Source organism: Desulfurivibrio nitratireducens (assembly GCF_044068515.1).
Taxonomy (GTDB): domain Bacteria; phylum Desulfobacterota; class Desulfobulbia; order Desulfobulbales; family Desulfurivibrionaceae; genus Desulfurivibrio.
Genome location: NZ_JBIPKI010000017.1, coordinates 1 through 40996 on the forward strand (window position 1 = coordinate 1; position 40996 = coordinate 40996).

The following is a 40996-nucleotide window of genomic DNA, read 5'->3' on the forward strand; positions in this document are numbered from 1 at the left end:
CTAATTCAGCCGCCCGTTTTTCTTTCTCTTCATTTTGAAAAGCAAGTTCTTTGTTGGCAATGGCTAATTCAGCCGCCCGTTTTTCTTTCTCGTTGTTTTGAAAGGCAAGTTCTTTGTTGGCAATAGCTAATTCGGCCGCCCGTTTTTTTTTCTCTTCATTTTGATTGTGTAAGTCACTAGGATGCTTTGGCATAGTGGCGTCTCCTCCTCTCATTTCCACATATCCACCACATTGGCTTCATACATAAGTCAGTCCCATCTCTTTGCAAACCAGCAGCACATCTCGGAGCAGGTGGACGATCTCCCGGTCCAACAACGAAACAAAGACGGCGATGGTGGTGAAATAAGGTGCCGGACAGGATTTGGCGGGAGAAGTGGATGGGGACCAGCTTGGCTTGGGCGTAAGAGTAAGGTTTGGAGCGGGGCATGAGCAATATCCTTGTCCTGTGGTTAACCGGTCTACACCGGGTGGGATATTGCGGTCATTATATCGCCTTTTATATATAGAAATACAGTCAATACGCCAATGAGTTAAGTTTTTCTACAGGTACAACGCAGTGGTTCAGGTGCCGGCTGGCACGCGCATATGGTCTGGCGTCACCAGCAACCACTTGTTAGACGGCAGCTCCCTCTTCGGGAGACAGACGAAAATTCCCGGTAATCGTCATCGAGCAGGTGGGTTCCAGGTCCAAGCGCTACTCAGCAAGCGGTTTAGTCGTAAGAGGCTTGTATTGAGCGCTCGAGTATACGCTTAGCGCGGTAACTGTGACCAAAATCAGTCCCATCCCGAAAATCTGCAATAAAGCCAGGCTTTCATTTAAAACCACTACGCCGAATAGCGATGCGGTGACCGGCTCGACCATTGCCACAATTGACGCTACAGCCGGCGCGGTATGCTTCAGGCCGACGATATAGAAAATGAACGACAAGCCGGCGCCAACCACCCCCAACGCCACGAACAGTGGCCAACTCGGCGTTTTCAGCACTGCCACGGTCTGATCGGGATCGCCCAGCCAGAAGAGTAAGGCGGTGAGTACCGCGAACGCTATCACGAGAATCGCCTGCGGGCTGCCGTGCGGCGCCGCATACTTGAAACCGAAGATGAATACCGCATAGGACAGGCCGGAAAGCAGCCCGGCACCGGCGGCGATAGGCGTGACGTCACCCGCTCCAATCTCGTAAATACCGGTAAGCAGCACGACGCCAAGCAGTACCATGGCGATCGCGGCCCACTTGAACAGGGTGGGTCTTTCGAGCTTGAGCGTGAAGGACACGAGATAGACGAAGACCGGGGCGCAGTACATCAGGGTCACTGCAACCGCGACACTGCCCTCGGCGATGCTTACGAAATAAAATGCGAAGTTGCCGGCGACGCCCACACCGGCGATCGCCGACCAGAACCATAAGCGGCGACTTGCCAAACCGCTGCCGCGCGGGCGCAACGCCAGCCAGCCGAGAACGAAAAAAAACCCGATCGCGCCCCGGTAGAACGACACCACCACCGGATCCCAGCCCTGAGCCGTGAGAATGCCGCCGATCCCGCCTGATAGCCCCCAGCACAGGGCCGCAAGCACCACGAACGTCGTACTCAGACTCACCATTTTGTCTGATGAAATTAACCCCATCGGGGCAGGCGAGTCCCGTACCATTCCGCAAATCCTCTACCATTGGTTCCAAGTGAGTTCGGAACCGCAGACCTTTCCGGCAGGCAACATTTTTTGAGTTGCCTACGCAATAGGTCAACGATGCATATGCTGCTTAACGCTCGGAATCTGTTGCCCAAAAAGCCGCGAATGATCTTCCGGCTTCCACAAAATTGCGCCGGCATTTTTGTTTCAGCCTGAATTCTGACAACCTAGCAAAAACCCATCAAACGCGTTGGCAGGTAATGCAAAAACAATCGGTTACAGAGTGTGCCCAGTCGTCGTCGCGGCTTTTTGCGACGTCGACAATTCTGCGGTTATGTGAGTTTGTCTTTTCTCTTTGAAACCATATTCCTGCCTTGGGGCAAGGTTTCCAGCAGGGTGCGCGCCTGTCGGCATTCGTCGGCGATGGTGTCGAGCAGATAGGGCCAGAAATCTTCCCGGGCCACGGTCTGTTCGACAGTGGCGGCCGCCAGGAAGCGGGTCATTTCGTGGATAAAGTCCCGGCGGGGTTCGGGGCCGCCGGCCAACAGTTTTTGCCGCCGCTCCAGATATTTAAGAAAATCTTCCGGGGCCAGCCGGCGGTCGGCGATCTTGCGGGAGAGCAGGACGGCGGACAAGTTGATATTGTGGCGCTTGAGCCACCCAATATCCCACAGGTCGCGGTTCTTGACCCGGTTGGGACGCAGGGCCAGGGCAAGCAGCTTGTCTGCCAGAATTTCCTCGCGGCTCTCGGCCTGGAGAATCAGGCCGGAGGTGCCCATTTCCACGCCGTAATGGTTGCGCAGCATCAGCGGCCGGCGGTCATGACTCGGCACCGCGCAGATATCGATATTGATCCGCTGGGCCGGCATGGTGCGGCGGGTCGGGCGGGTGATGATGCGGATCTTCCAGGTATCGGTATTGCCCGTCTCGCGCACCGGCTCCATTACCTCTACCTCAAGACCATACTTGGCGCGCAGGCCGGTTTCCAGGGCCGCTTTCAGGCCGGCCATGCTCTCCCGGCGGAAGTCGCGGCCGCCGCTGAAGTCGAGATCTTCGCTGAGACGTTCGGCGCCGTAGCAGGCGCGCAGGCAGGTGCCGCCGATAAAGGTCAGGCCGGCGAGCAGACCGGCGTCGTTAAGCAAGCGCAGGATATCGTGGTGCAGCAGCTCCTTTTCCACTGCCGGCCGCAGCAAAGATAGTTCCGGACGGTTGCGGAGGGCTTCGGCCGCCAGTTGCTCAAGCAGATTCACGGGCAAGTTCCTCATCGATCAGGTCGAGATTGCGCCGGGTGGCCCGCATGTCCCGCAGGGCCAGGGACACCGAGGCCCGCCAGAGCCGGCAGCGGGGGTCGTAGGTCAGTTCATCTGCCAAGGCAGCCGGCTGCTGGCGGGTATGGACGAACTCGATGGTGCCGAAATGGCCGCAGCGCACGATGTTGCGACGGCCGGAACTCATCAGGGTGATCCAGTTGAGCGGAACCTGTGAGATCACCCCGGCATCGCTAAGGGCGGTCTCCAGGCTGATATAGTTGAAGGCATCGGCCCGCAGCCGGGCGGCGGCGTGGAACAGCAGCAGATCGCGAGGGTAATCAACCCGGGGGTAAAGATAGAGGCCTCGACAGATCCGCCGCAGCAGACCGCGCTTTTCGGCCCGGCTCAGCAGGGTTTTGAAGGCCCCGGCACTGATTTCCGGCAGGGCTCCGCGCAGATCGGCCAAGGTAAAGAGATAGTGCTCGGGACTGGCCAGTTCCTCGAGCACAGCGGCCAGACGACGACCGGGTTGGCGGTGGGCTGTCGGTGTCATGGTACAACAGGTTACATTTTGTGTAACTTATTGTCAACCTGCTGCCTGCTCATTGTCTCCATTTCACCTAGAGGTAAGTAATTTTTTGCCTTTTTCGTTTTTCAGGTCGCTCAACATTTGCAAAATGGGCTACCTCCCTCAACAAGCCGATCATATTCCGCCAGCGGCAGGAGAGATCGCTGCGTCTTTACCACCTTTTTCCGTTCCTACATCAGCCAGCGTTTTTTGAGCAACCGGCTGGAAAACAGCAGACAGAGGGTGCCGATCAAGACCAGGGAAAGCACTTCCAGGGGATAACTGGCTATTTTCCCGCCTTCCAGCAGAATTGCCCGTGTCGGCTCGTAAAACTGGTACGACGGCAACAGGGGGGCCAAAGTGCTGAGTTGCCGAGAAAAGTCGGCGAGGGCGGGCGGCAGCAGCATTGGCAGATAAACCATCACCCCCAAGGTTCGGGCGCTGGCCTGGGAGCGGCAGATAAAACCCAGGAAAATCCCCAAAGCCGTGAAGCAGAAGCTGCCGAGGCCGATAAATGCCGCATAACTGAAAATATTGGTCACGGCAAATTGCCCCAGCAGATGCAGAAAGATTATCGCCAGCAGGATCAAGATCATCCCCAAGCCCAGCTTGGCCAGCAGCCATTCCGCTTCATGCACCGGGGTTTGCAGCATTCCGAGCAGCAGTTTTTTCTCCTTTTCCTCCGCGATCTGGGCAGGGATTATGATGCAGCCGACCAACAAGACCAACATCAGAATCCAGGTGGGCAGGGTCTGTTGTTGCACCCCGCTGTCATGCAGTGGCCGGATAGCGGTTAGCCACCGGAGGCGATCCCCCTCCACCGCTGCTTCCAACCCCGAAATTCTTTCGACCAGAGCCAGGGTGACTTGGGAACCCTTGCTCAGAACCAAGAGCTCAACCCCCCCGGAAGATTCAGCCGAACCCAGCAAGACCCCGTCAATCTTTTTTGCCATTAACTGGCGCCGGCCTTCCTCTGCGTCGGCAAGTCGGGTTATCGTAAAAAGTTGCTCGGCGGCTTGCATGCTTTCAACTATCCGGTCAGGATAAATTACCGTATTAATGATTCCGATATTCAGCGGTGTCTGCCCGTTCCCTTCTTCGTCGACTAACTGCAGCGTAACAAAAACAAAGAGAGGAATAAAAAAAATCAGGTAGATGGACCGGTTCTTAAAGGCAATAGCCAGATCGTTGCAGGTCAGGATGATGATATTGCGCATCATGTGTAGAGATTTTCGTGAATTTGGCTTTGGAAATAATTATCCGGCGGGCCGTCAAAAATCAATTTGCCTTGGTGAAGCAGGAGAATACGGGTTGCCAGGCTCTTAATTTCTTCCGGCCGATGGGAGGTGAAAAGCAGAGTCTTGCCGGCGGCATGCTTTTTTTTCAACAAGCGATGGACCTCTTTGGTCATCTCGAAGTCCAGGCCCGAACTGGGCTCATCGAAAAGCAGTACCGGTGGGTCCGCCAACAATGAACGGCCGATACTAACTCTCTGCTTCAAGCCCTTGGACAGATCGCGTACCTTGCTGCGGCGATGGGGGAGCAGGTCAAACTCAACCAGGATATCCCCAACTCGGGTGGCAGGCAGGCTAAAGAGCCGGGCAAAGAGTTTGAGATTGTATTCTACCGAAAAAAAATCAAAGAGGTTGGGCACTTCCGCAACGAAACCAAGCTTTCTGACCAGCTCTGTCCGGTTATGCAGATCAAGGCCGGCAACCGAGACCTGGCCGCCATCGGCCACCAGCCAGTTGGCCAGTATTTTCAACAGGGTTGACTTACCGGCCCCATTATGGCCAACGATGGCTACGGACTCGCCCTCCGCGACCGAGAAGCTGGTGGGCTGCAACCCCCTGGCCCCCGGGTAGATTTTCCGCAGGTTATTGACTTGCAGCAACATCACCGGCCCCGCTTTTTTTTTGACCCCTGCGATTTATCTATCGTTTGAGCTTGGCGCTGATATCCCGCAGGCCGATCCTCAGCGTATCCCAGACGCCCTCGATTTCACCCTTAAGGTGCTCCCAGGCATCGTCGTGGGCCTCCTCCAGTTTTTGCAGTTTGGCCCGCATAAGCTCAACGTTTTCCTCGAGCTCAGCGACCTGTTTGGTGTATTTAATGCTGGCATCGGCGGCGTAGCCCTTGGTTTTGGCTTTAATCTCGGCCAGTTTGGCTTGGGCCAGCTCCACCTCAGCCTCCACCTTCTGTTGGTAGGCATCCTTAGCGCTCATCCGATCTCTCCCGTTTATTTCCGATTTCCCGTCCCTATCGCCATAAACCATGGCGTGAGCGGCAATCTACAATCGGCGCCCTTGAATTAACCGAACCAATATCACAATCACCGCGACAACCAGAAGGAGATGAATGAACCCGCCCATGGTGTTGGAAGTAATAAAGCCCAGAAGCCAAAGAACAATCAGAACGACGGCAATGATTTCAAGCATTACCGCATCCTCCCATCGTTTTGCCGACAGCCACCGGTTGTCAGATTAATCTAGTGAGCACAATCACCAGAATAACCACAACCAATACCGTAATTAATAATCCCATTTTGTTTCTCCTTTTTTGTCAAGTTAAGTTGCGCAGCTTGCCCGGTCTTCGTCGCGGCTATTGGCGACGTCGACAAATCACATAACAGCCAAGAGTAAATAGACCAAGGCCACCACGACCACAACACCGATAATGAACCCCATCACGAGCCTCCTTTTGGTTGTTTGCCGCTCTGTCCATCCCACAGCCAAGGAGCTGCCGGCACGATAAATCGCCCCATTTGGCGGCTGATCTACCTTTCACATAAAGCAGAATATGTGCCAACGGCTGGCAGACCGGGGAGCAAGGATGTATAACTTGAAAAAACAATGTGTTAGTCGATCAAGTCGGGTTGCGGGGAAGGCTTGGCAAGGGCGGGATTTGCCGAAATATCAGGATCGGCCTGAGATATCAGGTAACCGGCCGTAACTGATCACAAGGTTTGCTATGAAGTAAGCGTTCAATGTTTGGGGGCAGGAGGCTTGCGGCGATGGATGTTGAGTTTCTGCATTCTGGACTCCAGGGTCTTGGGGTTGATGCCCAAAGTCTCCGCCGCGCCACCCTTGCCGCTGACTCGCCAGCCGGTGCGGTCCAAGACCGCGACGATATGCTGTCTGTCCACCTCGTCCAAGGTCAGGGCAACTCCGGTCGGCTCAACATTGCCAAGGAACTTGGGCAGATCCAGCGTGAGCGCCTGACCGTCGGCCACGATCATCGCTCGCTCGATCACGTTGCGCAGCTCCCGGATATTGCCCGGCCAGGGATAGGCCTGGAGGGCCTCAAGGCATTGCCGCTGCATGGATTCTATCGGCTTGCCCATGGTTTTGCTGAACTGCTGAACAAAAGACCAGGCCAGGGCCGCGATATCCTCACGGCGCTCGCGCAAAGGCGGTACGGTAATGGGAAAGACATTCAAGCGATAGTACATGTCCGCGCGAAAGCCGCCGGCGGCGACCAGGGCGCCCAGATCACGGTTGGTGGCGGCAACAACGCGGACGTTTACCTTGATGCTGCGGGAATCCCCCAATCGTTCGAACTCCCCTGTCTCGAGAACGCGTAGCAGCTTGGCCTGGAGATCTTGAGGCAGGGTATCAATCTCGTCCAGGAAGATGGTGGAATCGTTGGCCATCTCAAAACGACCGATCCGCCGGGCTATGGCCCCGGTGAAAGCCCCTTTTTCATGGCCGAACAGTTCACTCTCAATCAGGGTCGGGGGCAGGGCTGAGCAATTGACGATAATCATCAGGCGCTCCCGGCGGCGGCTCTGATTATGAAGGGCATGAGCGATCAGTTCCTTACCGGTGCCGGTCTCGCCCTGGATCAATACCGTCGAATCCGTCGGCGCCACCTGACTCACCTGCTTGAGGACGGTTCTGATCGCCGTGCTGTCGCCCACCATATTCAGATTGGCATAGATCTGGCCTATCTCTTCCCGCAGGTAAGTATTCTCTGCCCGCAACTGCTCCTTGAGTTGCTTGATGATTTCAAGCGCCTCCCGCAGCGAATCGGCGGTCTGCTTGCGTTCTTCGATTTCCAGGGAAAGTTGCTCGTTGGTGCGGGTCAACTCGGCGGTCCGCTCATGAACCTTGTTGCCCATGATCTCTTGGGCAATTCGCATCGACTCCGCCAACTGGTGTTGGCTGGTACCGTCGGTGATGGCGACGAAAAAACCCCCGGCCGAATTTTCATCGGGTTGGATGAGAATACTTTGCAGCTGGCCGAAAATAACTTCTCCGGTCTTTGTCCGGAGGGGGATTTCGCAGCGTTGCACCTCCTGCTTTTGTAAAACCTGGCCGAGATGATTACGGAGGATATCCTTTCCTGTCGCGGTGGCAACAAAACCGGCCAACGATTTGTTGGTCACCTGCTGCCGGTTCAGCCCCAATAATTGCGCCCCGGCGAAATTAATCTCCCGGATAAGCCCGTCTGAATCGAGAGTAAAATAGCCCACAGGGGCAAAATCGTGGAGATTGGAGTACTTGTCCCGCGAGATTGCCAGCTTTTCCTGGGCTCGGCGCAGCTCGTCATTCTGCATCTTGAGCTCGATCTGATGGATTTCAAGTTCCTGCACCATCCTGAGCAGATCTTCCCGGGCCGGCAGGGTGCGCACCAGCTTACCTGCTTCACCCTGAAAGCTTTTTGGGGCCCGTTGTCTCAATTTCGCTGTGGCTGCCCGGCTATTTTGCGGTTTGTCCCCCATTACGACCTCCCTCCAGGCCGGATTGCGACGGAGATTTTTCGACATACTTTGTTTTAAGGAGGGGCTATTCCCCGGCTGCGGGGTCATGGGAAAAAAGGTCACCCCGATCAGCAACACCTATTCACTGCTATCTTCCCTCTAAAGAGTGTATAGGTGTTGCCTGGATAAAGCAATTTAATGTCCTCCTGTTGTCTCAAAAGGGGTTACGGGATCATCCAATCTTAATTATTCCGACGGCCAGCAAGCCCGCACAAAGTTTCATCGTCATGGTGCGTTGCGTTTTGGCCATGAACTTTCCTCTATTTAAAATCGATCTCAAAAATAACTCGCATGTTGCTCCTGGCCGCCTTTGAATAAAGATCCTGGGGAGTAGCCTCATGCATCGCCGGCCGGGTTTGCCCGTAGCCGACGGTGGAAAGCCGGTCCGCGGCTATTATTCCCTCCTTGATCAGATAGTTACGAACCGTGTTGGCCCTCCTTTCGCTCAGGCGCTGATTGTACTCTTCGGTACCGGCGGCCGAGGTGTAACCGGCAATGCGAATCTGGGCCTTGGGATTTTTTTGCAATACTTCGATGTTTCTTTTCAGGATAACCTGAGCTTCCGGCGTAAGAGTGGCCTGGTCGAAGTCGAAATGGATATCCTCAAGGGCCAGCACAACAACCTTTTCCTCGACAATAACCGCAGTCAGTTGCTCGACCTCCGGTTTCTCGGCCAAAACCACTACCACCGGCGCTTCCGGCTCGGGGGCCGTAAGTGCCCTGCTGACCGGCTCCGGCGCAGCTCTTTTCCCGCCGAAGGTATAAGTCAAGCCCATGGTGACCCCGGCATTATGGTAGGATTCCTGAAAAACTTCGGTAACGATATAATCTCTGAGATCCAGGCGAAAGGCGACCTTGTCGTTAACGGCATATTTCAAACCCGCACCGAAATTAATGGTCGCCATATCCCCGGTGGCAATTCGCGGGCTGTAATGGGCGCCGCCAAACCCGGCCAGGACAAAGGGGGTCAACCTTCTTTCCGGGGTGAAATGATAGAGCGCATTGAGGTGGTAGAAGGTGAGATCTACACGGTCCATGGGGCTGCGGTACTGACCCTCTTGCACTCCGGTTATGGTCGGGTCGTCAACCCGCGTCCGGATACGTTCGGCGCCGATTTCCAAGGCAAAATGCTCGGTAAAATTGTAGCCCAAACGAGCACCGAAGAGCGGCCGGTCTTTCAGGTTCTGGCCGGTTTCAAAGAAGTTGTAGCCGCCATAGAGCCCTAACTCGTAAGATTTTGCCCTGATTTCAGCGCCGGCGGCCATAGGGAAAAGAAGGCCCGCAATTCCGACCAGCAGCATCGTTCGATATATTTTTTTCATTGGTTCAGCTCCCCTGTTATTTTTGTAACTTTTTGCTAAGCAGGCAGGCTTGGCGTCTCCGCCCTGCCTGCCTGCTATTAACCTGCTACTGGCAAGTGGAAGGCGCGTTAGTATCCCCCGGCACCGAGACGACGTTGGAGTCGAAGACAAACGCTCCATCGGTAAAGGCCCCGGCAAACAAGCGGCCGCAGGAGGTGGCTTGGGTGTTCATGGTGACACTGGCATAGGCCAGGACATTGCCCTGCCAGATCGTGTTGGTGCCAAGGGTGGCGGAGGAGCCGACCTGCCACCAGACATTGGAGGCCTTGGCCTCACCCACCAGAAGGATCCGCGCATTGGGAGCGGTGCCGATGGTGGAGGCCGACTGGAAGACAAAGGAGGCATCGGGGTCGCCCTGGGCGTCCAGGGTGAGGTCGCCGGTGATCAGGATTGAGGTGTTGGAGGTATAAACCCCGGGATAAAAGAGGTTATCTCCCTCCACGAGAGCATTCCCCACCGGTGCTCCCAAGGTTTCGCCGGCGGCGATCGAGGTCCCCCCCGGCATATTGGCGGGGGTGAGGGCAAGATAGGCGGCCCGCAGATCATCGGTGACCGCCTGGGCGGTGGTGGTGTCCGGATATTGGGTGGTAACCACCTCGCCGCTGATGGTGGGAGCGGCTCCGCCGCAAAGGCCGAAACCGCCGGTGTGATCAACCTCGACCGCGTTACAGGTGGCGTTGGGATTCAGGACCGCGTCACCGTGGATATCGGTTATGGGCTCGGTGAGGGTGTTGGTTACTCCGGCGGTGGCAGCAATCCCGAAAGTCGAGGCCAAGCCAAGATTAACGGCCGCGGGCGGCAAAACCTCGCTGGCGGTGGTAAAGCTCCAGACATAGTCGCTGGCCTCACCCGATAACCCCGTATTGCCTTCCAGTTGGTTGCCGGCCAGGTCGGTTGCTCCGGTGGTGATGGTTGCTGTATAGGGGGTGTCGGGAGCAAAATCGTTCAAAGGGGCAAAGGTTGCGATTTTGGTTAAAGGAGCATAGGAGACCGTTCCTCCAGGTATGGGGAAACCGGCCCCGGTAACCGTGAAGGTCGCGGTGGTCAGAGTCAGAGGGTCCATCGCCTCGCTGAAGGTGGCGTAAACCCGGTTGTTGAGGGCCACTCCGGTGGCAAGATCGGCCGGCTCTACCAAAGTTACGGTAGGCCTGGTGGTATCCAGCTCCACCCCGGTGGTAAAGCTCCAGACATGATCGGCGGCCAGGGCGTTGCCGGCCAGATCTTCGGCCCCGGTGGTCACCGTGGCGGTGTAGGTGGTAAAAAAGTCGAGAACGCTGTCGGGCGTGAAAACCCCGGTTACTCCGGAATAGACCAAGGTGCCGGGCACGGCGTTGGTTCCCTGCATCAGGGTAAAGGTGCTGGTGGTGATGGTCAGGGGGTCCATCGCCTCGCTGAAGGTGGCGCTGACCTTGGTGTTGATCGTCACCCCGCTGTCACCATCGCCGGGCACGGTGAGGATCACCGTGGGAGCAGTGGTATCCAGGGCCGCACCAGTGGTAAAGCTCCAGACAAAATCTTCGGCCAGAGCGGTGCCGGCCAGATCCCTGGCCCCGGTGGTCACCGTGGCGGTGTAGGTGGTGTTGGCGGCAAGATTGGCGGCCGGGGTAAAAACTGCGGTTACACCGGTGTAAGCCACCGTCCCCGCCACAACCGTTGTCCCTTGTCTCACGCTAAAGGTTTCGGAGTTGATGGTTGCGGGCGCCATCTGTTTGCTGAAGGTGGCGCTGACCTTGATGTTGAGCGCAACCCCGCTGTTACCATGGCCGGGCACCGTGAGGGTCACCGTGGGCGGTTCCTGCCCTTCCCCCTCTTCCCCGATCCAGTGGTTGGTTTCCAATCCACCACTGCAACTGGTAATCAGAAAAACACTGCAAATTAAAACGAACATCAAATAAAATTGTCGATAATTAAAATTTTCCATTTGCTATCCTCCTTGCTGACAGGCTTCAGATTGAAACTACACCTTGATACTACACAATATGGCATAATGTATTGATCAACCCTCCTCTCTATGTTTACAGATCAATTGACCATCATTATTGAAGACGGAAAGAAAGCTGGAAAATTAATGAAGAATATCTGCAATTAACACACAATTTGTGTCAGCAGAATTCATGCCAGGAATTTCAATTGGGGAGATATTAGAGCTACTAGCCTGAAAACTCGCGGAAACTTTTTTGGCAAAATGGGGGGGAGGGTGAGCATGTCTTGGGGAAGGGATGTCTGAAATATCCGGAATCTCCTGGTATTTCAGGAATTTCCGGATGGTGATCCTGGCCATAAACTGGAGGCCCAGCGACTGAAGGTGCGAAATTTCTGGCCCCGGTGGTGTTTATTGACCAGTGAGTCAAATTCATGTCTCGGCAGAAATGCAGCAATGTGCCAGGAGATTGTGCTATGATGGAACAAGGCTCGCATCCCCTTATGTTGAAAAGTATTTTGGCAAATTGCTTATGCTGACAAAGCGTCAGTTCGACGCTTCGCCTCGAGGCCCACCCTGCTTGATTGAAAGCCGGCGCCTGGGCGACAAACCATGCAGATACTTAATTAAAACCCGATAAATCTCGTCATGAAGAAACGACTGAAAAAACCGGCCAAAAGCACTGAACAAACCAGGCTTGCCGTGGAAGACGCCCCGGTGGCGCAAGAAAGTTCCTTGTTTCCCATCGTCGGCCTCGGCGCTTCCGCCGGCGGGCTGGAGGCAATGTTGCAGTTTCTGCGGCATGGCCCGGAAAACAGCGGCATGGCCTTTGTCGTCGTCCAGCATCTCGACCCAAACCACAAAGGGCTCTTGCCTGAACTCCTTCAGCGCGCCACCGGCATGGAAGTTTTACAGGTTAGGGACCGGATGGAGGTCAAGCCAAACTGCGTCTATGTGATCCCCCCCAACAAGGACATGTCAATTCTGCATGGCAAGCTGCATCTGTTCGCGCCGACAGCGCCCCGCGGCCTGCGGCTGCCCATAGATTTTTTCCTCCGCTCCCTGGCCGAGGACCGGCGGGAGCAAAGCATCGGGGTCATCCTTTCCGGCATGGGCTCGGACGGCACCATGGGCCTGCGGGCAATCAAGGAGAAGGCTGGCGTGGCGCTGGTGCAGGAGCCCTCCTCGGCCAAGTTCGACAGCATGCCCCGCAGCGCCATCGATGCCGGCCTGGCCGACCTGGTTGCCCCGGCGGAAGAGCTGCCCGGCAAGATCATCGGCTATCTGCGTCATGCCCGTATTATCAAGACCGCTACCCCCCTGGAGGTGAAAGAGCGGAGCGCCCTGGAGAAGGTTGTCATCCTGTTGCGCGCCAAAACCGGCCACGACTTTTCGATGTATAAGAAGACCACCATCTATCGCCGGATCGAGCGGCGCATGGGCATCCACCAGATCGACCGGATCGCCGCCTACGTCCGCTACTTGCAGGAAAATCCCCAGGAGGTGGAACTTCTTTTCAAGGAACTGTTGATCGGCGTGACCAGTTTTTTTCGCGATCCGGCGGCCTGGGAGCAACTCCGGGAAAAAGCCATCCCGGCACTCCTGGAGGGCCACCCAACCGGCCGGTTGCTACGGGCCTGGTCGGCCGGCTGTTCGACCGGGGAGGAGGTCTATTCGCTGGCCATAGTCCTTAAGGAAGCACTGAGCCAAATCAAGCCCAAAGCCGGTTACACTATCCAGATTTTCGCCACCGACCTCGACCGGGATGCCATCGACAAAGCTCGTCATGGCTTCTATCCGGACAACATCGCCGCGGATGTCTCAGTCGAACGCCTTGATCGGTTTTTCATCCCCGAAGAAAACGGCTACCGGATCGGCAAGGAAATCCGGGATATGGTGACCTTCGCCACGCAGAACGTCATCATGGACCCACCCTTCACCAAACTGGATATCCTCGTCTGCCGCAACCTGTTGATCTACTTGACCCCGGAACTTCAGAAGAAACTGCTGCCGCTTTTTCACTACAGTCTTAATCCCAGTGGGATACTTTTTCTGGGGAGCGCGGAGACGGTCAGCTCCCACACCAATCTGTTCGCGCCCCTGAACCTCAAGTCACGGCTCTTCCGGCGGCGCGAATCGGTCCCGCCGATCACCCCAGTCGAGTTTCCCGCCTCGTTTGTCCCCGCCCAACCTGAACTGCCCAAGGAGCAGACGATTTTGAAATCCACCGCCAATCTCCAGTCCCTCTCGGACCAGGTGCTGTTGCAGCACTTTGGCCCACCCGCCGTGCTGGTCAACGAGCAGGGCGACATCATCTACATCAGCGGACGAACCGGCAAATACCTGGAGCCGGCGGCCGGCAAGGCCAACTGGAATATTTTCGCCATGGCCCGTGACGGGCTCCGGTTCGAGCTGGGGATCGCCTTCCAAAAGGCTTTCCGGCAGAAAGAAGCGATCACCGTCAAGGGGCTCAGGGTCGGCGGCGAGGGCGGCATTTCGCACGTCGATCTCACCGTCCTGGCGATTAAGGAGCCGGATGCGTTGCGGGACATGGCGATGATCGTATTCAACGACGTGCCGGCCCCCGTGGCAAAGAAAGCGCCCGGACGCTCCCGTACCGCGGCTGCCAACAACGCCAGGGTGATCGAACTGGAGGATAAACTCCAACAAATGCATGAGGAAACGCGCATGCTCCAGGAGGAAATGCAATCCTCGCAGGAAGAACTTAAATCGACCAACGAGGAGTTGCAGTCCACCAACGAGGAGCTGCAGTCCACCAACGAGGAACTGACCACCTCACGGGAGGAGTTGCAGTCCCTGAACGAAGAGCTGCAAACCGTGAACGCCGAGCAACAGTCCAAAATGGAAGAGCTGGCGGGAATCAATGACGACATGCGCAACCTGCTCAACAGCACGGAAATCGTCACCGTGTTTCTAGACAACGAGCTTCGCATCAAGCGCTTTACCCCCGGAGCGGACAAACTATTCAAGCTGATCCCCGGCGATGTCGGGCGGCCGCTTACCGACATCGTCAACGAGCTGTTTTATCCCGGGATGAGCGACGATGTGCAGGAGGTGCTGCGGACGCTGACCTTTTCGGAAAAGCAGATCGCCGCCACCAACGAACGCTGGTTTACAGTGCGCATCATGCCATACCGTACTGTTGAGGACGTCATCTCTGGGGTGGTGATCACCTTCGCCGACATCACCGCCGCCAAGCAGTTGGAAGCGGAACTGCGCGAGGAGATCGCCAGACTCAAGGCACAACTCAGGGCCAGGAGTTAGCTGAGCGGACAATCAGCAACCGCGGGAAGACGTCGCTGGCGAAATTATTTGCATTACGCATGCAGTTGAAAGGGTTTAAGGCGGAGGTTGATCATGGGAATCGACAAAGGTAAGCCCAGGCAGACCGCAGCCGGCAAACTGCACCGCCAGAAGGCCGAGCAACCGCAGGCGCCGGTGGGGGGAGGAATCCACCAGGCCCGAACCGAGCCGGAGGCACAGCGACTCCTGCATGAACTCACGGTCCACCAGATCGAGCTGGAGATGCAGAATGCCGAATTGCGCAACACCAGGGAGGAGCTTGAATTATCGCGGAACAGGTATGCCGAACTCTATGACTTTGCCCCTGTGGGCTATTTCACCATTGATGCGGGCGGATTGATCCGCGAGGTGAACCTTGCCGGGGCGCAGCTTCTGGGGATCGAGAGGCAACGGTTGGTCAAAATGCCTTTTAGCGATTTGCTTAGCAATGCTGCCAGCCGGGAGATTTTTTCCAGACACCGCGACGCCGTTTCACATAACCAAGGCATGCAGAAATGTGAAATCGACCTTAAGAGAAAAGACGGCACGACGCTGCCTGTTGAGCTGCAGAGCATCATGGTGAAAAATATCGGCGACAAGGTCGACTATATCCATACCACGGTCCTCGACGTCAGCGACCGCCGGCGGGCGGAAGACGCACTGCAAAAAGCCTATGGCACCCTGGAGCAGATGGTAGAAAAACGAACCCAGGCGCTGGTCAGCGCAAACGAACAGCTTCTGCTGGAAGTCGAGGAACGCAAGGCCGCCGAAGCCTCGCTGCGTAAAGCAAACGCAGAAATCAAGCTGTTGTCGGACCGGCTGCAGGTGGAGAATATCCAAATTCAGAAGGAGCTCTCCCGGGGGTACGACTTCGGTGATATCCTCGGAAAAAGCGACGCTATCTCGTATGTCTTCTTCCGGGTCGAGCAGGTGGCCCCGCAGGAGGCAACAGTTCTTCTCCTCGGTGAGACCGGCACCGGCAAGGGTTTGATCGCCCGGGCCATCCACAGCCGTAGCGTGCGCAAGAACCGGCCGATGATCACCGTAAACTGCGCAGCGCTACCGGAGAACCTGATCGAAAGCGAACTCTTCGGGAGGGAAAAAGGGGCGTTCACCGGCGCCAATGCGCTGCAGATGGGGCGCTTCGAACTGGCCAATGGCGGCACCATATTCCTCGACGAAATCGGCGAAATGCCGTTGCCGCTGCAGTGCAAGCTGCTGCGGGTCATTCAGGACGGCGAGTTCGAGCGCCTGGGCAGCCCCCACACCATCAAGGTCAATGTCCGGATCATCGCCGCCAGCAACCGCAAGCTGGAGGAAGAGATCCGCGCCGGCCGCTTCCGGGAGGACCTGTTCTACCGGCTCAACGTTTTCCCCATCACCATTCCGCCCCTGCGGCAGCGCAAGGATGACATCCCCATCCTCGTCCAGTATTTCGTCGCCAAGTACAACAAGAAAATCGGCAAGGAGATCGATGCCGTTTCGCAGAAAACCATGAACGCCCTGCAGGAATACCAATGGCCCGGCAACGTGCGGGAGCTGGAAAATGTCATCGAGCGGGCGGTCATCACCAGTCATGGATCTGAACTCCAGGTGTTGGACCGCTTCGATACGTTTCGGGAGCCGGGGGGAGAAAACGAGGTCCACGCCCTCGCCGACCTGGAACGCGACCATATTTTAAAGGTGCTGCAGAAAACCGGTTGGCGCATCGAGGGGAAAAAAGGGGCGGCGATTATTCTAGGCCTCAATCCCAGCACGCTTCGGGCCCGCATGCGGAAATACGGCCTCCACCATCCATAAAGGAAAAGCTACCTTCACTCTGGCCGCCATATATGACAGTAATGTCAAGTATGGCGGATACCCCTGACGGATTCTCTCCCCCCCTGCCCGTGCGCATTCATTTTTACCTCATATAACCAGCATTTTGCTCCCAAATAATTCACAGCTTGTCGCCGGCACGCTAATTGCTATTGTCCTTATAAGCGGGAAATGAGTACGGCCCTGTTCATTTCAACCATTTTATCAGGCAAGCAGTTACCCAGGAACACCAACGGGAGGACATCATGAAATCGAGCACCGGAGACAAAGCGGAAGGCAAGCTGCACGAGGCAAAAGGCAAGGTCAAGGAAACGGCCGGAAAACTAACCGGCAACAAGAAGTTGGAAGCGGAAGGCACCGGCGAAAAGCTGGCCGGCAAGGTTCATGAAAAAATCGGCAAGATCAAGGAGGTATTGGGCGACTGATGGGCGCGTCTTAATGATGCCACGGCCTACCCTCGGCTTCCGCCTGCGACTGCATGCGGCGCCACTGCCAGAACTCCGTAACTCATAGGGTCTTCGGAGTAAAAATGTCGAAAAATACCAGTACAAGGAGAAGATCGGATGAAAGTAATATTTTCCATAGCCCTAATGTTGGCAGCGGTAGCAGTTCTGTCGTTCAGCGTACCGGCGCAAGCCTCCGGCCAGGACGACCAGATCGAATCGTCAGCCAAGCAGTCGTATGTGTTCAAGAACTACCTCAAGGACGATGAAATCAAGATCAAGTCCAAGGACGGCGTCGTCAGCTTGACGGGAACCGTATCCGAAGAATCCCACAAATTATTGGCCGCTGAAACCGTGGCGAGTTTGCCCGGCGTCAAGAGTGTTGACAACAAGCTGGAAGTCAAAGAAGAGAAACACGATGAGATGTCAGATGCATGGATCATGACGAAAGTCAAAACCACTCTTTTGTTCCATCGCAACGTGAGCGGCTTTAAAACCGAGGTTGACGTCAAAGACGGCATCGTAACCTTGCGCGGCGAGGCTGACAATCAGGCCCAAAAAGACCTGGCGACAGAATATGTCAAGGATATCGAAGGGGTCAAGGACGTAAAAAATGAAATGGCCGTGGCCAAGCCCGCGAAAGAAAGTTCTAAAGGAACCAAGGATATCCGTACGATAGGAGACAAGATCGATGACGCCTCCATCACCGCCATGGTCAAGACGACGTTGCTCTATCACCGTTCGACCAGCGGCCTTCAGACCAAGGTCGAAACTAAGAATGGCGTGGTTACATTGAGCGGCAAGGCCAAAAACGCCGCCGAAAAGGACCTGGCCACCAAGCTCGCCAAGGACGTGAAAGGCGTCGAGGATGTAAACAACCGGATGACAATCGAGTAATTCGAGTCAAATACTAAAGAAAATGAATGACCGCTGCCGGCTGTTATGATGATTTAACAGCCGGCAGCGAGCATAGCAGGAGAAAATCCAGGCTTGTGATTGGATGCCCCACCTCTTTTCTGTCATATATGACAGATATATCAAATATGACGGACTCCATTATCAGCTTTTCCTCCCAACCACCCGCCTTCTTTCCCCTTTGTCCTTTGTGATCAGCATCTTACCTGCTCCGTATCGGCTGGTTTTAGCTGGCACGCTAGTTGCAAATATCATTAACACAACGGCACATATGCCCGTCGTGCATTCTGCCAAAGTGGCGTCAGTTTTCTCCAGGAGATTGTCTGTGGAAAAACGGCAAAGTTACCTCCTCTTAACATAGGAAAATTTATGAAATCAAGATTTACAAAGGCCGTTCTTCCCCTCTTGGTGCTTTTCGGTGCAATCATTTATCTGCCCGGCTGCGCAACAATCGGAATGGATCGGGCGACAAAAACCACCGACACCATGCAGGCGCTGGAGAACGACTACCGGCAAGCCGGCTTGCAGATCGATGCCACCAACGCATCTCTGGCAAGTCTGGTAATGCCGGCTCAGAAAGACACCCGAAAAGCCTACAAGGCTTACTCCAAAGAGGTCAAGAAGATGGAGGCCTTGGGCAGCCGCTTGAACCAGCACGCCGATGAGATGCAGAGCCAGCGCGACACCTTTTTCGAAAAATGGGAAACTTCATACGCCAGCGCCGAGATCCAGGAACTCAGCGAACAGCGTCGCGTGGATATGCGGGCAGCCTACGCGAAAATTCCCGAAGCCAGCATCGGGGTAAAAGGCGCTCTCCAGGCATATTTGAATGATACCAGGGAAATACAAAGGTATCTCTCCAACGACCTGACCCCTCAGGGGATTGAATCCATCAGGCCGGTCGCCCATAGGGCCGTTATGGATGGCAAGCGTGTACAGGAATCGATCAAGCCCCTGCTGACCGCCATTAACCAGGTCAAATCAGGAATGGTCCAAGGCAATAAATAACGACGAGGAGGTGAATTAAATGAAAACAAACATGTTATTAGGGATCATCCTCATTGCCATAGGGGTCGTTGCTTTTGCCTATCAGGGCATTAGCTACACGACCAAAGAGAAAGTTGTCGATCTCGGACCACTGCAAATGACGGCGGAGCGGACGAGAACGCTGCCGCTGCCCCCGATTGTGGGAGCTCTCGCGCTCGTAGGCGGCATTATGCTGCTGGTTGTGGGCAGCAAAAAAAGTTGAGAAACAGGCAATAACAACATAATTGCTTGCCCACTGCTCGCCGGTTTTACACAATAGTCGACAGTGGTGATAAGCAACCAAAAAGGAGGTTATCATGTTGTGGACAATTGCAATAATCCTAATCGTTCTGTGGGCGCTGGGGCTGGTGAGCGGTTACACCATGGGAAGCTTTATACACGTTCTGTTGGTTATTGCCGTTATCGTTGTGCTGCTCAATCTCATCCAAGGAAGAGGCAGGCTATAGGCTGAACGAACATTGGGAAGTGAGGAAATTTTTGAGTTGAGCATGCTATGAACAGCCAAGGTGAGACCATGATGGATGCCTCAATCAAGCTGACGGCGCCACCCGCCAAGCGTAAAGAGATACTGCAAGCCGTTAAAGCGATACTTGGGCCGATCAGGCTCGAGCAGGGCTGCATTGACTGCCATTGTTACGTCGATATTGAGGCGGAAAACTCAATCTACATCAAAGAGGAATGGGAATCCCGCGACGATCTGGACGCGCATGTGCGATCCGTTCATTTCGGCATTCTGCTCGGCGCAATGAAGTTGCTCACCGAAGAACCGGAAATCAGATTCAACTCCATCATCTCTACAACTGGTATGGAGGAGCTGAAAAAGCTGCAAGTTTGATGGTACCAGCTGCTGATCATGGCCGCTGTAGCAGGATATATCCGGCGTTCCCGAATAATGGCTCTGAGAGAGCAACTCCGAACGACAACGGGACCTCCCGAAGAGCTGCCGATCAACCCAACAACAAAGGAGAAAACATTATGTTGAAACTGCATTGGATTATGAAGAGCCTGGCTCTGTTGGTGTTGATGATCGCTTTCCTTGGCTGTGCTTCCACTCAAAAGCAGTCAAGTCCCGGCGAGTTTATCGATGACAGCGTTATTACCACCAAAGTCAAGGCCGCCATTTTTGAAGAACCGACTCTGAAAACACTGCAGATCAGCGTTGAGACCTTCAAAGGGGAAGTTCAGTTGAGCGGCTTTGTCGATTCGGCGCAGAACGTCAAGAAGGCCGGCGAGGTGGCCCGTGGCGTTGCCGGGGTTAAGAGTGTGAAAAACGACCTGATTGTAAGATAGTCGATCCCCCCTTCCCTTCCCTCCTGGAGGGAGGGGGGAGCACCACGACGAAGTGGCCAACGGCAAGGTGTTCGTTCCGCTGTAAATCAACCAGAATGATCCAAAGGCTGGTCCACCGGCGTCTCCAAGGCCTGCCGTCAGGCCGGCATGGCCCGAACCAGTTTCTACGAGTGGAAATGGCGTTTTCAGACCCATGGCCGGATCGATATCAAATCTAGACCAACTACAGCACGACTCTGTTCCAGGCATGTTGACCACATTCCCGCGTAGATGCCCCCGGGCCCGCGCATCACATCATCCCCGTCGGGGGATTGATCGGGGCAGGATTTTCAAGGATAACCAGGAAGGCTGGCAACTGGAGAAACTTATAAATTTATGAACGTCCCCACAGGTCCCTAATCACAGGACGAAAAGGGGGCTGACCCCTTTTTCTTTTTTTCAGGACCTTGCAGCCCCATAGCACATGTGCTCAGCGGTGCGGACCACTGCTTCAGCTCCCAGCTTCACGTTCGGAAGTCCCTATTCGCTTGCTCATGACGACGATACGTGGCTTGTAGCCAAGCGCCTCGTAGAACCGCACCGCCGGTTGGTTTTGCGCAAGCACTTTCAACTCCATCTTGTAAGTTCCGCTTTCGGCGGCGTGACTTTCCGCTCGCTCCACAAGCTTCCGGCCAATCCCGCGTTTGCGATAGTCCGGGCGGACGAAAAGTTCCGCCATGAAACTGTACGGATCGGGTCTCTCGTCCAGATCATCAGGAGTTAACTGGCCCCGGAGGCACACATAGCCCACCAGGCGGCGGTCATCTTCGGCGACGAAGACCGCGCCTGCAGACTGCTCTACCCGCAGTAATAAGTCGTTGAAGTAGCGCTCGATGATCTGCTCACCGGGCGCAAGGTCGACATCAAACGGTCGAACCGTCTCATGGAGCTGCAGCACCAGATCGCGAAGGGCCTCACGATCTGCTTGCCTGAAGCAACGAATCGATACCACGGAGGCCCCCCTTTGTGGGTCGCCCAGCTGAGCAACGTTGTGTTGACCTTCGGTAGGCGGTCACGGGGCACCACATCTTGCGGCGATCGGGCCGGCCTCACGTACTGATGTACGCATCGCCGTCCCGTTTGCCGCAACCTGTGCGGCACCCCGTGACCGCTTACGGGACAAACTCTGTGATTGGTTACGAACCGCGAGCAAAAGGGGCGCAAAGCGCCACAATTGCCAGTCGTTGTTACTCTTTATCATCTGTGGGACCTACCCAGAATAACGGGTTATGAGCCACCTCCCAAAGATGCCCATCGAGATCTTTGAAATAACCGCTGTAGCCGCCCCAAAACACTTTATGTGGGTTTTTGACCAAGGTAGCTCCGGCCTCGAGAGCTTGCGATATCACCTTATCAACATCTTCCTCCGAGGTGACGTTGTGCGCTAGCGTAAATGCTTCGAAACCTTCTCCTTCAGAAGAAACTGTTGCATCTTCAGCCAGTGATTCCCGCCCATACAATCCCAGCCATGTACCGTTGAGGGTGAAAAAAGCGACCTCGGGCGGCGACTCCATTCGAGGAAAGCCTAGTCCCTTTTCGTAGAACTCGATTGCTGCGGCCAGATCGCGAACACCGAGAGTGATCATGCTGATTCTTGGCTTCATTGGTGTTATTTCCTGTTTTTACGCATCAAATCAAAGTAACTGATCATGGGGCCCACGGGGTAAGCGGCGGGCGCAAGTCCGTCCGCCGGGGTTCATTGTGAGGGAGCCTGGATCATTTCGGGCCGCGACGGTGCCAGCGGGAGGCGGGCAACGAAGAACTCATAGGCATAGAAGCCGGAATAACGGCGGTGCAGTTCGGGTTCCTCGGCAAGTTGGTCGAGGATGGCCGAGGCTTCGGCATCGTTGGCATATTTCCCTCGCAACTCCGCAATACGAGTCTCCATGGGAGTGTAGAAATCCTCCCACCAGGCTTCATCGGGCAGGGTGAAGTGTCCGACGAGCTCGAATCCGCACTCCTGGATCGCGGCCACATCATCTTCCAGCCATCCCATGGTCGGGTATTCCTGGTCGAATCCTGCCCTGACCTCCGGCGGAGGGTTCTTCCTGCGCCAGACCGCATCGGTGAAAGCAAGGTAGCCGCCGGGACGCAGCAAGCCATGGCAGACGTCAAGGGCCTTCCGCAGACCAATGTTGTAAAGCGCGCCTTCCGACCAGATGAGGTCGAAGCTGCCCTGCGGCTGTCCCGGGTGGGCCATATCTCCAACGATTGCCCGGACCCGCCGGGCCAGACCGCGTTCGGGGATCGCCGCCTGCAGCCGTTCGATGCTCGGCGGATGACTGTCGATTGCCACGATGGAACCCGCCCCGACCAGTTCGGCGAGTTGGAGAGTTTGCCCGCCGACCCCGCACCCCAAATCGAGGATCGCGGGGGCTTGCGGCAGGTCGCGGCAAAGCCCAAGTGCTCTGGCCGCGCAAGCGCGATTACCGGGACCCTGCCGGGGCAGGCTTTCATAGACCTCGAAGAAAATTTCCCAGAAACGCGGGTTGGCCTCGCTCATCAATCATTACCCCTATTGCCCTAGCCGGGCAGGATGATCAAAGACTATAATATGAAAAGGGGTCTGAGCACTTTTCTCTCGAGTTAGCTCAAGGGGCACTAGCCGGCCAAGGATTCGATGGTGGCTAATTCATCCCGGTTGAGTTCCAGGTCGGCGCAGGCCAGGTCTTCCCGCATATGGGCGGGATCGGTCGTTCCGGTCAGGGGAAGGATCCCTGTGCCGAGCGCAAAGCGGAAAACTACTTGCGCCGGGGTGGCCCCCGTTCGTTCGACGATGGCGCCGAAAGCGGGTTCGCGGAAAATTTCGGGATTGGCAGTCAAGAGAGAAAAGCCCTGGTAAATAATCCCCTGCTCGCGGCAAAAATGGCGGACCTGACGATCCCAGCCGGTCCGGGCGAAACATCGATTCTGCACAAAAGCCGGGAGGATCGCGGCATTGCCGCAAAGCTCCTCCAGTTGCTCAAGGCTGACATTGCTTATTCCCAATAATTCCGTCTTTCCCTCTCGTTGGCACTCCTCCATGGCCCTCCAGGTTTGCCAATCGGTGCTGCTCAAGCCGTACGGGACGGAAGGGCCATGGAGAATAAAAGAGTCGAGATAGTCAATGCCAAGATGCTCCAAAGAGCTGGCCAGGGACTGTCTCACTTTGTCAGCCGGGGCAGCGGCTCGATCATAGGGAAGACGATGGTCCTGACCACGTTCTTCGGTGAATTTCGTTTGGATGAAAAGATCTTCCCGCTGCAGGTCTCCGGCGGCAAAAATTGTTTGCAGGGCGCGGCCGACTCCCGCTTCAAAATAGTGCTTGCGCTGGTTGGCCGTATCAATACCACGAAATCCCGCGGCGATGGCCTCCTCAACACAACGCGCGGTGCGCTCTTCTTTCCAGGCCGTGCCGTAAAGAAAACCCGGCACAACCTTTTGCCCGACCGTAAATTGAAATCGCTTCATAAATTCTCCTCACCGGGGATGCCCCCTCCCTTCCCTGCCTGCTACTCCACCGCAACAACTTCGAGGGTCACTTCCACCTGGCGCATTTCTCCGTCGCGCCAGACCGTGAGCGTCACCACATCCCCGGCTTTGGCCCGCAGCACCAATTGCTGCAGATCGATAATCCGACGCATTTTTTCACCGTTGGCGGCAACGATGATGTCGCCGCCGACGGGCACGGTCAATCTGCCTATAGAAGCGGCGCCGGTGGGACCGATCAGCCCGGCCCGGTCGGCGGGGCCCCCGGGGCTGATATCGGTGATTACAATACCGTGGGCGGGGAGATTCAACTCCCGCCGCAGCGGGGGAGGGAAATCCTCGACACTCAAGGCGGCGGACAATCCCAGGCGCGGCCGGTCCGGCAACTCTGCCAACGCCGCCGCCACTCCGGAGAGACCGCCGGCCACCAGTGCATCCATGCTCTCCTTGAGCAGGTTAACCGGCACCGCGAACCCCACCCCGAGGAACGAGCCGGGGCCGGAACCGGCGGCCAGGATGGCATTGTTGATGCCGATCACCTCCCCGTGGGCGTTAAACAGCGGCCCACCCGAGTTGCCGGGGTTGATGGCCGCGTCGGTCTGAATAAACGGAATATCGATCCCGATCAGCCCGGGCCGCTCGCGCTCGATCGCCGATACCACCCCGGTGGTGACCGAAGAGTGCAGACCAAAAGGACTGCCGATGGCAATCGCCTTCTCCCCGGCTTTGATCCCGGCCGAGTCACCCAGCGGCAGCGGCCCGACCTTGGGCCGATCTTCGGGATCAATTATTTCCAGCAGCGCCAGATCGAAATCCGGATTGGCGCCGCGGACCCTGACAGGAAAAAACCGATCGGGATCTTCAATAAAGGAAACGGTAATGGTGGCCTCCGGCAGCAGGGCCAGCTCCGTCGCCCCCGGCTCCGGATCCTGCAGGGCGGCGGCCACCACGTGATAATTGGTGACGATCCGCCCCTCATCGTCGACCACAAAGCCGCTGCCGCCCCCCTGATAGTCTTGCGGTTCCAGGGTGGGATGAATCAGGAACCCCTCCACCATCATATGCACCGCGACGACGCTCGGCCCATAGCGGCTGACCACTTCGACGGTACTGATTTCGCCGCTGGCGGCGTAAGCCGGATTTGGCAGTCCGGGGCCGGCGATCTTCAGCAAGCAGACGAAGAGCACCAGGGCGAGCAGCATCGGATATTGTTTATGGGTCAGCATGGCGAGTCCTCCGGTCGGAGTTCAAATCGATCTAAGCACAGCAACGGAAAAAATGATCCCCGTCTGCGATAGCAGTTGCGTGATAGCGGTCTTCTCATGCCCTTCCCCTTCCCTTACATGCCCGATCTCGAACGAAAATGGGTCTGCCCCCTTTTCTGCCAGGTAGCCGCTGTTCCAACAACTCCGATCTTTCTATTATGGTTACTTTCTGTTTTCCTCCCCTCCGAACCAACCTCCCTCGGGTGGTCCGCAACGGCTAATGGCCGAATCCCGCGCCTCCATCATCCGGTCGTAGCGGTCCCGCCACCCCTCATGTTGGGGTAAGTTATTTCCCTGGGCGACCACTTGGGGCGGCGGTGGGGTTGGGGCTCTCTTCTCTACCCCGGGCAGGGCCCATGCCGGTATGGTCAGCGCCAGAACAATCGGTAGAGTGAGCAAGGCTGCTTTCAGGGTCTTCATTCTGGTTAGCTCCTTGGGGGTATCACTTCCCCCTTGTCAGTCTTAATTCTTGAGAATGTTCAAAGGGGTCTGACCCCTTTTCTGTTCTCTTTTCTGTTTATCCCTGGGGAGAAAATGGTGTCTGACCCCAATTTTTCTGACCCCAATTTTTCCGGGCCTGCTGGTATTGCTTGAAATTCTCGGCCTGTTCGAAGATTTCCCGGTAAACTTCGTCGCGGTCCACCGGGGGGTAGCCGTGCTTGGCCAGGACCAGGATCAGGTCCACCTTGAGTTCGGCCTTGATGTCCGCCCGCTGGTTCCAGTCGGTGTATCTGACCTTGTCGTCCACCACCAGCTTGACCGCTTTGGCCAGGGCGAGCAGCTTATCCTCGGGGTAGCTGAAGTCGTATTTGATCATCAGATCCTTGAGGATGTCGTAGAAGGCTTTCTCTTCCAGGTCGATGCCTAAATCGGCGAAGGAGTCGCGCTCCTTTTTCAGGGCCTGGATCAGGTCGATGATCTCGGCGGAAAAATCCTCCAGCACGTTGCCGACCAGCACGTCCTCTTCCTTGCGCTGGTTGTAAACATCCACCAGGGCCTTGAACTTCCTGGCAAAATCGAGCCCCCGGGTCTTGTTGACCTGCTTGAAGTCGGCGATCGCCCGGGCCAGCAGTTGCTGCAGGAGCTTGATTTTGGTGTTGGGGAGCTTGATCTTCTCGATCCGGGCCAGGTAGTCGTCGGCGAAGATATCGATTTCGCCGGCCTTATCTTCCCCCAGCTTGAAAATTTCCTCCACCCCCGCGCTCTGCAGGGCCTCGCCGATCAGCTCCCGCACCCGGGCGTTCATCCGGGCGGTATCCGGGGCATCCCCTTTGGTCAGCTTGAAAACGATGGAGCGCACCGCCAGGTAGAAGTGAATCCGGTCGCGCTCCTCCCGGCTCAGCTCCTCCGAGCCGCTGCAGATGTCGTAGGCGGCCTTGAGGCGCTTGACCAGGCGCATGAAGCGCTTTTCGATCTGGTCGGTAATCTGCACATACTCCGCCGCCTGGTTGAGGCAATTGAGCTGCGCCACCGGGCTGCCCCGGAAATAGGTTAAGCGATCACGGGGCACCGCATCTTGCGGCGATCGAGCCGGCTCACCTACTGATGTACGCTTTACCGTCTCGCTTGCCGCAACCTGCGGCACCCCGTGACCGCTTACCCCGTCGACCCCGTGATCAGTTACGAAATAGGGGGTGGTGTCGAAGCGATGGAAGATCCGGCCCAGCAGGTCGAGGTGGTCCCTGACCACCACCAGCGACTGTCCGATCTCCTCGATGTTCTGCCGGTCGGCCTGGTTGTAGTGGGCCAGGGCCAGGTTCATCTGCTTCTTGATCCCGATATAGTCCACCACCAGCCCCTTCTCCTTGCCCGCGTAGCGGCGGTTGACCCGCGAGATGGTCTGGATCAGGTTGTGGCGCTGGATCGGCTTGTCGATATAGATGGTGTCCAGAAAGGGCACGTCGAAGCCGGTGAGCCACATATCGACCACGATGGCGATCTTGAAGTTGGACTCCGGCTGCTTGAACTGGCGGTCCAGCTCCTTGCGGTACTCCGGGGTGCCCAGCAGGTCGTAGAGCTCTTTGGGGTCGTCCGGGCTCCTGGTCATGATCAGCTTGACCCGCTCCATGGGCTTGATCTCCCGCCGCTCGGCCGCGCTCAATTCCGCCCCTTCGCCGCCGGCCCGCGCCCGGTTCCACTCCGGCCGCAGGGCGATCAGCTCCCGCCACAGGGCGTAGGCGATCTCGCGCTTGCTGCAGACGAACATTGCCTTGCCCATTACGCTGGCGCCCTCCTCCAGCCGCCGCTGGTAGTGGTGGACAAAATCCACCGCCAGGGCCCGAATCCGGTCCGGGTCGCCCAGGATGGCGTGCATCCGGGCGCTGGCCTTCTTGCTCTCCTCGATCTGGTAGTCGCTGGCCCCCTCCTCGGCGCACTTGGCGTAATAGGCCTCGATCTCTTCGAGCTTGCCGTTGTCCAGGATCACCTTGGCCGCCCGCCCCTCATAGACGATGCGCACGGTGATCTCGTCCTTCACCGACTCGGTCATGGTGTAGGCATCGACCACCGGGCCGAAGACATCCAGGGTGGCGTCGATTGGGGTGCCGGTGAAGCCGACATAGGTGGCATTGGGCAGGGAATCGTGCAGGTACTTGGCAAAGCCGAAGGTGCGCTTGACTCCGTTTTCGGTCAGCCGCACCTTCTGGTCGAGATTGACCTGGCTGCGATGGGCCTCATCAGAGATGCAGATGATATTGGCCCGGTCGCTGAGCAGTCGGGTATCCTCGGTGAACTTCTGCACCGTGGTCAGAAAGACCCCGCCGCTGTTGCGGCCCTTGAGCAGCTCCCGCAAGCGGGCCCGGCTCTCGACGCTGATCACCGTCTGGTCGCCGATATAGCCCTTGGCGTTGGTGAACTGGTGGGCGAGCTGGGCATCGAGATCGGTGCGGTCGGTGATCAGCACGATGGTCGGGCTCTCGAACTCCAGGCTCTTCATCAGCAGCCGGGTGAGAAAGAGCATGGTGAAGCTCTTGCCGCAGCCGGTGGCGCCGAAGTAGGTGCCGCCCTTGCCGTCGCCCCCCGTGCCGTCCGGCAGCTTCCGGTGGGCCAGGATATTTTGGTAGAGTTTGGTCGCCGCGTAGAACTGGGGATAGCGGCAGACCACCTTCTCCTCGCGCTTGGAGACATCGGGGAAGTAGATGAAGTGGCGGATCACCTGGCGCAGCCGGTCCTGGTCGAACAGCCCGGCGATCATGGTATGGAGGGCGTTGATCCCGTCCTGGTCGATGGTTTCCTCGCCGCTGACCTTGCGCCAGGTATAGAAAAACTCGTAGGGGGCGAACAGCGAGCCCAGCCGGCTGTTGACCCCGTCGCTGATCACGCAGAGGGCGTTGTACTTCATCAGCTCGGGAATCGCCCGGACATAGCGGGTGGTCAGTTGGACGTAGGCATCGTGAATGGTGGCCTCTTCCCGGATGGCGCTCTTGAACTCGAAGACCACCAGGGGCAGGCCGTTGAGGTAGAGCACGGCATCGGGAATCCGCTTTTCGTGGCCGACCACCTCCAACTGGCTGACCAGCCGGTAGATATTGCCGTCGGCCCGGTAGGCGGGCGACTGCTCCCCCGTCAGGGTCTCCACCTCGCCGGGGCGGGGGAGGCGCTGGGCGGGCAGCCCGGCGTAATCGATCAGTTGGATGTAAAGATCCTTGCGGCTGCGATCCTCGCGCTTGAGCAGAAAACCGTCGGCCACCAGCCGGTGGATGGTCCGGTTGGATTCATAAAGATCAAGGGCCGGCAGCCGTTCCAGCCGGCGGCAGATGGAAGCAATCTCGCCGGCGGTGATCCCCTCGTCGCCGTGACGGCGGGCCAGAAACTCGCCCAGATCGTCCCGCAGCAGAACCTCGTCAGACCGCCGCGCCAGCGCCTCGCCCTTAAAGTGCGGGTAACCCTGCTCCCCCAGCAGGGTGATGATCGCCTGTTCCAGCTTGGCTTCATTAAAGGTCACGCCTCACCCCTTGCTCTAACATTATCAATGGTTACGCCGATAGAACGTCAGAAATTCTCGGGGCGAGGGCACGTTCACTCCCTGGCAGGATTCGGCGGGAAAGTGCGCGTGGTTGGCTGACGGACATAACCGGCCCCTACTTCCAATCGCTCTTGCTTGCCGTCATCAAGCCTTCCCAGTCATCCGGAGGATTACCGCGTTGCAGCATTTTCTGGAAGACGGCGTAAGGATCGGTTTTGCTGCCCGCAGAGCGGAGGGTGTGCTGGTCGTTGACCCAGGCAAAAATGATGATCCTGACGATGGAATCAAAGCGGAAAAACAAGCGGAAGCGCCGACCGATTTTGGCCCGGCGCCAATGCCGGAAGGACGGCCCCAAGGTGTTGCCCTGACGATATTTCTCGTGGCCGGGATCACTGGGTATTGCGTCCATGATCAGGTGCGCCAGGGTGTTGAACAGCCGCACGTTGGCGTTGGAAGTAAAACCGGCGGGGTCATTATCCTTGGCGCGGGCGGCAGCGGTCTCGAGTTTCCGGAGCTGCTCAATCAGGCAGATGTGAAATAGCAGGTTCCAGCCGTGCCGCTGCATCACAGGGCCACATCGCCCGTGATCTCTTCCTCCGAATCGACGGAACGCCCGGTGGCCGCGAGGAGGGAGCGGGCCAGATCGTCAGGCAGCGCGTCAAGGTGTTTGCCGGCCCGGATCTCCTTCTCCAGTAAGGAGAGAAAGCCGGCGATGGCCGGATCCTCGTGGGAAGCAGCTTCCGCCCGGCTGACCACCACTTGGGAACCGACCAGATCAAAGGCGACTTTGCCGCCTAAATCCACCCCCAGCGCCTGCCGGATCGGTTTCGGTAAGGTAATCTGCCCCTTGGCGGTAATGGTGGCGACTTGGTGAATGGCTGGCATGGCGTTACTCCTTCGTTTGTTTTACAACAAAAGTAAGGAATATTCCTTTCGTTGTCAAGTTAAACATTCAGCGTCGTTCCACTGTCCACCTCTACAAGTTTTTTCGCATCGGGGTTGTTGAAACCCTTACCATAAATACAACCGCGATCAAAAGGAGATTCGCGGTTTGTATTATCATCCCCTATCGAATACATTCCGTATATCCGGCAAGAACTGCATGTCGGCGGCGTCTTGACTTATACTCATAAAAGGTATATTAATTATGCAATGGCAGGTCAATCTGACCAAGAAGGCCGAGAAGCAGAGCCTGAAGCTGCCCAAAGGGGCTCTTGCCGCGCTTTATGCGCTGATGGCCAGTATTCGCCGAGGTGGCCCGGTTCGGGTGACTGGCCGAATTACTCCAATCTGGGGCCCCACCAGCACCACTGCCATCTCAAGAAAGGCAAACCGACCTATGTGGCGGTTTGGACCGAAGACAAGGCCACCATCACCGTGGAGATCGTCTATGCCGGCACCCATGAAAAAGCCCCGTACTGACAAGGAACTGGTTACGCTCCGGCTCAAGGTTCATCCGGCCAACGTGGAGCGGATCAAGCGTTTTGTGGCCGCGGTCGAGCCGGCCGCGAACGGAGCAGACGGGATCACGGCCGATCAGTTTTACGCCAAACATTTTACCGGCCAGCCGGAATGGGCCGTTGCCCTGCGCGGCTACCGTTATCGCGAAGACCTTACCCAGGCCCAACTGGCCGAATTGACCGGAATTCCCCAGCGCCATATCTCGGAAATGGAAAACGGCAGGCGCCCCATCGGCAAGGAGCGGGCCCGAAAACTGGCCGCCGTACTGAATGCGGATTACCGGCTCTTTCTGTAGCCGGATGGATCGCTGCCTGGTCATGCTCAGGCAACCTCGGCAAGCAGTTGTTCGGCATCGGGGATGCGGAGTTGGCCGGAGATCAGTTTGGGGAGCAGGGTGTCGCGTAATATTGCCACAGTACGGGTTTCATTTTTTAGGGCCGTCATTTTTTCAAACATGGGAGCGCATGTGCCGTGAAACTCCACCATAATGGTGCTGCTGCCAGGTATGCATACATAATACGAGTCAAAACAGGCATTTTGGACGCGCTGTCTCCCAGACGAACCAACCATGCTGGTTACACAGTGTTTTCTGAAATTATCATCACGGGCAAGCGTAGCTATAAATGGTGTTCCGATGACACCCTTTGCCCTGAGTACGATAAATTCAGTTGAGCCGAAACCTGGCTCGCTTTCTTCCAGGAAATCGACCACACCTGTCTTTCCGTTCTCCAGGCAAGGGGTTATCCGAGCCAACAACACGTCCCCATTGCAAAATTTTGCCCCACCGGAATATGCCTTTTCCACCACCTCATCAACAGTGTAGCCGGAAGTCGGGAGCGCCTTCATATCGACATATTTCGCCTTTTGGCCCTTCCTCAACGCAACCCTGGGATTGATGTCGATAGCCTGACTTACCGGCAACACTTCCCACCCCTCCGGCACCCAGCCCATTTCTTCGGTGAAGAGGAAGCGGCTGGGGAACTGTTTTTGAATCGCTGCGGGGAGGGGTTTGCGCTGGTCGCCCAGGGGTTTGCGCTGGTCGCCCAGGGGTTTGCGCTGGTCGCCCAGGGGTTTGCGCTGGTCGCCCAGGGCTTTGCGGGCCTTGGCGCGGGCTTGCAGGGGTTCGGGGAAGGGGTTGCCGGCGGCCAGGGCGTTGTCGATGACCGGGTCGAAATCGACAAACCAGCTCTTGAACAGCGCCCGCGCCATCGCCTCCAGCGTGGCGTTCATCCGGCGGTTGAGTTCGATTTTGTCGTCAAGGGTGCCGAGGATGTGGGCGATGGCTTTTTGCTCGCTCAGCGGAGGAATTCGAATGGGGAATTCAGGCAGTTCTTTCAGAGCAAGTCTATCTACAGTTGCTCCACTATTTGTTCGTGTCCGAATCTCTCTTTGGAAATCTGGTCCGAGATAAGCGAATAGCAGGTAACGTGGATCAACTCTGTCAATATTAGGCCGAAGTAAGCCCATGCGTCGTCCTAGGCATGCCCTGATTCCAGCAGGCATCAACGCGGCTTCACCAAGGCGTGTCTCGTAAGAAAACAAAACATCACCAACTCTAGGTGTTACGCGCTTTGTCCACCTTACAAACTGATCTTCGCTTACTCTTGCTGATTTAGACAGGTCTAGCTTGCCATTTTCCAAGCTAGAGATACTTAAAAAGTACGGCCCCTCTTCAATCTTCTTTGGTGTCGCGTGCGGACCATCAAAAATCTCAGCGATTTCTCCAATTGTTGTCCATTCACCCCCCATAACCCAACGCCTCCAAATTCCTGCGAATCACCACATCAAGCTTTTCCGATTCGGCCATCTGCCGGTAGAGGGTCTGGCTCAGCTCGGCCATCTTTTCCTCGAAGGGGATGCCGTCGTCATCGATCTCGGCGGCGCCGACGTAGCGGCCCGGGGTCAGGACGTAGTCGTTGGCCTTGATTTCCGCCAGGGTGGCGGCCTTGCAGAAGCCGGGTTGGTCCTGGTAGGCGCCGTCCTTGGCTTCGCCGCGCCAGGCGTGGTAGCTGCGGGCGATCTCGGCGATGTCGTCGCAGGTCAGTTCCTTGTGGGTGCGGTCGATCATGGTGCCCATATTGCGGGCGTCGATAAAGAGGGTTTCGCCCCGGCGGTCGCGGTGGCTGCTGTCGCTGTGGCCTTCGATCCGCTGGGCCTTTTTGTTCCTGGTGATAAACCAGAGGCAGACCGGGATCTGGGTGGTGTAGAAGAGCTGGCCGGGCATGGCGATCATGCAGTCGATCAGGTCGTTTTCGATCAGCTTGCGGCGGATCAGGCCCTCGCCGGAGGTGTTGGTGGACATGGAGCCGTTGGCCAACACAAAGCCGGCGACGCCGTTTTCCGAGAGCTTGGAGACCATGTGCAGAATCCAGGCGTAGTTGGCGTTGCCGGTGGGGGGCACTTCGTAGCCGGCCCAGCGCGGGTCGTCGGTCAGCTCGCCTGCGGCCCGCCACTCCTTGAGATTGAAGGGCGGATTGGCCATGATGAAGTCAGCCTTGAGGTCCGGGTGCTGGTCCTTGAAGAAGGTGTCGGCGGGGGCTTCGCCCAGGTTGGCGGCAATGCCCCGGATCGCCAGGTTCATCTTGGAGAGCTTGTAGGTGGTGGAGGTGTATTCCTGGCCGTAGATGGAGATATCCTTCTTGCTGCCCCGGTGGCTTTCGACGAATTTGACCGATTGCACGAACATCCCGCCGGAGCCGCAGCAGGGGTCGTAGATCTTGCCCCGGAAAGGCTCGATCATCTCGGCGATCAGCTTGACCACGCACTTGGGGGTATAGAACTCGCCGCCGCCCTTGCCCTCGGTGGCGGCGAACTTGCCGAGGAAGTATTCGTAAACCCGGCCCACCACATCCTGCTCACGGTCGGCGACGGTGTCGATGTTGTTGATGGAGTCGATCAGGGCCGCCAGCTTGCTGGCATCCAGCCTCAGGCGGGAGAAGTAGTTGTCCGGCAGGGCGCCGCGCAGGGCCGGGTTGTTCTTCTCCACCGTGTGCAGGGCGGTGTCGATCCGCACCGCGATGTCATCCTGCTTGGCCGCTTTCCGGATGGTGGACCAGCGCGCCTCCTCGGGCAGGTAGAAAACGTTCTGCATGGTGTAGAACTCCACCATGTCGACATAGTCCCCCTGGCCCTCGGCGATCAGCTCCCGCTTGCGCTGCTCGAACTTGTCGCTGACGAACTTGAGGAAGATGAGGCTGAGCACCACATGCTTGTACTCGGAGGACTCCACCGTCCCCCGCAGCCGGTCGGCGGTTTCCCAGAGGGTTTGTTCGAAGCTTTTGGTGGGTTTTTTGGTTGGTTGTTTTATGGGCATGGTTTTTCTTTTGTGATTGGGCATTATGCCCGTCTTTTGTATCCGTGTTGTACGGGTGTAACTATCCAGCTCAAAAAAAAAGAAGCTAAGGAAAAAGTACGCGGTTTACCCGCGCGGGTGAGCGGCTTGACCGCGCTACCCGCTGGTTGAAAATCACATCCTTAATTCATTTCTGTGAAAAATAGATCTGTCCCCACTTCCGTCAGTCATTGCCCTAGAAGGGGAATTTAGTGTTCACGGCTTGATCGTTAGGGCGCTCGCAGTTGTAGGGCCGACAGGCCTGCTTCAGAATTTTCGGGTCGCCTTTAGGCTGATAAAGTAGCCAAGTGAATAAGTCAATTTGCGAACTGTCTGTTCCATTATTATTGAAGAAACCACAGTTTGCAAAGCGCCGGAACACCAACTTGCGTCTCGTGATCATAAGGTACTTGTTAAGGCTGGAACGGCGAATAAAAAGTCCGTTCCGCCGCTTTGCGTGTGACTCAAAGGCCTCTAATTCGCCACTGAAATCAATCCAGCCTCTCTGCCTGTCCCATTGCAGGCCCAAGATCTTCACTACATCTAGGCATGGGACGCAAAGGTGGTCTTGCCGCTCCGGCGTCGTATGCGAGTAGTCGTATTCCCACTCGCCTCCGCGTAACAACGTCACCCCCGAAAATTCCATGCCATTCGGACCTCTGTAGAAGTTGCCCTCTTCCGCCACCTGATCGAACACCGGACCATCAGGATACTCGGCAAGATAGCCGCGATAGCAGCTCGCCCCTTGGCTATCGAAAGAATCCATTTCAGAGCCTCCGCTTCCAAAAGCTGGCAACGTCCCATCGACAAATATACTGGTGTAGAACAGGCTTACTCCTAAGTACGGCTTGCTCCATGAATCATCTCCAGGAAGCCTGTCATCGTCTCTGGCGCTTAGGGAAAGCGCAATCCACTCATCACCAGTTTGGGAAGTTCGAACGATGCATTGCTGGTGCGGCGTGAAGTCCTCTGACGGTACCCATTGTTTGATGTCGCTCGCACCGCCTGGAAAGGTATACCGGGGGCCTTGAAGCACCTCGTCTGGATAATCGCAGGTCGGACTGATGTCTCGAACATCGGTAAGATCTACTTTGCGGACATTGACCGACCACAGATGCTCCTGGCCAGGCATCCAGTCAGAATACGAGGGCTTCTTTGGCACAACGTTGTCTGCGAGTACGCCGATGAGCCGATGAAGCAATATCCAGTAATACTTTTTGCCCAGCCGTTCTGCATACCCCTTGCGGCCACGACCAGTTCCGTACTCACTACTTAGTACCCGATCCGTGTAAAGCGCGCATTCCTTGTAGCCAGGATAACCAAGCTCCAGGGTCTCGACCATAATCCAGCACGCGATGTTCTCCTGACTTATTCCCGCGCTTTCCAAGTCGAAATTCCTAATCTTCGATTCAACTTGGTATCGCCAGAAATCGGGACCAAGGCGCGAGCCCCAGAGTTCCATGTTTAACGACAAGCCATCGAGTTCAAGCAGTGGTTTTGCGTCATCGAGGGTCGGCCATATACGGGGAGCGGGGACCTTTCGGGGGAACACATCCAGACGCTTCAGCAGCCCAGCAGAAAGACCGACATCCCGCATCAATCGCCCTAGCAAGCGCAGAGAGTCTCGCACCAAGACATTCGGGGTGTCGAACGCAGGAACCAACAACCCATCTAGCATGGAGGAGAACTCCTGTCGGCGGCCACGTTCAAGCAAGCATGCGCTGTAGATTGCGAGTGGAATCATTTCAAGGATGTAGTCGTCATCACACTCATTGAATTCATCAGCGAGTTCTCGTCCAAGATCGGGCTGGCTAGCAACAACTCTTGCGAGCCCCTTCGCGGAAAGATCCCGCACCCTCCTATCGGCGCATGAGGTCAGCCAGGCAAGCGCGAAGGCCGCCAAACGTTTGCTCTCCAATGGCCACCTTTGAATGTCCGCGCGAAGAGCTGCATTGATGAGGGACCAAACTGCACCTTTAGCGTCGAACGACTTGAACGCGGCGACAGAGAGGTACGCATCGCGGTCCACCATTGAAGAACGACGCAGGAATGGACCAAGCCAGTTTGCTGCATTCAAGCGGTGGTCTGGCACAAGGCTCAGACAAAAGAAAACTTCATAGACCTCCTGCCAAAGGCCCGGCGTGTATAGCGCTCCATATACATGATCGTCCACGTCGTATGTAATGCTGGCGCGAGAACGCCAAACAAGTGCATTGGTGAATAACCGATATGCAAGTACCGGGTCGAGCCCCAGTTCGTTCGAGGTCACCTCTAAGCCTGTCTTCTCGGGAAGAATAGCCGCCAATGCCTCCAACAACCCCTCTTCGTCTGCGGGCAGCCCACCGAGCTTTGAAGCCAGTGCAGGTATATCCACACCTGATGACTGCATTACACCTTCGATAAGATTTGTTGCGCGAAGAACATCGCCGTACCGCTGATACCCCAGCCGAACCAGCCAGGCATCACCTTCCCCCACCGAGAGAATAACGAGCCCCTCATGCTCGAGTTCCTTGAGCAGGGCCTCTGGAGCAATCTCTGCGCCAGTTATTTCTTTCAAAACGGCTGTGCAAGCCTCCCAGGTCCGCTCTTGCGGCAGGTTCTGAGTCAGGACCTCTGCGAGGCGCATCATTGCCGACCGTATGAGATTTCGAGGATTCGAGTACTGCAACCTTCCCCGAACAAGGGCGTCACAATGTTTCAGATGACCTTCCAAGAGTGCTGCGAATCCTGGCAGGGAGACATCCAACGAGGTGCGCCCTTCGTCCTTGAGTGTCCTACATGCCAAATGCAGGAAAAGTGGGTTGCTGAGCTCAGGCGAAAAGAGCGGCGTTATCTCGGTGTCAAGCCCATAGTGAGCTGCAAAAGCCTGAACTGCCTCGAACTCCTGGCCGGCGAACCCTACATGCTCGAAGGCAAAGCCCGGAAACCGCGAATCGACTACTAAATCTCGGTAAGTGTCTCTCGTAGACACGCATACTTTGATGCCGGCATAGGGCTTACATTGGGCTAGGAACTCCGGGAGCTTATTCTTCCAACGCGCGTGGCGAGGGCTCTCATTCAGGGCATCGATGTAGATGACGAAGGGGAAGCCCGTGTGCTCTGCACATGCCTGTAGGCATTCCAACAGGGTAGCGCGAGCGACGCTTGCGCCGAATCCCAGTTTGCTGCGTATCACCTCCCATGGTTCCGCCTTGCCAAAGTCGTCACCGAACACAACCAATGAGTGTCCTCCGCGCGAAAGCCGACGTAGCGCAGAACTCACAATCGCATGGGTCTTGCCAATACCTGCTGGACCAACCAACAGTAGAGAGCGTGTTGTCGCCGCACCAATTTCCTGCGAAGAGAGCACAGCTTGAAGCCGTAGTGCTTGTTCTTCCCACTTGCGCGCGGCATCCATATCCCCCGCAGGGAAGTTGCACATATACTCAGCATGGAATTGTCTGAAACCAGGGGTGTCGTATTCCCTTCCGTGCTTGCTGTAAAATGCTTGCTCCTGAGCCTCTCGTGCCTTGGTAAGAAGCGGCAAGAGGCTTGCCAGGTGCTGGCTGGCCTCAACGCCACCCGAGGCAGCCAGCAAGAAATTCTTCATGCCTTCGCACGCAGCAATGACTTGGGTAATCAACTTGCGAACCGTCGTAGCGTCAGATTCGCCAAGGATGCTGATCGCCTTGTCACCCCATCCCTTGAGCGAACGAAGTTCAGCGATCACTGGCGTAAACGACTCGTCACGCCAAACTTGGAAGTCGCCTATCCCGCCAAAGAAGTCAAGGCCGACATGCGCGCCTGTGACAATATCAAGCGCGGCTGTGTACCTTGGACCCGCGAATGCCGTTGCCTCATCCAAGCAGCGCTGAATCTGCGTGTCCGTCAGCACCGAGTTGTCAAACCAGTACCTGCGCATCCCGCCATGGGGGTCGAGGTCGAGCAGCTGGCCCCGAATAACCGCCGCAGTACACAACGCGACGGTTAGTTGGGAGCCTCTGGCGGATGCTCCAGCCTCCACCTTGCTCTTCCATTCTTCGAATCGCTCGGCTTGGCTCTTGCCTCGTCGCCCAGTGGCTACTCGTCCCGTGAGGTCGAAGGGGATGTACACCCAGTACTCAGACAGAGTCGGGTGATTGCTGAGCGCGGTTTGCAGTGAGCCATCAAGCTGGCCAAGCTCGGACGACCCAAGTTGAAAGAAGTACTTGGCCTGAACACCAAGAACGGTGCCGCTAGGCGTACGAAAGTAGGCTTCGACACCACCATCGCCGCCATCCCCTCTCAGACTAACGAAGGTTGAGCCCGTAGGCACCTTGCAGGTACTACGGAAGAGTTGAACCGCGAGTGACTCGAAACTGTCATTGCGGCTTTTCGGGGTGCTACGAATTCGCGTGAAGTCGATCGTTGTCACCAGTTTCTCTCAATCTCAAATATCATGGGAAATGGTATGGGAAATGGGGTCAACACACCATTTTCGCACTTAGATCCTGTTCTACCTAATACCGAATCGTGTCTTCAGTCGCTCAACCGTGTGGTCCCACTTCAGAGAACGGGGACGAGCGACCGAGTTTTGATTTCCAAAAAATCCCTTCTCGCGAATAGCCTGCTTCGGATCAACGGTCTTCAGCCAATTAACGCCTACCAGGTAGTCTGTCTTGTCGGGGTCATCCGTCGAAGGCCGGAGCGAAGCAGCTGCCGACGATACTGTGGCGATTGGCAAGTTTTTGCCTCCTTCTCCAGCTACCATGAATTTATCTACCGGCTGCATTTCCTGAGTGACTTCCCCCACTCCGACATACCCCGAGCCTGGCACGTTCACCCAGATGCGGTCACCCGGCTTAAGCATCTCAAGCGTCTTTGAATACCACAATCCGCCACCAGCGACGAGATAACCCCGCTTGAGGCCATCTCGGACCACTTCATGGTCGTAGCCGAAAGAAACGTAGTACTCTCCGTTCCACTCACCAGTTTTAATCACCTCGCTCAGGCCAGCCGTTACTTCCGCAGGGTCGCGGAGCCATGCCCTGCCCAGGTATTCACGTCCGTCGTCCTGGAAGACTTGGAAAAACACCGCGTTTATTCGGACACCATATTCATCAGCAAGATACCGGACTATACGCTCGGTGCTAGCGTCTAAATTCGCCGCCACAACTACAAGTTCGTGGCTTGAGTTCATCTCGTCCGGCATCGAGATGCCGAATTTCTTCTTGAATGCCTCGTCAATTGAGATCAAGGCGTGATCCTTGTGCCAACGCTTCTGATATTCGTCGAAGATCTGTGCAATTCGATCATCCGTAAGGTCGCGTACCCACGAGCCGTAGTCGAGCACCTGGGCAATGATGTCGCGATATGTTTTGTCGCGCTTGAGTTCGAGCACAACGAGATTTGCATCACCATCAATCGCAAGCATGTCGATAAACAGCCCGTGATCGGTACGCACTTGACGTCCGATGACGAGCCAATTCGGCGAAGCGATACCGATGTTCGCATCGAGGATGTCCTCCAGCCGTGACTCAATATCAAGCGGGCTGAAATCAACGGGTTTTAGCCCGCCGTCTATTCTCCAAACACCGAATTCAAGTGGCACCAATTCTCTCCTTTTGTTGTTACTTCAACCCACTCACAACAGATATCAAGCCATGGGCATCCACCAACCGACGGCCCTCGCAGTGGAGAAAATGAGTCGCGGTAGGGATGCCGGTTGCCCGGCACCCCCCGCGCAGATCCCGGCGTACGGGACTACCGCACCGGGCTCCTGCCTCGGGTCAGACGCAGAGGCGCTGATTCGGGTATGGGTGGGTTACTCTCGCCGTCGGTATCCAGCGTCTTATCCATTTCTGCAAGCGTTGCCAGGTCAGGTTTGACCCTTTGTGACTGCGGCGACGTAGGGCACGCAGCCAACCTTTGATCGCTTCGGAGCGAAAGGCATCCATTGCCTGGTGGTTGCCGGGGACTCCAAAATAGTTGAAGTGCCCTTGGACCACCGCCCGTAGCCATTTGGCCTGCTCAGGGAGCGGGCGGTGCATGCCGCGTTTCAGCGCCTGACGCACCGAGCTCAACTTGGACCGCAGACGCTTGGCTATGGTCTTGCGGCGGATGGTGAAACAACCGTCCGCCTTCCTCTTCGCGCAGATATGGGTGAAACCGAGAAAGTCGAATGTCTCCGGCTTTCCCTCATCCCGTTCCTTGCGGTTTTCGATGGCAAATCGGCCGAATTCGATCAACCGGGTTTTGTCATCGTGCAATTCCAGGCCGAAACGGTCCATCCTCGCCGCCAGGGCCTGCCGGAATTGCTCCGCGTCGGAGCGGTACTGGAAACCTACCACGAAGTCATCGCAATACCGCACGATGTACACCTCGCCACGGGCTCGATTCTCCCGCCACCAGGTAGCCCACAGGTCCAAGGCGTAGTGCAGATAGATGTTCGCCAGCAACGGCGAAATCACTGCACCTTGTGGCGTCCCCACCACCGTCTTGGACCACTCGCCATCCTCGGATACTCCGGCCCGCAAAAACTTGCCGATCAGCCGCAGTACCCGGCGATCCTTGACCCGGTGTTCCACAAATTTCATCAGCCAAGCGTGATCCACGCTGTCGAAGAAACTGCGGATGTCCGCGTCCAAAATCCAGTTTACCTTCCTTTGCGAGATCGCCACATAGACCGCATCCAGCGCGTTATGGGCGCTTCGGCCGGGGCGAGACCCGTAGCTGAAGCCCAGGAAATCCACTTCATAGATCGCCTGAAGTACCCAGACCAGCGCCTGTTGGACTATCTTGTCCTCCAGGGCGGCTATGCCGATGGGCCGTTGGCGACCGTCGCTCTTGGGAATCCAAATGCGACGGCTCGGCTTGGCCCGGTAACGGCCGCTGTGAATGCGCTCATGGAGGTCCACCAGTTTCTCCCGTATGTCCTCCTGGCCATATTCACGCCAACTCACCCCGTCCACTCCGCTGGCCGCCTGCCGCTGTAATGACTGGTAGGCATGGTGAAGCAGATCGACGGTGAGATGGTGCAACAGGTTGGTGAACTGCAATTGCGAGTCCCTTCTTGCTGCCTCTCGTACCCTGGCCAGCGCGCTCGACGATGATGGCGGCTGCTGCGTTCCGCTCACGGTCGCCTGTTCAGGGTTTCCCTTGGCCACGGACCTTCTCTCCACAGACTCCGCCGGTGGTTGGCCAC

The 40996-nt window shown here is 56.6% G+C and carries 34 protein-coding genes and 3 pseudogenes; 12 read left to right on the forward strand and 25 right to left on the reverse strand.

Translation table 11 applies throughout. The features are described from left to right. The 12 genes and pseudogenes from ACHHTY_RS06295 to ACHHTY_RS06350 form a co-directional block, all read right to left on the reverse strand. Positions 1–193 (reverse strand): annotated as a pseudogene (locus ACHHTY_RS06295) (GGDEF-domain containing protein); the annotation flags it as partial. Between the two features lie 502 nt (positions 194–695). Next, complete coding sequence (locus tag ACHHTY_RS06300; RefSeq protein ID WP_395493254.1) at positions 696–1649, reverse strand: DMT family transporter; 954 nt, start codon at positions 1647–1649, stop codon at positions 696–698. A 311-nt stretch (positions 1650–1960) separates the two neighbouring features. Continuing rightward, a complete protein-coding gene (locus ACHHTY_RS06305; protein WP_395493255.1) occupies positions 1961–2878 on the reverse strand; it encodes a nucleotidyl transferase AbiEii/AbiGii toxin family protein in 918 nt (305 codons plus the stop codon). Then, positions 2865–3431, reverse strand: a complete 567-nt coding sequence (abiEi, locus tag ACHHTY_RS06310; RefSeq protein ID WP_395493256.1) for a type IV toxin-antitoxin system AbiEi family antitoxin — start codon at positions 3429–3431, stop codon at positions 2865–2867. Before abiEi ends, ACHHTY_RS06305 begins: the two co-directional genes overlap by 14 nt. A gap of 206 nt (positions 3432–3637) precedes the next feature. Next, positions 3638–4666 carry an ABC transporter permease gene (locus tag ACHHTY_RS06315; protein WP_395493257.1) on the reverse strand — a complete coding sequence of 343 codons (1029 nt, stop codon included), beginning with the start codon at positions 4664–4666 and terminating at the stop codon, positions 3638–3640. Next, entirely contained in the window at positions 4663–5343 is a 681-nt protein-coding gene (locus tag ACHHTY_RS06320) for an ABC transporter ATP-binding protein (protein ID WP_395493258.1), read from the reverse strand. Before ACHHTY_RS06320 ends, ACHHTY_RS06315 begins: the two co-directional genes overlap by 4 nt. 37 nt (positions 5344–5380) lie before the next feature. After that, on the reverse strand, positions 5381–5671 hold the full coding sequence (locus tag ACHHTY_RS06325; RefSeq protein WP_395493259.1) for a sll1863 family stress response protein: 291 nt from the start codon (positions 5669–5671) through the stop codon (positions 5381–5383). 66 nt (positions 5672–5737) lie between these two features. Then, positions 5738–5884: a lmo0937 family membrane protein gene (locus ACHHTY_RS06330; RefSeq protein WP_395493260.1), complete on the reverse strand. Its 147-nt coding sequence runs from the start codon at positions 5882–5884 to the stop codon at positions 5738–5740. A gap of 545 nt (positions 5885–6429) precedes the next feature. Beyond that, complete coding sequence (locus ACHHTY_RS06335; RefSeq protein WP_395493261.1) at positions 6430–8079, reverse strand: sigma-54 interaction domain-containing protein; 1650 nt, start codon at positions 8077–8079, stop codon at positions 6430–6432. 389 nt (positions 8080–8468) lie between these two features. Then, on the reverse strand, positions 8469–9530 hold the full coding sequence (locus tag ACHHTY_RS06340) for an OmpA family protein (protein WP_395493262.1): 1062 nt from the start codon (positions 9528–9530) through the stop codon (positions 8469–8471). Positions 9531–9615: 85 nt separating this feature from the next. Next, positions 9616–11406 (reverse strand): Ig-like domain-containing protein, encoded by a 1791-nt coding sequence (locus ACHHTY_RS06345; RefSeq protein ID WP_395493263.1) that lies wholly within the window; start codon positions 11404–11406, stop codon positions 9616–9618. Positions 11407–11819: 413 nt separating this feature from the next. After that, positions 11820–11987, reverse strand: coding sequence for a DUF4372 domain-containing protein (locus ACHHTY_RS06350; protein ID WP_395493264.1), 168 nt, complete (start codon positions 11985–11987; stop codon positions 11820–11822). 151 nt (positions 11988–12138) lie between these two features. Here ACHHTY_RS06350 and ACHHTY_RS06355 point away from each other — a divergent pair, with 151 nt between their 5' ends. The 10 genes and pseudogenes from ACHHTY_RS06355 to ACHHTY_RS06400 all read left to right on the forward strand — a co-directional run. Continuing rightward, complete coding sequence (locus ACHHTY_RS06355) at positions 12139–14775, forward strand: chemotaxis protein CheB (protein ID WP_395493265.1); 2637 nt, start codon at positions 12139–12141, stop codon at positions 14773–14775. 93 nt (positions 14776–14868) lie between these two features. Continuing rightward, positions 14869–16593: a sigma-54 interaction domain-containing protein gene (locus tag ACHHTY_RS06360; RefSeq protein ID WP_395493266.1), complete on the forward strand. Its 1725-nt coding sequence runs from the start codon at positions 14869–14871 to the stop codon at positions 16591–16593. A 263-nt stretch (positions 16594–16856) separates the two neighbouring features. Then, positions 16857–17036, forward strand: coding sequence for a CsbD family protein (locus ACHHTY_RS06365; RefSeq protein WP_395493267.1), 180 nt, complete (start codon positions 16857–16859; stop codon positions 17034–17036). Positions 17037–17174: 138 nt separating this feature from the next. Further along, positions 17175–17951 carry a BON domain-containing protein gene (locus tag ACHHTY_RS06370; protein WP_395493268.1) on the forward strand — a complete coding sequence of 259 codons (777 nt, stop codon included), beginning with the start codon at positions 17175–17177 and terminating at the stop codon, positions 17949–17951. Positions 17952–18338: 387 nt separating this feature from the next. After that, positions 18339–18977 (forward strand): DUF2959 family protein, encoded by a 639-nt coding sequence (locus ACHHTY_RS06375; protein ID WP_395493269.1) that lies wholly within the window; start codon positions 18339–18341, stop codon positions 18975–18977. A 19-nt stretch (positions 18978–18996) separates the two neighbouring features. Next, positions 18997–19218, forward strand: coding sequence for a DUF3185 domain-containing protein (locus ACHHTY_RS06380; protein ID WP_395493270.1), 222 nt, complete (start codon positions 18997–18999; stop codon positions 19216–19218). A gap of 94 nt (positions 19219–19312) precedes the next feature. Beyond that, positions 19313–19462 carry a lmo0937 family membrane protein gene (locus ACHHTY_RS06385; RefSeq protein WP_395493271.1) on the forward strand — a complete coding sequence of 50 codons (150 nt, stop codon included), beginning with the start codon at positions 19313–19315 and terminating at the stop codon, positions 19460–19462. Positions 19463–19530: 68 nt separating this feature from the next. Beyond that, complete coding sequence (locus ACHHTY_RS06390) at positions 19531–19851, forward strand: putative quinol monooxygenase (RefSeq protein WP_395493272.1); 321 nt, start codon at positions 19531–19533, stop codon at positions 19849–19851. A gap of 140 nt (positions 19852–19991) precedes the next feature. Next, entirely contained in the window at positions 19992–20306 is a 315-nt protein-coding gene (locus tag ACHHTY_RS06395; RefSeq protein WP_395493273.1) for a BON domain-containing protein, read from the forward strand. A 120-nt stretch (positions 20307–20426) separates the two neighbouring features. Then, positions 20427–20528: pseudogene (locus tag ACHHTY_RS06400) on the forward strand (IS481 family transposase); the annotation flags it as partial. Positions 20529–20796: 268 nt separating this feature from the next. Here ACHHTY_RS06400 and ACHHTY_RS06405 read toward each other — a convergent pair. From ACHHTY_RS06405 to ACHHTY_RS06440, 8 genes are all read right to left on the reverse strand, one after another. Further along, the gene (locus ACHHTY_RS06405) at positions 20797–21297 is read right to left on the reverse strand and encodes a GNAT family N-acetyltransferase (RefSeq protein WP_395493274.1); all 501 of its coding nucleotides are present in this window, start codon (positions 21295–21297) and stop codon (positions 20797–20799) included. 235 nt (positions 21298–21532) lie between these two features. After that, the gene (locus ACHHTY_RS06410) at positions 21533–21949 is read right to left on the reverse strand and encodes a VOC family protein (RefSeq protein WP_395493275.1); all 417 of its coding nucleotides are present in this window, start codon (positions 21947–21949) and stop codon (positions 21533–21535) included. A gap of 92 nt (positions 21950–22041) precedes the next feature. Further along, on the reverse strand, positions 22042–22848 hold the full coding sequence (locus ACHHTY_RS06415) for an SAM-dependent methyltransferase (RefSeq protein ID WP_395493276.1): 807 nt from the start codon (positions 22846–22848) through the stop codon (positions 22042–22044). Between the two features lie 98 nt (positions 22849–22946). After that, complete coding sequence (locus ACHHTY_RS06420) at positions 22947–23795, reverse strand: aldo/keto reductase family protein (RefSeq protein WP_395493277.1); 849 nt, start codon at positions 23793–23795, stop codon at positions 22947–22949. Positions 23796–23836: 41 nt separating this feature from the next. Beyond that, the gene (locus tag ACHHTY_RS06425; protein ID WP_395493278.1) at positions 23837–25039 is read right to left on the reverse strand and encodes a S1C family serine protease; all 1203 of its coding nucleotides are present in this window, start codon (positions 25037–25039) and stop codon (positions 23837–23839) included. Between the two features lie 556 nt (positions 25040–25595). Further along, positions 25596–29021 (reverse strand): type I restriction endonuclease subunit R, encoded by a 3426-nt coding sequence (locus ACHHTY_RS06430; RefSeq protein WP_395493279.1) that lies wholly within the window; start codon positions 29019–29021, stop codon positions 25596–25598. 136 nt (positions 29022–29157) lie between these two features. Beyond that, a complete protein-coding gene (locus ACHHTY_RS06435; protein ID WP_395493280.1) occupies positions 29158–29607 on the reverse strand; it encodes a type II toxin-antitoxin system YhaV family toxin in 450 nt (149 codons plus the stop codon). After that, complete coding sequence (locus ACHHTY_RS06440) at positions 29607–29927, reverse strand: type II toxin-antitoxin system PrlF family antitoxin (RefSeq protein WP_395493281.1); 321 nt, start codon at positions 29925–29927, stop codon at positions 29607–29609. The genes ACHHTY_RS06435 and ACHHTY_RS06440 overlap by 1 nt, the downstream gene beginning before the upstream one ends. Before the next feature lie 262 nt (positions 29928–30189). Here ACHHTY_RS06440 and ACHHTY_RS06445 point away from each other — a divergent pair. After that, positions 30190–30464: pseudogene (locus tag ACHHTY_RS06445) on the forward strand (cytotoxic translational repressor of toxin-antitoxin stability system). Then, the gene (locus tag ACHHTY_RS06450; protein ID WP_395493282.1) at positions 30433–30798 is read left to right on the forward strand and encodes a helix-turn-helix domain-containing protein; all 366 of its coding nucleotides are present in this window, start codon (positions 30433–30435) and stop codon (positions 30796–30798) included. Before ACHHTY_RS06445 ends, ACHHTY_RS06450 begins: the two are co-directional and overlap by 32 nt. A 26-nt stretch (positions 30799–30824) precedes the next feature. Here the strand turns inward: ACHHTY_RS06450 and ACHHTY_RS06455 are convergent, their stop codons facing one another. The 5 genes from ACHHTY_RS06455 to ltrA all read right to left on the reverse strand — a co-directional run. After that, positions 30825–32252 (reverse strand): restriction endonuclease subunit S, encoded by a 1428-nt coding sequence (locus ACHHTY_RS06455; protein WP_395493283.1) that lies wholly within the window; start codon positions 32250–32252, stop codon positions 30825–30827. Next, the gene (locus tag ACHHTY_RS06460) at positions 32242–33816 is read right to left on the reverse strand and encodes a type I restriction-modification system subunit M (RefSeq protein WP_395493284.1); all 1575 of its coding nucleotides are present in this window, start codon (positions 33814–33816) and stop codon (positions 32242–32244) included. The genes ACHHTY_RS06455 and ACHHTY_RS06460 overlap by 11 nt, the downstream gene beginning before the upstream one ends. 214 nt (positions 33817–34030) lie before the next feature. Further along, positions 34031–38227 (reverse strand): NACHT domain-containing protein, encoded by a 4197-nt coding sequence (locus ACHHTY_RS06465; protein WP_395493285.1) that lies wholly within the window; start codon positions 38225–38227, stop codon positions 34031–34033. A gap of 81 nt (positions 38228–38308) precedes the next feature. Next, positions 38309–39403, reverse strand: a complete 1095-nt coding sequence (locus tag ACHHTY_RS06470) for a hypothetical protein (protein WP_395493286.1) — start codon at positions 39401–39403, stop codon at positions 38309–38311. 178 nt (positions 39404–39581) lie between these two features. Continuing rightward, on the reverse strand, positions 39582–40996 hold a 1415-nt coding region (gene ltrA, locus ACHHTY_RS06475; RefSeq protein ID WP_395493287.1), incomplete at its 5' end, for a group II intron reverse transcriptase/maturase.

What these genes read in the sequence shown, in the direction of transcription:
- ACHHTY_RS06360 (WP_395493266.1), top strand. Translation starts at nt 14,869, where the DNA reads ATGGGAATCGACAAAGGTAAGCCCAGGCAGACCGCAGCCGGCAAACTG.
- ACHHTY_RS06365 (WP_395493267.1), top strand. Translation starts at nt 16,857, where the DNA reads ATGAAATCGAGCACCGGAGACAAAGCGGAAGGCAAGCTGCACGAGGCA.
- ACHHTY_RS06300 (WP_395493254.1), bottom strand. Translation starts at nt 1,649, where the DNA reads ATGGTACGGGACTCGCCTGCCCCGATGGGGTTAATTTCATCAGACAAA.
- ACHHTY_RS06380 (WP_395493270.1), top strand. Translation starts at nt 18,997, where the DNA reads ATGAAAACAAACATGTTATTAGGGATCATCCTCATTGCCATAGGGGTC.
- ACHHTY_RS06410 (WP_395493275.1), bottom strand. Translation starts at nt 21,949, where the DNA reads ATGAAGCCAAGAATCAGCATGATCACTCTCGGTGTTCGCGATCTGGCC.
- ACHHTY_RS06330 (WP_395493260.1), bottom strand. Translation starts at nt 5,884, where the DNA reads ATGCTTGAAATCATTGCCGTCGTTCTGATTGTTCTTTGGCTTCTGGGC.
- ACHHTY_RS06325 (WP_395493259.1), bottom strand. Translation starts at nt 5,671, where the DNA reads ATGAGCGCTAAGGATGCCTACCAACAGAAGGTGGAGGCTGAGGTGGAG.
- ACHHTY_RS06355 (WP_395493265.1), top strand. Translation starts at nt 12,139, where the DNA reads ATGAAGAAACGACTGAAAAAACCGGCCAAAAGCACTGAACAAACCAGG.
- ACHHTY_RS06370 (WP_395493268.1), top strand. Translation starts at nt 17,175, where the DNA reads ATGAAAGTAATATTTTCCATAGCCCTAATGTTGGCAGCGGTAGCAGTT.
- ACHHTY_RS06435 (WP_395493280.1), bottom strand. Translation starts at nt 29,607, where the DNA reads ATGCAGCGGCACGGCTGGAACCTGCTATTTCACATCTGCCTGATTGAG.
- ACHHTY_RS06440 (WP_395493281.1), bottom strand. Translation starts at nt 29,927, where the DNA reads ATGCCAGCCATTCACCAAGTCGCCACCATTACCGCCAAGGGGCAGATT.
- ACHHTY_RS06340 (WP_395493262.1), bottom strand. Translation starts at nt 9,530, where the DNA reads ATGAAAAAAATATATCGAACGATGCTGCTGGTCGGAATTGCGGGCCTT.
- ACHHTY_RS06320 (WP_395493258.1), bottom strand. Translation starts at nt 5,343, where the DNA reads ATGTTGCTGCAAGTCAATAACCTGCGGAAAATCTACCCGGGGGCCAGG.
- ACHHTY_RS06425 (WP_395493278.1), bottom strand. Translation starts at nt 25,039, where the DNA reads ATGCTGACCCATAAACAATATCCGATGCTGCTCGCCCTGGTGCTCTTC.
- ACHHTY_RS06420 (WP_395493277.1), bottom strand. Translation starts at nt 23,795, where the DNA reads ATGAAGCGATTTCAATTTACGGTCGGGCAAAAGGTTGTGCCGGGTTTT.
- ACHHTY_RS06460 (WP_395493284.1), bottom strand. Translation starts at nt 33,816, where the DNA reads ATGCCCATAAAACAACCAACCAAAAAACCCACCAAAAGCTTCGAACAA.
- ACHHTY_RS06395 (WP_395493273.1), top strand. Translation starts at nt 19,992, where the DNA reads ATGTTGAAACTGCATTGGATTATGAAGAGCCTGGCTCTGTTGGTGTTG.
- ACHHTY_RS06315 (WP_395493257.1), bottom strand. Translation starts at nt 4,666, where the DNA reads ATGATGCGCAATATCATCATCCTGACCTGCAACGATCTGGCTATTGCC.
- ACHHTY_RS06455 (WP_395493283.1), bottom strand. Translation starts at nt 32,252, where the DNA reads ATGGGGGGTGAATGGACAACAATTGGAGAAATCGCTGAGATTTTTGAT.
- ACHHTY_RS06415 (WP_395493276.1), bottom strand. Translation starts at nt 22,848, where the DNA reads ATGAGCGAGGCCAACCCGCGTTTCTGGGAAATTTTCTTCGAGGTCTAT.
- ACHHTY_RS06450 (WP_395493282.1), top strand. Translation starts at nt 30,433, where the DNA reads ATGCCGGCACCCATGAAAAAGCCCCGTACTGACAAGGAACTGGTTACG.
- ACHHTY_RS06390 (WP_395493272.1), top strand. Translation starts at nt 19,531, where the DNA reads ATGATGGATGCCTCAATCAAGCTGACGGCGCCACCCGCCAAGCGTAAA.
- abiEi (WP_395493256.1), bottom strand. Translation starts at nt 3,431, where the DNA reads ATGACACCGACAGCCCACCGCCAACCCGGTCGTCGTCTGGCCGCTGTG.
- ACHHTY_RS06350 (WP_395493264.1), bottom strand. Translation starts at nt 11,987, where the DNA reads ATGCGAGCCTTGTTCCATCATAGCACAATCTCCTGGCACATTGCTGCA.
- ACHHTY_RS06375 (WP_395493269.1), top strand. Translation starts at nt 18,339, where the DNA reads ATGAAATCAAGATTTACAAAGGCCGTTCTTCCCCTCTTGGTGCTTTTC.
- ACHHTY_RS06385 (WP_395493271.1), top strand. Translation starts at nt 19,313, where the DNA reads ATGTTGTGGACAATTGCAATAATCCTAATCGTTCTGTGGGCGCTGGGG.